Source organism: Pseudomonas sp. NPDC087612 (assembly GCF_044743505.1).
GTDB lineage: Bacteria > Pseudomonadota > Gammaproteobacteria > Pseudomonadales > Pseudomonadaceae > Aquipseudomonas.
The window spans coordinates 1-54,038 of sequence record NZ_JBIUWO010000018.1 but is presented as its reverse complement, the minus strand read 5'-3'; the positions used below and the strand labels follow the sequence as shown (position 1 = coordinate 54,038).

Below are 54,038 nucleotides of genomic sequence, written 5' to 3'. Positions count from 1 at the left end.
ACCCGCTTGAGCGCTGAAACCTCATCAATGTCCTTGATGACCATGTCGGGACGAAGCGTGTGAATGCAGTCAACCACGTCCTTGACGGGATCGTCGGTCAATGCTGCCTGGCTGGTAGCGCACGCATCGTCTATATGTATTGCCCCAACCGTTTCCGTCAATCGATCACGATATTGTGAGAACTGCTCGGCGATTTGCTGTTCAACCTCTACTTCTTCTCGCCAGTTGCTAAGCCCATTAGGTTCAAATAAACCCAAGACATGCAACCCTGCCCCCGTCGTTTTAGCCAAAGCCTTGGCGCGTTGTGCCGCTGGCGAGGTCAAATCGGCATCCAGGGCAAGCAGCAACAATTGTTGGTACTGACTCATCGCAAACCTCCAATCATGTCATCGCCTACCGGGAATCGAAGCTCAGGTACTAAATTCTGTGCCTTGACCCCGCTTCAGACTTGATTCAGATCAGAAAGGCTGCGACACGCAACGAACTTGATTCAAGTCAGAACGAGGATGCTGGTGAGCAGTACAACAGTAATCGGCAAGCTCCCTTTGATGACTGTAAGCCCGGAGAGCGCGATGAATAACGATATCGATTTTGGCGATCTGTCCAAGGAGCACTGGATAGAGTCGTTGAACGACGGTACTTCCGTACTGATTCGACCACTGCGTGAGCCCGACCGTGAGAGGGATCATGAGTTTGTAGGGCATGTGTCTTACGAGTTGAGACGCTTTCGCTTCCTAGCAGGGTTTAGCGGGGAGGCATCATCGTTTTTCGAACGGTTGATGGATGTGGACTACCACCACCGCATGGCTTACGTCGCGTTGATGTATGATGGTGGCCAACTGCGTGAAATCGGCGAAAGCCGCTATGCGGCAGTCCCCGACAGCAAGAACTGCGAGTGTGCGGTTGCCGTAAGCGAGCCATGGCAGCGCAAAGGCTTGGGTAGACTGTTAATGAATCACCTGATCAGTGCCGCACGCAGCAATGGCTATGAGCGCATGATTTCACGTGATCTCTCAAACAACTACGGGATGCATCGACTTGCGAAAACACTCGGTTTTTCCTCACGCTACCTGGCTGGAGATGTAACTGAAATCATCCATGAGCTCGACCTACATGGATGATCATTTACCTCAGCGCGGTATTATCCGAGCTCCGAAACCGCGCTGAGGCAGGTTCTTTGTCAGACCACTGGAGTTTCCGGGGTGATGACCAGGACACTGCTAGGCATTTTGTAAAGTACCCTTTCAACCGTGCTGCCGATGTACTTGGCCAAACCACGGTGGTGCACCCGCCCCATCACTACGATATCGGTACCTTGAGCTTCGCAGAAGATGCTCAAGACTTTTGCTGGGTCGCCCATGATCATATGGCAACTCTCCGGATCAATACCGTTGCGCTCAGCTAGCTCGCGAAAGGCGTCGCTTTGGGCTTCATGCAGACTTTCGGCAACATTTGAGCCAAACAAAAATGATTTACGCCCGAGGTTCTCCGCATCCGTTTGCATAGAGGTCAAATCATAGGCATACAAGATCTCCACCTGCGCCTTACATTGCATGGCCAATTTCAACGCCTCAGTGATGATGCGGTCATTGAATCCTTGGTACTGATCCTCGGGACGCGATAGGTCAACGGCAGCGAGAACTTTACGAGGTATAGCATGGCTGGCCTTGTCGACAAAATGCAGCGGCACCGAGCACTCCCGTAACAGCCGGATATCAAGTGTAGTGAACATCGCCCGCATCAGGCGCGACTCATGCTCTATGTCCTTGACCACCATTGCAAACGGCTGCTCCCTTAGATGGGTCAGGATTTCATCCAGGACATCGTTCACCCAGACAACCTCTGTGGTTACCGTAAGCCCGTTCCTACGCAGGGGTACGGCTTGGGTTTCAAGCCACTGGCGGTGCTTTTCGACATAGGCCTGGCGCATCACTGCCAGTGCCTGTTCATTGACCAGCCCTGCGGTGGCAAGCCCCTCAAGGTAATCAAAAGCCACTATATGTAATGCAATGCCTTTGGCTTTTGCCAAAGCAGCAGCACGGTCAAAGGCGTCAGTGCGCTGCATCAAAGGGGGGGCGATGAACAACAAGCGTTGATAGTCGGACATGACACACCTCGCACTAAGCGATGAGTAGGTACGCACCATCCTGCATCCGTCCAAGGCTGTGTGTTTGACTTGCATCAAAATCGGATGCACACCACCTCAAAAGGACACGGCGATTGGGTGTAGCACACGACCATCGGCGCAGTCCGACGCACGGTAACCTAACTACAAAAAATGGATTTGATTCCTTGATCCCAGTCAATTGATTCGATGATTTTCAGCGCACGCTAAGCAGAAGTGAATGCCACGATCCCAAAGAGGAACCGCTGCCATGGCTACCATGAAAGCTGCAATTTTTGTGGAGAAAAACCGGATAGTACTGGACGAAAAGCCAATTCCGGACATTGGCCCCGCCGATGCGTTGGTGCGGCTCACAACCACGACGATCTGCGGAACCGACATCCACATCCTCCGTGGTGAATACCCTGTCGCCAAAGGGCTGACCATAGGTCATGAACCCGTTGGTATCATTGAAAAGCTCGGCGCCCAGGCTCAAGGCTTTAGCGAAGGACAGCGGGTCATTGCTGGCGCAATAACCCCAAGCGGCCACAGTAATGCGTGCCTGTGTGGATGCTCATCCCAGGATGGGCCGGGCACCCTTCATGGATTCAAGGCTATTGGTGGTTGGAAGTTCGGCAACACGATTGATGGCTGCCAGGCCGAGTATGTTCGGGTGCCTGACGCCATGGCCAACCTTTCACTGATCCCCGATAACCTTAGTGACGAACAAGTCTTGATGTGCCCAGACATCATGTCTACCGGGTTCAGCGGTGCAGAACGGGGTGATGTAAAAATCGGTGATACGGTCGCCGTATTTGCGCTAGGGCCCATTGGTCTTTGCGCGGTGGCCGGTGCCCGCTTGAAAGGTGCAGGCACGATCATCGGTGTCGATACCGTAAATACGCGTATGACCGTTGCCCGTCAGCTAGGTGCTACACACGTAATCGACTTCACACAAGGCAATGTCGTCGAGCAGATCATGGCGATAACTTACGGCCGTGGGGTCGATGTCGCGATTGAAGCACTTGGAACCCAATCGACATTTGAATCAGCGCTGCGGGTGCTACGTCCGGGAGGAACCTTATCCAGCCTTGGCGTTTACTCTTCAGACTTGCGGATTCCCCTCGATGCCTTCGCTGCGGGCCTAGGCGACTACAACATCGTGAGCACATTGTGCCCCGGCGGCAAAGAGCGTATGCGACGCTTGATGGAAGTCATCGCCAGCGGGCGCATTGATCTGGCGCCACTGGTGACGCACCGGTTCAAGTTGGACGACATTGAAGCCGCCTACGAACTATTTGGACATCAACGGGACGGTGTCATGAAAGTAGCCATTACGCCCTGAATTACATGTGCTTTCAGCAGCTTGAACACCTGATGGCATGGACGCCGTTCCTGATTCGATCGAATGTGGAGCGCGTCAAATGTTCAAATTACTCCTTCTGTCCATCCTGCCGCGACTAGCCCCTGGTGCAATGCTCAACCAGACTAGAAAACGCTTGCTTGGTCTCGTCGGCGGCAAACGGAGCTACCGCGCCCCAGACCTGGAACTCATGTTGCGCCGCGAAGTGGGATTGCCCTACCAACCTGTCCTGTTCGCCAGGAACATCGGGGATCAGTTCATCGTCACCGCAGACTTGCAGTCTGTAGGTATCGACAGCTTGCAGATTGGGATTACAACGCAGCAATTCACCTTAAGCGGTTGGGTGGTGCCGGATGCTGCCGACGCCTCGACGACAGCTATCTCATCTGAGTGTGGGTGGTTTAGTTCTTCACGAACCATTCCGCCGTCAATGGATCTTGACCATTTCACTCTCAATTACCATCAGGGTTTGTTGGTATTCAGCGTACCTAGAAAGCACTCACAAAACCGGCGTCCTTTGCATTCCACTGCATCGATTACGGAGTAGCATCAATGAACGTCTACATTGAAAATCATCCGCGTCAAAACCGTTGGTGGGTACACCTGGACGTATGGATGGTGAGTTTTCGAAGTATTGACGAAGCGACAGCCTTCGTTGATCGACTTAATACTCGATTGAACGCCCCACACTCCCTGGCGATGATTGCTAGCTATCCTCTGGTACCTGGCAAGCTCATAATTCGCGACCTGCATGACCCTATTGCCCCATCAGGATCTGCTACCCCGGTATCGGAGGTGAGAAATGCATAGTCTCCTGAACGTTGCCACTGACCTAGAGGAACGTAATCCCATAGGGGTGGTATCACCGATCAATGTAAACCCATACAGGGCGGCTTGCGTGGATTGCAGGGTCAGTTCGTTGTGTCTTCCAACTGGCTTGTGCAAACACGGAAACGACCGTTTCAGTGAGCTGATCAGGCAGCGCATACGGATCAAGAAAGGTTACGGCTTGTATTACGCCAACGACCCATTGGAATACCTTTATGCAGTACGCCTCGGAAGCTTTAAGACCTGCTTTGCAAATGCGGAAGGACAAGGGCTGGTAACCAACTTCTGGATGACAGGAGACACAATGGGGTGCGATGCGATCAGCACCAACCGGCATGTATGCAGTGCATTTGCTCTTGAGGACAGTGAAGTTTGCCTTATTCCTTATCAACGCCTAGAGTCGTTGGCCCATGAGTTCCCGTTCCTACAACAAAGCCTCAATAGGCTGCTCAGCAGTGAAATTGTTCGAGAGCATAAGCGGCTTTTAATGATGTGCAACCTCACCGCAGAAGAACGAATGGCCAGCTTTCTACTAGGCTTATCCAAACGATACGTAGAACGCGGGTTTTCCGCCCATAGCTTTGTTCTGCGCATGTCGAGAGATGACATTGCGTCCTATCTGGGGTTGAGACTTGAAACCGTCTGTAGATGCATAGCACACCTGCGCCACCTGGACGTAGTGCAGTTCAGCGGACGTACAGTGGAAATTTTGAATTTGCCTGGCTTGAAGGCTCTAGAACATGGCTACAGTAAAGGCTCAGCGGCAAATCAATAAGCTGGGATGTATTTCAGCCCGTCCCAAGCAGCCTCGACAACTGCCCTCCCCCGCGCATCGATGCGGCAGTCATGCTTGAAACCCTGGACATTACCCATCTCGCTGCTGCCTTGGGTATAGGTATGCTCGTAGGCCTGGAGCGTGAACGCAAAAAAGGTACCGGGGAGCATCGTGCGTTTGCCGGACTTAGAACCTTTGCCATCACGTCTGTACTGGGTTACGTATGCATGGCCGTAGCGGGTACGATGTTGGTCGCCATCATGAGTATTGCCTTGGCAATCATCGTTGCAGTCGCCTACTGGAAACACTCTGGCAAGGATCCAGGCATCACCAGTGAAATTGCTCTGCTTTTCGTCTTGCTACTCGGCGCCTTGAGTTATGACCAGCCCGAACTGGCTGTCGCTGTCGGGGTCGTGCTTACGGTTGTTCTCGCATTCAGGCAAGAACTGCATCGATTTGTCCGCAATCAACTGACTGAAAGCGAAGTCCGCGATGGGTTGGTACTGCTGATAGCCGTGTTGGTCATTCTCCCCTTGGCACCCGATCGCTTCGTCGGCCCATTTGGTGCCATCAATCCCCGCACAATCTGTACCCTGACCGTACTGCTGATGGGGGCTGGGGCATTGGGTCATATTGCCTTACGTGTGGTAGGCAAGCGCTATGGCTATACCCTCAGTGCCATCGCATCTGGGTTTGCTTCAGGCTCGGCGACCATCGCCCTGATGGGACATCTGGCCCGAAGTGAACAGTCGTCTGTCAAAGCGTTCAGCGCCGCAGCGATATTCTCTAACCTAGCGACTATCGCGATGTTGGGTCTGGTGCTGGGTACAGTCGATCCGGCTTTTTTGGGGGAATTATGGGCTTCTATTTTGCTGGCTGCGTTCACAACAGTGGCATATGGTTCGCTGCTCCTCGCCCCATGGAACCCTGCGCTTGTGCAGGCCGCAACCCAAGTCGGCGACAGTGCTTTCAATCTCAAGGTCGCCCTCGTTGTGACTGTGGCCGTAACGGGCATCACGTTGCTGTCCTCGGCACTGCTGCATGCCTTTGGACACAATGGTGTACTGATTGCGTCGGTATTTAGCGGCCTGGCTGATGCTCACGCAACGGCAGCATCTATCGCGTCGGTGGTAAAGTCCGGGCAACTATCAATGGCCGACATTGCGGTGCCCGCGCTGACCGCAATGAGCAGCAATACACTTACCAAATGTGTTCTAGCCTGGATCAGCGGGGGCGCAAAATTTGCCGCTTATGTCATAGTCGGTCAGTTGGCGATCATTACTTCGATGTGGGCTGGATTGCTGCTCCAGTAAAGGATCCGCCCCTTCTCTCAAGGCTGAGACACGATGGCACTCATGGATCTTTAACGAGCACGCCAGCTTTCAAGCAGGCTGAAGAGCGCCATTCCCACCAACATCGCAAGTACGAATACTAGTATTTGCCAGTGGCCACTTAACACCAGGGCGAGTGCAGGCCCCGGGCAGATACCGGCAATACCCCAACCGACACCAAATACCAGGCTGCCCACCACCAACTGCCGATCTAGTGCCCGCATCCGAGGCATTTGCATCGGCAAACCAAGCATCGAGCGTGTTTGTTTGCTGCTCCACTGCATGGGCAAAAGTGCCACCCCGATAGCACCCACCATTACCAACCCGAGTGATGGATCCCAGCTTCCTGCCAGATCCAGAAAGCCGATTACCTTGGCTGGATTAACCATGCCCGCCAACAACAAGCCAAGGCCAAACACCACACCGCAGATAAAAGCCATTACCCATCGCATGCTCATACTCCTGCCAGGTGACGGCTAACGAATACAACTGCAAATCCCGCGCACATAAAGCACAGTGTTGCGACAAGTGAACGAGGCGACAGACGCGCCAGTCCACAGACACCATGCCCACTGGTGCAACCTGCCGCGTAACGTGTTCCCAGGCCAACCAGCAAACCGGCCACAAGCAACCCTACCCAGTCTGTCTGAAACTGTACGACCGGCCGACCCGCAAATAACCGCCACACTAGGGGGGCGACCAACACCCCCAGGAGAAACAGTGCTTTCTCGCCTCTGCCCTCGCCCTTCTTTTGCAGCAAACTGCCCAGCAGCCCGCTAATACCGGCAATACGGCCATTCACAAGTGCAAACAGGCTCACGGCAAGCCCGATCAACGCACCGCCGAGCAAGGCCGACCAAGGTGTGAAATTGACCCAGTCGATAGTCATTTCGGCTCCTTCGCACAGAACCATTGATACAAGGTTTTAATCACCGCCAGGGCAGCTGGACTATCGATGCGATAGAAAATCTGCTTACCTTCACGCCTTGTCGCCACCAGATCTTCGCGCCTCAAAACCCCTAATTGCTGAGACAAGGTGGGCTGCTGAATGCCAAGCAGGGACTCCAGCTCACTTACACTGCGCTCACCTTCAGACAACTGGCATAGCAACAGCAGTCGCTCTGGATTTCCCAGGGTTTTAAGCAACTGAGCTGCTGCTTCGGTGTTGCCGCGTAACTGCTGAACATCCATCGCCAGTCCTTCTATGACTGTAATCTCGCTCACATGATACATCTAAATATATTATATAAAATAATATAATATAATATAATACAAAACCTGCAAGTACCACGACCGATCAGGTTCCGACGATATGCCCCGGCGACGTTGGTGCCGAAGGTCTCAAAGGGCCTGCCCATGCCTTGGAAGGCCAATAGAAATTAGCGCAGCCAACAGCACGAATGCCGAGGAAACCAACCTTCCGAGGCACCGGGTATCGAGCGTGTCCTCGCCGGCTTGAGAGAGTGCATCGGCGATGACGATCAACTGACAACTGAATCGCCCCGGGCTTTCTAGACACCTTGCAAGTTCTTTGGACTGCCCCCGGAAAGGTGGACATCCCCGGCCTATGCTTTGAGCATAGGAGGAAGTCTATGAGTACCCAGCGATACACCCCGGAATTCAAGGCGGAAGCCGTCAGGCAGGTGGTTGAACGCGGCTATTCAGTCGCGGAGATTGCCGCACGCCTCGGCGTCTCGACTCACAGCCTCTACAAATGGGTGAGCGCCGTCACCCCTGATAAATCAGAAAAGCAGGCCAGCGAATTGCTCGAAGCCAAGAGCAAAATCCTGCGGCTGAGGGCCCAGATGCGCCGCATTGAAGAAGAGCGAGATATCCTAAAAAACCGCCTCCCCGGCGCGCCGCGTCCCACTGGACTAGAAACACTACGTACTACATTGAATCCGCTGGACAGTGGTCGCTGGCTTTTGGGAGGCTAAGTCCCCGTCAAAAAACTTGACCCAGGGAAACCTGCGGCAAGTATCGTGTTGCTCGTTTGATGCGCGTCCACAAGATCAAGGCGCTACGCGGATACAAGGCACCCCGCCCGATCGCTGGGCGCCCCTCAATCATCGGCCCCAACCATCTCAACCGAGAGTTCACCGTCGATGCGCCCAATAAAGCCTGGGTGACCGCTGGCAAGGCTGCCTGTACTTGGCTGTGTTAGTGGATCTGTATGCACGCAAGGTGGTTGGCTGGTCGATGAAGCCGACTCTAGCCCGCGAGTTGGCCTTGGATGCATTGCTGATGGCCCTCTGGCGACGCAAGCACAAAAGTCGGGTCATCGCTCACTCGGATCAGGGCAGCCAGTACGGCAGTGATGAATGGAAACGATTCTGTGCTGCCAACAACCTAGAACCCAGCATGAGTCGGCGCGGCAACTGTTGGGATAATGCTCTGGCTGAATCCTTTTTCAGCAGCTTAAAGAAAGAGCGCATAAGCAAGCGCATCTATAAAACCCGTGATCTGGCTCGGGCCGATGTGTTCGATTACATCGAAGTGTTTTACAACCGTACTCGCCGTCATAGTCACTTGGGCGGTGTCAGTCCTGAGGCCTTTGAAAGCGCCTCGTTATGAGACCGGAAAATGTCTATCGTAATGGGGGTAGTCCAGTTTAAGGCAAAGAGGTGTCTACGAAACCCGGGGGGATTCAGACCGATGGATGGCTTAATAGCAAATCAGGAGCCCTGAGGGCATTTTTTAGTACCCCGGAATTCAGTCCTTGACACCCTAGATGCACTGCAGTTACGTTAAAAATGGCTTATCTACGGACAGTCCCCAACGCACCCAAGACGTTTGTCAAGACCCATCAGACCCGCTGGGAGCAGGTTCCTGCCCATGACCTCCTACTCGCCTCGCCCTGCAGCCGGGGCCACTCTAACGCCCGCGGCAAAAAGTCGAGAACACTGAGCACGATGCCTCGCGCTCGACGGCCTGGGCCCCGGCGTCGTAGCTGGAGTTCCACCGGCCACATGCGGCACTAATTGACGACGTGTCGGAGTTCACCGACTGAGTGCTGTACCTGGGATGGTGCAGGCTGCACAGGCATTGGGATATCAAGCCTCGCCGCACATTGTGGACTGCGCCGTCCTCGACGTACCGGAGAACCAGGTACGCGTGGTCATGGTGCTGACGCGCGCCAAGGCACCGCTGATGCAGCAATTCTCGCAGATACCAGATCAATAGACCGAAGATGAGCGACTCTTTCCCCGCTCACACTACACTCCGACAATCCGCTATGTTCAACGCGCGAGCACTAAACAGTCGAACGGGTTGAAGAACATAGTCAGGCAACAGGCAGCGCAACGTCTAAGGCCCTTGAGCGGTCAGTCAAAGCTCCAAAGCGCCCCTGAGCAATGCATCCAGTTTCAAACTAGCTCCAACGTTTCGCTGATCCAGAAGCGCGATCGGAATATCGTGCAGAACTGCAATCGAGTCAGGCAACCCGTCCCCAATCAATGCAAGTGGACAGGCAATGTCCATCTGTAAGGAACATAGCTTCTTCGCCAGTGCCGTGTTTACGGGCCCCTGGAGTGCGAGCACAAGTGCTGCAGGCTGGAGGGTCGCGCACAACAATGGCAGTTCCTCGAGCGGCTGCCCACTGCCTAACACCTCGATACGCCACCGCTCACTACTGAGAAGTAAGCCGTTGCTCAGCAAATCCAGCTCAGCGCTTCCTTCAATGCCGGCCAGTAACACACATGGGGCACCGAGTTGATTTAGTTGCAGACGTAGCAATAGGCGAGCTCGCAGAAAAGTATCGAGGAACAGCCATTGGCTACGCTGACCGAAAGCGCTGCCAGACAACAGACTGCGCCAGACCGGCATCAGCACATCGAGCAACACCGTAGCCTTGGGGTACAAGGTGAAAAGCTGACCATGAATGCCCTCGAGCGCCTGCCGGTCGAATGCTTTCGTCGCTAGTAGTACAGCAGCGCGCCAATGCTCAATGGAATCGGTCTGCGGCCCGGGCGGGCGGGCGACTTCGTCGTGCTGGCGTGCGAGCAACTCACCCACCTTGCTGATCGGCAAGCCACTACCGGTCCAGCGCAGTATGTCGCGTATGCGCTGTACATCCTGGGCCGTGTACAGGCGGTGCCCGCCTTCGGTGCGTTGGGGGCGAATCAAACCATGACGACGTTCCCAGGCGCGCAGGGTCACTGGATTTATGCCAGTCAAGTTGACGACATCGCGCATGGGCAGCAAATCGGTGGAGGTCGCTTCAGTCATCGCAAGTGATCATCAGGGCGGTTGCACATTCTAAACCCATACCAACCTTCTACGGCGATCGTTCTTCCATCATGATATCGACAACCGCACCTTAGCCTTCCAGCACAAAGGTCTACGCTGCGCATACCGAAAACGCTACTTGAGTGGGTGGGCCACATGATCGACGCAAAACTCTTGCAATTAATGGTCGAGAGCTCCAACGATGGCATCGTCGTCGCCGAGCAGGAAGGCGACGACAGCATCCTGATCTACACCAACCCTGCCTTCGAGCGCCTCACCGGCTACGCCACGGACGACATCCTCTATCAGGATTGCCGCTTCCTCCAGGGCCAGGACCACAACCAACCAGGTATCGCAGCCATCCGCGAGGCAATTCGCGAAGGGCGCCCGTGTTGCCAAGTGCTGCGCAACTATCGCAAGGATGGCAGCCTGTTCTGGAATGAGCTGTCTATCACCCCCGTACACAACGATGCCGATGAACTGACTTACTACATCGGCATCCAGCGTGATGTTACGGCACAGGTCTTCGCCGAAGAGCGGGTCCGCGAACTGGAGGCAGAGATAGTCGATTTGCGTCGACAACTCGCATCAGGCAACGGCTGACCTTGCAACAAATCTATACAGGGCCGTTGACTTGTATAGATTTATACGTAAGCTCCTCTTATATCTGTACAGAATTTCACTGTTGTACAGGATTTTCGGGAGCCTTGCATGTCCACTTATCTGCAGTATTTCGCGGAGCGCTTCTCCAGCCTTGATGGGCGGAGCCTCGATAGCCTCGAAAAACTGTATAGCGATAACGTAACGTTCCGTGATCCCTTGCATCAGATCGATGGCCTGGCAGCGCTTCGTCGCTACTTCACCGAGCTTTACGCCAACGCACAGGACATTCGTTACGTTATCGCCGGCGCGGACGAAGTTCAGCCGGGCCAGGGCTACCTGCGCTGGACGCTAGAGTTCCGCCACCCCCGACTCGCCAATGGCAGGCTGATCAGTCTGCAGGGCTGCAGTTTTCTCAAGTGGCAAGAGCGTGTTCACTTCCACCAGGACTACTTTGACGCAGGTGCACTGCTTTACGAGCACGTACCAGTCATGGGCGGCGCTATCCGCTTGCTCAAGGGCCGGCTGGTATGAGCCGTTGCTGGCTGACGGGGGCAAGTAGCGGAATCGGCGCTGCCCTTGCCGTCCAATTGCTGGACCAAGGGCACCGGGTTGCCTTGGGTACACGTGATGCCAACCGCTTATTGCACTTGATGCAACGATATCCGGGGCAGGTATTGGCGGCCGTCGGCGATGTCGATTGCGCTGAGCAGGTCTCCAGGATCACCGCACAGATCGAGCACACCTGGGGGGCGCTGGACCTGGTTATCCTCAATGCCGGAACGTGCGAATACCTCGAACCAGGACTCTTCGACCCGGCACTGGTCGAACGTGTGGTGCGCACCAACCTGTTTGGTGTAAGCCACTGTATTGCAGCGGCCCTCCCTTTGCTGCATCGCGGTGAGCGCCCGCACCTGGTCGTAATGGGCAGTGCGGTGACCTGGTTGTCGCTCCCTCGTGCCGGAGCCTATGGCGCCTCCAAGGCGGCCGTGCGCTACCTGGTGGAATCGCTTCGCTTCGACCTGATCAATGAAGGTATTGCCGTAACGCTGGTCAGCCCTGGATTCGTCGATACGCCGTTGACCCGTCGCAACGACTTCCCCATGCCTCAGTTGTGGACCACCGAGCGTGCCGCCGCACATATCACTGCACGCCTGCCGCGACGCCCGCTGGAAATTAACTTCCCCACTGCATTTACGCTGGGCCTGCGCGTGATCGGCGCCCTGCCGGTGCGCTGGCGACTGAAGCTTTGCCAGCGCCTGGTGCGTGCCCCAAAGGACTAAAACTCATGCGTATCGCCATCATCGGCACCGGCATCGCTGGACTAACCTGCAGCTACCTGCTGTCCCGCCGGCACGAGGTGACGGTATTTGAGGCCGCCGATTGGATCGGCGGCCATACCCATACAGTCGATGTGCAATGGCAAGGCCAGCGGTACGCGGTGGATACCGGGTTCATCGTGTTCAACGACTGGACCTACCCAAACTTCATCCGCTTGCTCGACCATCTAAAGGTTGCCTCGCAGCCCACGCAGATGAGCTTTTCAGTGCATGACCCACGTAGAGGTTTCGAATACAACGGCCATGGCTTGGACACGTTGTTCGCGCAGCGTCGTAACCTGGTGTCCCCCGGATTCTGGGGCATGCTGAAGGATATCCTGCGTTTTAACCGCGAGGTTCTGGCCGATCTGGACAACCAGCGCATTGATAGTGAAACGACCCTCGGTATCTACCTTAAGACACAGGGCTATGGGCAACGCTTCATCGACCATTACATCGTGCCCATGGGCTCGGCAATCTGGTCTATGTCACTTGCCGAAATGCTCGCTTTTCCCTTGCAGTTCTTTGTGCGCTTCTGCCGAAATCACGGCCTGTTATCGGTGAGCCACCGTCCGCAGTGGCGGGTGATCGAGGGCGGCTCACGCAGCTATGTGGCGCCGTTGTGCCGGCCCTTTGCCGAGCGCATCCGCTTGAACTGTCCGGTCAAGCGGGTCGAGCGTGACGAAGGCGGCGTAACCCTCTTCAGCGCGGCGGGCATGGAGCGTTTCGACAGCATTGTGTTTGCCTGCCATAGCGACCAGGCCCTGGCCCTGCTGGGAAGACCCAGCGTGGCCGAACGCTCGGTGTTGAGCGCCATCACCTATGCCAGCAATGACGTAGTGCTTCACACCGACACCCGACTGCTGCCGCGCCGGCGCAAGGCCTGGGCCAGTTGGAACTACCGCCTGGGCGGCGAGGAACAGGCCCCCGCGGCTCTGACCTACAACATGAGCATCCTTCAAGCAATCGAAGCGCCGGTAACGTTCTGCGTGAGCCTCAATCAGACCGCGCTGGTGGATCCCGCGCAGATTCTGGCCCGCTTCAAATACGCCCACCCCCAATACAGCCTCGCAGCATTGATAGCCCAGGCCCGCCACGGCGAACTACAGGGCAGGCAAAACAGTTACTACTGCGGAGCCTACTGGGGCAATGGCTTTCACGAGGACGGGGTGCTCAGCGCACTTAAAGTGGCCGAGCACTTTGGAGAGCGCCTGTGAACAGCAGTTTGTGCCAGGGCTGGGTCAGCCACCGCCGGATGGCCCCGCACCACCATGCATTCCGCTACCGGATCGGCTTGTTCTACCTGGATCTGGATGAGCAGGCCTGGCTAACAGGTCTCTCTCCCTGGCTGGGCCGGTCGCGGTTTGCGCCCCTGAGCTGGCGCGAAACCGATTACCTGCCGGGGCTGACCCGTGATGGAGAATCATTGGCGCAGGCCGCGCGTCTATTAGTGGAGCAAGCCACCGGACAGCGCCCCGAAGGTGCCGTGCAATTGCTCGCCCAACCACGCTGCTGGGGGCTGTCGTTCAACCCTGTGAGCTTCTATTTTTGCCATGACGTTGACGGGCACCTGGCAGCAATCCTGCTGGAGGTGCGTAACACACCTTGGCGCGAACGCTTTCACTACGTGCTGCCGGTACAGGAGGGTCAGGGACGCTCATTCGCCATGGCCAAAGCGTTCCACGTCTCGCCGTTCATGCCGCTGGATATGGATTATCGCCTGCATTTCTTCCTCGATGAGCAACGCGTGCGCATCCATATGGAGAACTGGCGTGCGGGGCACAAAGTGTTCGAGGCCGATCTAGCATTGCAACGCCAGCCGCTCAATCGCGCCACCTTGCATCGGCACATTTTGGCTTTTCCGTGGATGAGCCTACGCACCGTTTCATCCATCTATTGGCAAGCCTTGCGCCTCTTGCTCAAGCGCACCCCCATTCACGACCACACTGCCGGCCAGGGCAACCTAGTGCTCGGTAAACCTTGCAAGGACCCCGATCATGTCCAATCCCACTCTGAGCGTTAGCAAGTCAACAGGCATCACCCCATTCCTGGGCGGCCTCACCCGAAACACCGTGCTCGCTCAGTTACGGCGGTTGAGCCAAGGACATCTACGCGTGCTCAGCAAGGGTCAGCAGTGGAGCTTCGGCGACCCGGCGAGTCAGTTGCAAGCCGAGGTGGAGATCCTCGAAGACGCGACCTGGAACCTGATCGCCGGTAATGGCTCGATTGGTGCTGGGGAAGCGTATATCCACGGCTATTGGCGCAGTCCTGACCTAGCGGCTGTGACCCGTCTGTTCGTTGCCAACCTCGATGTCCTCGACGCCATGGAGGCAGGCCTGTCTCGACTCGGGCGCCCGGTCCTGCGCTTGCTGCACCGGCTCAACCGGAACAGCCGACGAGGCGCTCGACGCAACATTCTCGCCCATTACGACATGGGCAACGCCCTGTTCGAGCGTTTGCTCGACCCGACTATGATGTACTCCGCCGCACAGTTCGACAGTGCCGAACAGACCCTTGAAGCGGCCCAGCTGAACAAGCTGGAACGCATCTGCCAGAAGCTTGAGCTCAAACCCCACGAGCATCTTCTGGAGATTGGCAGCGGCTGGGGCAGCCTGGCCATCCATGCCGCTACCCGCCACGGCTGCCGCGTTACCACCACGACACTCTCCGACGCGCAGTACGCTTATACGTGCCAACGTGTGAAGGCGCTGGGCCTGGAGCAACGTATTACGGTGTTGCGCGAGGATTACCGTGATCTGCGCGGACGTTTCGATAAACTGGTATCGATCGAGATGATCGAGGCCGTCGGACACCGCTATCTACCCACCTATTTTCGCCAGTGTGAGTCGTTGCTCAAAGACGATGGCCTGATGCTGTTACAGGCCATCACCATTCGCGACCAGCGCTATGCACTGGCCCGCCGCTCGGTGGACTTCATCCAACGTTACATCTTCCCCGGAGGCGCGCTACCTTCGCTGAGCGTGATGCTCGAAACCGCTAGCCGCCAGACCGCGCTGAACCTGGTACACCTCGAAGACTTCGGTCTGGACTACGCGCGTACCCTACGTCATTGGCATGACAACTTGCGTCAAGCGCGGACGGTGCTGACGGAACTGGGCTACGACGACACCTTCCAGCGCTTGTGGGAGTTCTACCTGTGCTACTGCCAAGGCGGCTTTGAAGAGCGCGCGATCGGCGTGGCGCAGTTACTGTGGGCTACGCCGCGGGCTCGCCGGGCGCCATTGCCGGGCACGTAAAATTGGGCCGCGGGTGGATGATCGGCAATGCCCTTTGGCTTCAGGTCGGCTGGTGGGCATGCGTCTTGGGTGCACACGTTCAATGGCTTCTGCTCATTGTGCCGATCGGACTAGCTTTACACCTGCGCCTTTGTCAGGAGCGTAGCGCCGAAGTGCGTGCGCTTTTGCGCGTGGCACTTGCAGGGTGCTTGCTGGACACTCTGTTGGGCTCTGTGGGGGTGTTCAGCTTTGACCAGCGGCCCTTGCCTGTGTGGCTGGCATTACTGTGGCTGGTGTTAGCCAGCGGCTTGCGCCATAGCCTGGCTTGGACAGGACGCCCCTACTGGCGGGCGGCTCTGGTGGGCATGTTCAGTGGCCCGCTGGCATATCTGGCCGGTGCCAGGCTCACAGGTGTTGATCTGCCGATGGGGCACGTCGGCACAGGCCTGCTGCTAGCGCCGATCTGGGCGCTGGTCTTGCCCCTCGCCGTGCGGGTCGCGTCGTGGCGCTGAGCGGCGACAGCGCTCAGAACAGTAGCGAACGTGCTCCCAGCAGCGTGCCCAACGCTTGCGCCAGGTGAACGGCAAGCCACACACGACGCAGAACTTGCTCGGCAACAATCGCTTGTTCATATCGACTCCCCCGCATCCAGGTGTGCCAACAGCCTCTGGCCACGTAGCCACACCGCATCGCGCCGGGTCGACGACATGCCATCCAGACTGCGATAGACCAATGCCAGTCGAGGGTTTTTCGACAGTAACTGGCGATGACGGATGAGGAAATGCCAATAGAGTGCATTAAACGGACAAGCGTCCTCCTCCACGGCGTGTTCGACTTTGTAGCTGCAAGATTTGCAATGGTCGGACATGCGCTGAATATAACGACCGCTGGCGCAATAGGGCTTCGAGCCAAGGTAACCACCATCTGCATGCATCACCATGCCCAGTGTATTGGGCAGCTCGACCCAGTCGAAGGCATCCATGTACACGGCCAGGTACCATTCGCATATCGCGGGCGGCGCGATGCCGGCCAGTAACGCGAAATTACCGGTGACCATCAGTCGCTGGATATGATGCGCGTAGCCCAACTCCAGGGTCTGATCAATCACCTGGGCCATGCAGCGCATGCCGGTCTGCCCCGTCCAATAAAATTCGGGCAGCGATCGGTCGTTGCCCAAGTAATTCAGCGCCGCGTATTCGGGCATGCGTAGCCAGTAGATACCCCGCACAAACTCGCGCCAACCGATCAACTGGCGGATAAAGCCTTCGGCGGCGTTGAGCGGTACCCTCCCCTCGCGCCAGGCTCGGTCGACATCGTCACACAGCCGGCGCACATCCAGCAGGCCGATATTCAGTGCTGCACTGATGCGTGCATGAAAAAGGTATGGTTCGCCCTCAGCCATCGCATCCTGATAGTCACCGAAGGCCGCAAGACTGAACTCAAGAAAGTGCTCCCAGAGCTGCTGTGCTTGGTCATGAGTGACCGGGTAGTCAAAGGTATCGACTGCACCATAATGGTCGGCAAAACGCTCACGTACTAATGTCACCACCGCCGCTGTGATCGCATCATGAGCAAATTGTGCGGGAATTGGCCCGCGCAGACCACGCGGCAGTGGCTTACGGTTGTCGCCATCAAAATTCCAGGCACCTCCGGCAGGGCTTCCTTCAGGTTCCAGCAGCAGGCCACAACGCTTGCGCATTCCCCGATAGAAGTGCTCCATTCGCAAGTGCTTGCGGCCAGCGGACCAACGCGCGAAGGCTTCGCGCGAACATAGAAAGCGGGTGTCACGATGCCACACAAGCGGCAACCCGGCATCACGTAACGCCTGTTCTAGCCGCCACTCGCCACATTCGGTTACATGCACCTCGTCTGCATGCAGTAACGCCTGCCACCGCTGTAGCTCCCCGGCGATACTACCGCTGTTGCCCGGCGTATCCAGTTGTTGGTAGTGCACATTCCAGCCTCGCTCGCGCAGGGCCTGAGCGAAATGGCGCATTGCGCTGAGTATCAGCACAATCTTCTGCGGATGATGCGGCACATAGCGTGCTTCACCCTCGACCTCAGCCATCAGCAGAACGTCGCGTGCCGGGTCCAGGGCGCGCAGCACCGCCAGGTCAAAAGACAGCTGATCGCCCAGCACCAAACCCAGGCGCCTCCCCTGCGCTACCACTGGCTGGTTAGCGTAAACGGCACCCGCAGCGGGGCAACAGGACCGCCGCGCTGGCCGCATATTTCCTCGTGCACCAAATACTGCACCAGCATGCACGGCACTGGAGGCACATCGGCCAGAAATTGCCGGAGCTCGGTGGTCGAGCGCAGGCGCAAAACTTCGCCGTTCGCGTCGCACAAGGAATAGGGCCCGGTGTCGGTCAACACGCGCAACACGTTAAAGCCCCCTTCAAGTAACAGAACTTCAAGCTCATTGATATCGCGAGCGCTCGCCGACTTGATCAGCTGCTTCAGGTTCATGGTGTGCCCTCCGGCAAGCGGCGGAAGAACAAGGTTATCTGCCCAATCTCCACACCGAGTTTGCTCATGCTCGAGCGGTTTAGGAGGGTGTCATCGTCCATCAGGTACATCCAGTCATCCAGGTCCACCTCCCAGTGCCGCCCATCAACAGGCAGGTCCAGGCGGTAGCGCCAGCGCAACGTATTACCCGCTACTTCACCGATGGCCTCGCCAATCACGTCACCAGCGGTGCCGCGCCAGCGACTGGGGCCGTCCGGGGTTAGGGTCCAGGTTCTCTGCTGGCGCGTACCGTCGCTGTACAGAAAATGCTCGTCGAGGATCAGTCGTTCGCCCTCGCGGCGGCTGTCGATACGCACATGGAAGCGCTTGACTACCGCCCCCGAGCGCTTTTGGAACATGCCCCAGGCCTGCACCGGCCGCGAGAAAAACTCCACCAGGTTGAGGCGTGGATGCTCCCCAGCGTAGCGCTCAACGCCGACGTTTCCGCAACTACCTAGTAGCAAGCAGCCGATCAACAGAAGCACTTTGTACATATTTCAGTCTCCTCGGTCGCTCCCGGCCAGCCCGAGCAGGCGCTGGCGCAATTGTGGATCACGGGCCCGCGGATCAACCCAAATGGCGAAGAAAGCACGGGCGAAGGCCGGGTCGGCCACTTCAAGGCTGAGTTGGCCATCGACATAGAATCGGCAACCTTGCCCCGGTAGGTACAGACCGGTGATGCGCATGCCCGGGCGCACATCCACAAACGCTTCCTGCATCGCTTTTGACCATCGCTTCACGGTTTCCCTCGCCATTGGACGGTCAGCTAGGCGCTGCATTTCATCAATGCTGGCCTGCACCAACGTTTCCCGGGTCAATGCCCGGTGGTAGATCAGCTCGAGGGCGAACGGCTCATTCCAGCTCCATGCAGCACCGGCGCTCCACAGGCGGGCGGTGTAAAGACGCAGGCCGAACCAGGTGAATTCGCCGCTGCCGACCACGCGCGCCTCTGAAAGCGAAGGCCTCCAGTCTGACAATGCAGGCTGTGTGATCGTCATAAGAAAGGCCAAGGCGAATAGGCTGAGTGCTGAGGTTCTGCTTGCCATGTGCGGGACACCGGGAAGAGAAAATACTGTACAAGTATATTTTAATGTACAGTTTTGAGTACAAATATCGAAGGTGATGATCAATTTCGTATGACCCGGGGGTTAATACCGCGGCAACATCTTGCCGGGAGAGCAATATGACGCTGATCACCAATCTAGCTGTGGCAGCAAACACTCTTGTCTGCGGCGCCAGCGAAGGCATCGGTCTTGCGCTTTGCTCACAATTGCTAGCGCGTGATGACGTTAGGCAGGTGTTTGCTGTCTCGCGTCAGGCTAACCACAGCGCGGGTCTGGAGGCGTTGGCCCGGCAACATGGCCGGCGTTTGATACGCATCAATTGCGACGCCCGCTACGAAAAGTCGCTGGAGAAACTGACTCGTCATATCGGCGCAACTTGCGAGTGTTTGCATCTAGTGATCAGCACACTGGGCGTGCTGCACGACGCTCCAGCACGGGCGGAAAAAAAACTTGCGCAGTTAGACTTAGCAAGCCTGCAGGCCAGTTTCGTCACCAACAGCTTTGCCCCCATCTTACTGCTTAAACACCTCTTCCCGCTGCTGCTGCATCAGCCTACGACCTTCGCCGCGCTTTCGGCGAGAGTCGGCTCAATCAGCGACAACCGTCTGGGTGGCTGGTACAGCTACCGGGCCAGCAAGGCGGCGCTCAACCAACTGTTGCGCACCGCCAGTATCGAACTGAAGCGGCTGAACCCCGCGTCGACGGTGCTGGCGCTACACCCCGGCACGACGGCTACCCGCCTTTCTCAACCGTTCCAGGCCAATGTACCGCCAGACAAACTGTTCGCGCCTGCGTTTGCCGCGCAGTGCATCCTCGAACTAATCGCTCGGCACGGGCCAGCTCACAGCGGCACTTTCTGGGCATGGGACCATCAGCCGGTCGCCTGGTGAACCTCCCTGCCTTTGTCACAGCAGAAAGCGTTGCATGAAACCTACCAGCATCCAGTTTGCCAACAGGGCCTGAAATTAGAGTAGGAGCGCGATTTAGGTTGCAGTTATGACTATCAATCTCGCTCTAACGTTTCATCCAGCTTGGACCCGGAGCAGACAACTACAACCAAGCCTGGAGGGACCATCAGATTACTTTCACGGCACGGCCGATGAATTGCACCGGTCCTGTGGGTTTGCCAGTCTTCGATCCAGTGGGACTTTCCAGCGTCAGTTCAAAGAGCTGGTTGGGCTCCAGCGGTGGCAGTTTATCTAGAGGAACAGAAAGTGTTTGTCCAGGTGTGACCAATCCAAGAGATACCGGTCCTTGCCAGTCGTCGGCTTTGGTCCAGAACTCAAGTGCTTTGTCGGCAGGGACTTGCGTGCCCCCCAAAGGTATCAGTTGGATTTCCCGTGGACTGCTCGCCTGAATCACCCAGCCGGGCGTCTGATTTTGTGGCGCCACCAGAACGACCAGGTAGGTGATCGGTTTCATCTGAGCGGTTTGGGTCAGGAGTGCGGTTGCGAGCAACAGCGATGCGACAAGACCTGTCGCCGCCAGCCCACGCCATAGTGCAAGACGGTTCCACCATGAGTTCGGCTGTGCGGCGGCCGTTGCTCGTGGTGCTTGTCGCTCAATGCTGTTCACGCTGCGCTCGATACGCTCCCAGAGGCGTGGCGTAGGCGATTGCGCTTCAACCAGTTCAGTCAACGGGTATAAGCGCTGCTCCCAAGCATCTACAGCGGATCGTAGTTCAGTGTCTTGGGCCAGACGCTTTTGTACTTCGATGCGCTGCTCGGCCTGCAGCGTGCCCAGAACATACTCACTGGCCAGCGCGTCGATGTCGTCCGGGCTTTGATCTTGAGGGGTCTCGGTCATCCCATGCACTCCCGCAATGCCACCAGACTGCGTTTGATCCAGGCTTTGACCGTCCCCAGTGGTGTACCCAGTTTCTGTGCGATTTGTGCATGCGAATAGCCGTCGACATACGCATGAAGTATGCAGGTGCGCCGCGCCGGCTCCAGTTGCTCAAGGCAGGTATAAATGCGCCCTGAATGGCCGTGATAATCGAAGGTTTGCGCAGTCTCTAGCGATGCCTCCATGGAGGCTGAAGCGTGCAACGCCGTTTCGCTCTGCTCACTGACCTGTACTTCCCTGGCGCCATTACGCATGAAATTAAGCGCCAGGTGCCGCGTCACGCTGAAAATCCAGCCACGTGCTGAGCCTCTTGCCGGGTTGAAACTGGCGGCACGGGTCCAGATCCTGATAAAGGCATCGTGCACGATGTCTTCGGCCAGAACGTTGTCACGCGCAATGCGCCTGGCGACACCCAAAAGCCGAGGACTTTCCTGCTCATATAAATCCCGTAGTGCCTGCTGGTCGCCTCTGGCGCAGGCAATCAGGCAGGATTCATAGTCAAAACCGGGCTCGGGCAAGGACAATTTTTCCGCCGTCAGCAAGGGGTAGCCCCCAGCCGTATAGCTGGAGTTCGATCAGAGCAGCGTAGACGACTTTGTGCGCTGTCAGGCTGCTCTGAATCGCTGGCTTAATTGGCTGTCCAGAAAATATAGTCAGCCTGATATTTGACCATCTCTTGTTTGCCCTTGTTTGCGGCGGAGCATTCGCTACTGGGGGCTACGCCGCCTTTGACGGCCACCCGCTGGATATAGCTGACACCGTTCATCGCGCCTTTGCCTTCAGCTGGGTTGGCCTTGACCAACTGATAAGGGAGGTCACCGGTGCTTGAAGGGGCAACAGACAGTTGCGTCCCGGTGACTTTGGAGCCGTCTTTGGCTTGCCAGGTGGCAGGCGGTCCAAAGTAGGTGCCGATCTGTTTGCCGCTACGATCATTGAGCACCGCCTTGGGCCCGACAAACACCCATTCGGTCTGGCCGGCGGCGTTGGCTTTGTCGCGGCATTCATAAGTGATTTCGCCCACGCCTACGGCTTCCAGTACGGTCTTGTGGCCGTCCGGAACCTTGATGCTGTCGGGCAGATTTGCCTGTCCATAGGCCGCAGGGATCATGAGTGACAAACAGGTGACAGCGAGCGTAGTACTGGTCATGCAGAGGAATCGTATGGCGTTCATGTAAGCCTCTCCAGAAGGATAATCAGCTCAGCAGCGCGATGGCTACTACCTGTACTACCCGCTGGAGGTCGATCTGGATGCAGTTACATTAGAAATATCATTACAACTAACGCCGTAGAGCAAGTCCTTGATCGCTTGCCGGTGTGAGTGTCAGCTCTTGGATTGGGGGCAGCAGATTCTGACCGGATACAGGATCGCGTGGTCTTCACGTTTGCCCTCTCCAGTACCCCAATTTCCCGCTGCTGCAAAGCGGGCTTGAATATCTTGCCCACGGCAGTCAGTGGCAACGCTTCGAGGAATTCAATTCGTTTGGGAACTGCTGCCCGCTCGCTGATGTTGACCCAGACACCGCCAGCAATCAAAGCGCCGGCTTTAAGCAGGTCCCGCCGGCCAAACCGGGTTGAGGTGTACGACATGGCGGCAGCTCTAGGGGCACGTTGCAATACGTCTCGCCGTCGCCCAGCCAGAGTTCAGATCTGGCGGGGCGACGCTGACAGGTGAAGCGAGCGGCCCTTGCTCAGGTGACTAAGCAATCGGGGCATCAGGTAACTGGCGTCTGCACCCACGCCCCTGAGTGTTGCCGAAGCGAAGTTCCTTTGTTGAGGCAAGCCCACGAAGTACAGGCCTGGCACCTGGCTGGCCACACCGTTATGCTGCAGCACACGCCCACTCCGGTCTGCGACCGGGAGGCCCGTCAGGAAATCTAGGTTTGGCTGGAAGCCCGTCGCAAAAATCAGCGCATCGACCTGAGTAGTGCTTCTGTCCGGCCAGACAACAGAATCGGGTAGCACTTGCTGGAACATGGCCCTGCGCTGGAATAGACCGGCGTTGAGAGCCTTCCGGTACTTACCGGTATCGAGCACGGGCGTGCTCTGGTCACTCAACCATCGTGTTTGCTCCAGCTTGGTGAATTTCAGCCAGGTATGAAAATCGAGTCCGAGGATTCGCTGCGGGAAGAAACGGATTTTCTCGCGGGTTGCCAGCACTACCTCGGCGACGCCTGCAAGCTCATAAGCGATCTGGACAGCTGAGTTCGCGGCTCCAACCACTACGACGCGCTGGCCAGTAAAGGGCTCTGGCGTTCGATATGCTGAGCTATGCAGACATGTCCCTGAGAAGCCCTCCAACCCAGGAACGCTGGGCGTGAACGGCCGGCTAAATCCTCCCGATGCTACGACCACAGAACGTGCGGTGAGGATCGCTCCGGTGTCGCAGCGAACCTCAAACACCTTTTCCTTCTGCGCTACGCCCACCACTCGGATGCCGCCCTGAAAAGGCAGTCGAAACTCGGCAGCATAGGCTTCCAGGTACTGCACCACCTCGTCTCGTAGCGGATAGCTCTTGGGGTCACCAGGAAACGGCAGCCCTGGCAACGCCGAGTATTCCGCCGGGGAGAACAGCTGCAGGCTGTCGTAGTAGTTCCGCCAGTTCCCGCCAGGAGATGCCTGCTCATCCAAGATGAGGAATTCCAAGCCGCGCTGCTGCAAGTGCCAGCCAGTCGCCAAACCTGCTTGCCCACCACCGATGACAACCACATCCAAAGTACGACTCAATTCATTCATATGTGCACACTCATGCATATATCAGGAGAAAAAAGCCACGCTACGGGCAGCACAGCGAAACCAGACCCTTGGTTCGCTGGAGGAGGCCCTCCAAACGCTCGACGATCGCCCCGCCATTCACTTCATAGAAAACCTGTCTGCCCACTTTGGTGGCTTTCACGATGTGAGCGTCGTGCAGCACCTGTAAGTGCCTTGAGATCACAGAGCGCTCCTGCGGCAAAGCTTTGGCGATTTCGCCGACATCCGCCCTCCCTAACTGAAGCACGCGCTTGAACACCGCGACCCTAGAGGGTTCGCAGAGGGCTTTGAAGAAGGCTTCATCCAGCGACTCAATGGCAGCATCGATGGCTTGGGCGCGGAGATTGTCAGGAGTCGTCATGAGAGCAATATATGTGCATGAAGACGCACATGTAAAGCCACCCATCATCGCAAGCTTGCGATACATTTGGAAAATCGTATATTTGGAAAACCATATACACGCAGAGTATCTAGTGATGACTGGCAAGATCCGCGTCCTGTTTGTTTGCACCGCCAACGCTGCTCGCTCCCAACTCGCCGAAGCATTGCTCCGACACACAGACCCTGTGCGCTTCGAGGCTTTCAGCGCAGGTACTCAGCCTGGCGAAGTCGACCCGCGAACCTATGCCGCCCTTGAGCACCTCGCCATCGACTCCAGCGCCCTGCGTAGCAAATCCATCGACGAGTTCGCCGGTGAACACTTCGACTACGTCATTACCCTCTGTGACAAGGCCGCCCAGGAATGCCAAGCGCTTCCGGCTTTTGGCGAGCAGCTGGTATGGAACTTCGAAGACCCTGTCACCAGCGACAAACACGATGCCTTCCGCCACACGCTTCACGAGATTCATGAGCGCATCAAGATGTTCGTCCTCGTGAAAACCAAGCACTGAGAACCGCTATGACTGACTCGCTGACCCCTACCAAGGTTTTCAAATGCCTCGCCGACGAAACCCGCATTCGGATGATGTTGCTGATCGCTCGCGAGGAAGAGCTCTGCGTCTGTGAACTGACCTGTGCGCTGGAAGAAAGCCAGCCCAAGGTTTCCCGCCACCTGGCGCAATTGCGCACGTGTGACCTGCTGGAAGACCGCCGGCAGGGTCAATGGGTTTACTACCGGCTACATCCCGAGCTGCCCGCCTGGGTACGCGAAGTCCTGGCAACGACGCTGGAGGCCAACCGCGAATGGCTGAGCACCAGCTCCAAACGACTGGACACCATGGGTGACCGCCCACAGCGCGTGGCCTCCTGCTGCTGATCACTGCCGAGAAAAGCCGATGAAAGTTCTGTTCCTCTGCACCGCCAATAGCTGCCGCAGCATCCTGTCTGAAGCCGTGTTCAACCACCTGGCCCCGACCGGTATGAAGGCCTTCAGCACCGGCAGCCAGCCCAAGGGCGAGGTGCATCCGTTGTCCATCGCCGCGTTGCAGCGCGCCGGTATTTCCACCGATGGTCTCAGCAGCAAGTCCAGTGATTCACACGCCGAGCTTGCCCCGGACTTTGTCATCACCGTCTGCGACAAGGCCGCTGGCGAAGCATGCCCGGTGTTCTTCGGGCCAGCAGTAAAAGCTCATTGGGGGCTTTCCGATCCGTCCGACCTGCAAGGTAGCGCCGCCGAACTGGACGAGGCTTTCGACGCCACGCTTGAACACATCAAGCGCCGCATTACGGCATTTCTCGCATTGCCTTTCGAACAACTGGATGCCGCCCAGCTCAAGGCCGAGCTGGCACGCATCGGAACGCTCTGACGTTAAGGGAGATTCACCATGAGCAAGAGCCGCCTTTCATTCCTCGATCGCTACCTAACGGTCTGGATCTTTTTGGCCATGGGCCTTGGCATTGGCCTCGGCAGTCTCTTCCAGGGACTGCCTGCATGGCTGAACAGCCTGTCGGTTGGCTCGACAAACATCCCCATTGCCATTGGCCTGATCGTCATGATGTACCCGCCATTGGCGAAGGTGAAATACGAGGAGCTACCACAGGTCTTCAAAGACAAGCGCATCCTCGCCTTGTCGCTGATTCAGAATTGGGTGATTGGCCCGGTGCTGATGTTCGGGTTGGCTGTCGTATTCCTCTCCGACAAGCCCGAGTACATGACCGGCCTAATCCTCATCGGCTTGGCACGCTGCATCGCCATGGTGCTGGTGTGGAACCAGATTGCAGGCGGCAACAACCAATACGTTGCGGGCTTGGTCGCCTTCAACAGCATCTTCCAAATTCTGTTCTTCAGCGTGTATGCCTGGATCTTCCTGGGCCTTCTGCCGCCGCTGTTCGGGCTGGAAGGTAGCATCATCGAAACCAGCTTCATCGAAATTGCCCAATCGGTACTGATCTATCTGGGTATCCCATTCCTGGCTGGCTTCCTGACCCGCAAGATCCTGATCAGCCGTAAGGGCTCCGCGTGGTACGAGGAGCGCTTCATTCCGAAGATCAGCCCGCTGACGCTCGTGGCGTTGCTGCTGACCATCGTCGCTATGTTCAGCCTGAAAGGCGACATGGTGCTGCAACTGCCTCTGGATGTGCTGCGCATAGCCATCCCGCTAACCATCTACTTCGTGGTGATGTTCTTCATCAGCTTCTGGATGGGCAAGCTGCTGGAGGCCGACTACCCACGCACCACCGCGCTGGCATTTACCGCTGCCAGTAACAACTTCGAACTGGCCATTGCCGTGGCCATTGCCACTTTTGGCCTTGCCTCGCCGGTAGCATTTGCCACCGTCATCGGGCCTTTGGTGGAAGTACCGGTACTGATCTCCCTGGTCGGCGTTGCCTTGTGGCTCAAGCGTCGCTGGTTCGATCAGCCATCTGGTGCCTTGTCCCAGGAGTGAAATCATGACCGAACACCATATCCCCAACATCGACAGTGATCTGATCGATCTGCCGTCTTCCGAAAAGCTGGCTATCGAGCAGCAGTCCACTCACAAACCGCGCATCCTGCTGCTGTATGGATCGACCCGAGAGCGCTCTTTCAGCCGCCTTCTGACCGAGGAAGCAGCCCGCCTGCTGGAGCACTTCGGTGCCGAGACGCGGATCTTCAATCCGTCGGGCCTGCCGCTGCCGGATGACGTACCCGACGACCACCCCATGGTCAAAGAGCTGCGCGACCTGGTGCTCTGGTCGGAAGGCATGGTCTGGTGTTCACCAGAACGCCACGGTGCGATGACCGGCGTGTTCAAGTCGCAGATCGACTGGATTCCGCTGAGCATGGGTGCAGTGCGGCCGACGCAGGGCAAAACCCTCGCGGTGATGCAGGTCTGCGGTGGCTCGCAGTCATTCAACGTGGTCAACCAACTACGCGTGCTTGGCCGCTGGATGCGCATGTTCACCATCCCTAACCAGTCGTCAGTGCCGAAGGCCTATCTGGAGTTCGACGAGACGGGCCGCATGAAGCCCTCTGCGTACTACGACCGTGTCGTCGACGTGATGGAGGAGCTGGTGAAATTCACCCTGCTTCTGCGTGATCGCGCCGACTATATGGTCGATCGCTACTCCGAACGCAAAGAGTCGGCTGAAGAACTATCGAAGCGCGTCAATCAACGCTCCATCTGAGGCTTTTGAGCATGCAACTGCACCCGTATTCCGTGCTGACTACTCCACAGTTGATCGGCCAACTGATCTTCACCCCGTGCCCTGGTACCAATGACACGCCGGTCTCCCAGGCTCTGGCAACACTGCGCGATGCCGGCGCGAGCGCACTGGTAACCCTGATGCCGGATGAAGAGCTGTTGCAGAACGAGGTCGATCTACTGCCTGAGGAATGCCAGCTGCTGGGCCTTGAATGGTTCCACCTGCCGGTGGAGGATGATCAGGCTCCCGGCGAGCCCTTTGCTGCCGCCTGGGAAACCCATCGGGAGCGCCTAAAAGAGCTGGTGATGGCTGGCAAATCGATCGCTATTCACTGCAAGGGTGGCTCGGGCCGTACCGGCTTGTTCGCAGCCCGCCTGATGATCGAGTGCGGTATCCCTGTGCACGAGGCCATCGCTCAGGTTCAGGCCCTGCGCCCGCGAGCGATTCAAAACCCTGCACACGTCAGCTACATCAATCAGTTCACCAGTACCCTCTGACCGCTCGCGAACCGCGACTCGAGAACAAGAAAATGGCAATCAAAGTAGGCATCAATGGGTTTGGACGTATCGGTCGCTTGGCGCTGCGCGCGTCCTGGGACTGGCCGGAATTCGAATTCGTACAGATCAATGACCCGGCCGGGGACGCTGAGACCCACGCCCACCTGATCAACTTCGACTCGATCCACGGACGCTGGCACCGCGAAGCAGGTGCAGAAGGCGACTCGGTGGTGATCGATGGCAAACACATCAAGGTCACAGCGAACAAGACCATCGCCGACACCGACTGGTCGGGCTGCGACCTGGTCATCGAGGCCAGCGGCAAGATGAAGTCGGTAGCCGTGCTCCAGGCCTACCTGGATCAGGGCGTCAAACGCGTGGTGGTCTGTGCCCCGGTGAAGGAAAAAGGCGCACTGAACGTGGTGATGGGCGTAAACCAGCACCTGTTCGACCCGGCCCAGCACCGCATTGTCACCGCCGCTTCCTGCACCACCAACTGCCTGGCTCCGGTGGTCAAAGTGATTCACGAGAACCTGGGCATCCGCCACGGCTCGATCACCACCATCCACGACCTGACCAATACCCAGAGCATCCTCGATACCCCGCACAAGGACCTGCGCCGCGCCCGTGCCTCAGGCATGAGCCTGATCCCGACCACCACCGGTTCGGCCACAGCGATCGCCGAGATCTTCCCCGAACTGCGCGGCAAGCTGAATGGTCACGCCGTGCGCGTACCGCTGGCCAACGCCTCGCTGACCGACTGCGTGTTCGAGGTGGCGCGTGAAACCACGGCTGAAGAGGTCAACTTGCTGCTGAAGGCGGCTGCCGAAGGCCCGCTGAAGGACATCCTGGGTTACGAAGAACGCCCACTGGTGTCCATCGACTACCGCACCGATCCGCGGTCTTCGATCATCGATGCGCTGTCGACCCTGGTGGTCAACGGCACCCAGGTGAAGATCTACGCCTGGTACGACAACGAGTGGGGCTACGCCAATCGTGCAGCGGAGCTGGCCCGACTGGTCGGCACGGCGGAGTAAACGGCGATCATGAAGGCGTTGTCAGCCCTGTCTACGGAAGTGCGTCAGTACCTGCTGGTTACCGGCAATTACTGGGCCTTCACCCTCACCGACGGCGCGTTGCGCATGTTGGTGGTTTTGCACTTCCATACACTTGGCTACACGCCGCTGCAGATCGCAGCGCTGTTCCTGTTTTACGAAATTTTCGGCGTGATCACCAACCTGGTGGGCGGCTACCTCGGCGCCCGCCTGGGTCTCAATCGCACCATGAACATCGGCCTGGGCATGCAGGTCCTGGCCTTGCTGATGCTCACGGTACCGGCGGCCTGGCTGACGGTGCCTTGGGTGATGGGAGCCCAAGCGTTGTCCGGCATCGCCAAGGACCTCAACAAGATGAGTGCCAAGAGCTCGATCAAGCTCCTGGTTCCGGATAGCCAGCAAGGTACCCTCTACAAGTGGGTGGCCATCCTCACAGGCTCGAAAAACGCGCTCAAAGGCGTGGGCTTTTTCCTTGGCGGTGCGCTGCTTGCGCTGCTCGGCTTCACCATGGCGGTACTGGCGATGGCGGCGGCGCTGGCATTGATCTGGATAGGCAGCTTGCTGCTGCTGAAAAAGGACCTGGGCAAGGCCAAAGCCAAACCGAAATTCCGCGACATACTGTCCAAGAGCCGGGCAATCAACACTCTCTCAGCCGCACGCCTGTTTCTCTTCGGTGCCCGTGACGTCTGGTTCGTCGTAGCGCTGCCGGTGTACCTGAGCAGCGTATTTGGCTGGGACTTCTGGCTGGTCGGTGGCTTTCTTGCCGCCTGGATCATCGGCTATGGCATCGTGCAGTCTTTTGCCCCCAGCATCACCGGCAAGCAGCGTGGCCATGTGCCAGACGGCCGAGCATCCTTCACCTGGGCTATCGCGCTGGCCGGACTGCCAGCACTCATTGCTCTGGGGCTGAGCGCAGGCTGGTCGGGTCAGGTGGTATTGCTTGGTGGGCTGATGCTGTTCGGCGTGCTGTTTGCCGTGAATTCATCGCTGCACAGCTACCTGATCGTTAGCTATGCCAAGGAAGACGGGGTCTCACTGGACGTGGGCTTCTACTACATGTCCAACGCTCTGGGACGACTGCTCGGCACCCTGCTTTCCGGCTGGGTGTTCCAAACTTATGGCCTGGAGGCTTGCTTGTGGGTATCGAGCGGTTTTGTATTGGCTGCCGCTCTCATCTCAATCGCCTTGCCCAGGCACGGCGACACCACACAGCAGCCAAGCTGACCAGCGACCATCAGGCGGGAGCTCTCGTACCTCCGCCTTTCCCAGCAATTGCTCAATCTCAGCGACAGTACTGCGGGCTCTACGGGTAACCCCTACCAAAATCGCCGACACCGAACCCGCCCACTCGCCATAGCCCACCAGCCATAGTCTGTGTTCGTTCACAGCGCGAGCCCCCTCGACGGCCACTCGCCCTTCCTCGGTAATCATCCGAAGGCTGGCTAAGTGCCCTAAAGCCGGTTTAAATCTGGTGCACCAGATCACCGCATCGACTGCCGTCTCCGAACCATCGGCACAGACCACACTGTTGTCCACGGAATAACTCGGCAACAGGATACGCGGGAATATGGGGGTCGCACCAGGTGCCCGTGTCACTGACCACGGCTTTGGCATCCCATTGCCCCTGCCCCTGCTATCTGATCAAGGCAGTATAGGATTCAACCAATTGGGGAGCCCATTCCCTGCTGCGGAACAGTCAAATCAGCTCCAACCTCCAGCGGCTGCTATCGGCCAGAAGCGGACATTTGATGCGCCCAATAATGAGAGCGCGAGTTAGATAACAGTCTTTGGCGGGCCGTAGGCGGCCATTCAACTCCCGGGCTGAAGATCTGACCCATGCTCCTGCGAAGCGGGCACTTATGCCTGCTTTTACGCAAAATTTACGGAAGACCGAGGTTGAGCATAGGATACTGCACGGCTATCATTTCGTAGGCTAACCGTATGTCTCTCGCAGCAATGCGGCTTGTCGGCTTCATCTTGGGCGTTTTCCTGATCACTCTGGCAGTAAGCATGGTTATTCCCATGGTTACGTTGGTAGTGTATGAGCGAGTCGATGAGCTCGGCGCCTTTCTGTGGTCGAGCCTGATTACGTTGGTCTGTGGGCTGGCGCTTATTGGGCGCAGGCATCCAGAAACATCACAGCTGCGCCCAAGGGATATGTATTTCTTGACAACGGCGAGCTGGGTTGTGGTTTGCGCCTTTGCAGCTCTACCGATGGTGTTCATCCACCACATCAGTTACACCGACGCGTTTTTTGAAACGATGTCAGGGATCACAACGACAGGCTCGACCGTCCTCACTGGCTTGGATACCGCATCTCCCGGCCTGCTGATGTGGCGCTCCATGCTTCACTGGTTGGGAGGCATAGGCTTCATCGGCATGGCTGTCGCTATCCTTCCGATGTTGCGAGTCGGTGGCATGCGCCTGTTCCAGACAGAGTCTTCTGACTGGTCGGAGAAAGTTACGCCGCGATCCCATGTGGCAGCCAAATACATCCTTGCACTCTACCTGGGGCTCACGGGTGCTGGAGCACTAGCACTCTGGTTCGTTGGAATGACACCGTTCGAAGCGATCAACCACGCAATGTCGTTGATTTCTACGGGTGGATTCTCAACGTCGGACGCCTCACTCGGGCATTGGACGCAGCCTGCGATTCATTGGGTTGCAGTGGTCGTCATGATCTTGGGTAGCCTGCCCTTCACCTTATACGTCGCGACATTGCGCGGTAATCGGCGTGCGTTACTGATGGATCACCAAGTACGCGGGTTTCTCGGGTTCTTGACTGTCACTTCGCTGGCTGTGGGTACGTGGTTATGCTTTCACAGCGAATACGACTGGTGGGACGCCGTTCGGATCGTGGCGGTCAACGTGACTTCCGTCGTGACGACCACCGGAATTGCGGTCGGTGACTACACACTGTGGGGTAGTTTTGCCGTTCTGTTGTTCTTCTACCTAACCTTTGTCGGAGGGTGCTCAGGCTCGACGGCTGGCGGTCTTAAAATCTTCCGCTTCCAAGTGGCTGCCGTCCTGCTCGTCAGTAACTTGAAGCAACTGATTCATCCACGCGCGGTCATTCAGAAAAAATACAATGGACACCCCATTGACGAGGAGATCGTGCGTTCGCTTTTGACTTTCTCGTTTTTCTTCACCATCACCATTGCCCTGATTGCGCTAGGACTGGCGCTGATCGGGCTGGACTGGACGACTGCTCTGAGTGGTGCCGCCACTGCTGTGTGCAACGTTGGGCCAGGCGTGGGCACAATTATCGGGCCTGCCGGTAACTTCTCATCATTACCTGATGCAGCAAAGTGGCTGCTGACCATTGGTATGCTCCTGGGACGGCTGGAAATCCTGACGGTGCTAGTGATGGTAACCCCGGTGTTCTGGAGGTATTAGCTGCCCACTGCAAAGGGCAGCTATGGGTCGAAAGCGGTCTGTCGCGAATGGCAGCTTTCGACCCATAGCAGCCATTCGCGAAGGGCGACTATCGGCCAGAAGTAGTCATTCGCACACGTATATTCAGAGCCCATGATTGCGACTGCATGGGCAACAAACGGATTGTGTGGGCGCGTTATGCAGGTCCGCCCCCAAGGCTAATCCACAATGAACAACTTCGCCCCGGTGGTGGTGGATGACCGATGTCCCTCTGCATTGTTACCCACCTGATAACTCATGCCCGGTGTCAGCGTGAACTGACGACCATCCTCCAGTTCTGTATGCAACTGACCCTCCAGGCACAGCAGGATGTGCCCCCTCCAACACCAATGATCGGCCAAGTATCCAGGGCTATACTCGACCATCCGCACACGTGCAGAACCAAACTGACAAGTACGCCAATAGGCTGTGCCTGTCTGGCCGGCATGCGCCACTGGTTCAATCGTTAACCAGTCGGTGGTACCGAATGGGATTGCAGCAAGATCCATAGTTACCTCAGCGAAATATAGTAAATGCAGACCGTATCAATCTGGCGATGGTGCCGATAGGCACAGACGGCCCGCATTTATGGGATACAGGCGCTGCAAAAACCGGAAGGCTAGTTGCCCCGCCCTCCTCCAAACGACCACTCATCGCTGGCCGTAGTGGAAATCACCACCATGACATCCTCCGCTTTCAGTCCCGTCGCCCGCTCCAATTTCTCGACCAGATCACGGTAAAAACGCTGTTTGGTCTCAACATTTCGAGGACGGCCTGCGGTAATCGCGATTAGCACAAAGTCATGGCTACGCGGCCCGCCCAAGTAGTGAGGATCAAATATCAGCTCGCCGATCTCATGCTGGTGAATGGCCTGGAAGCGATCACTCTTCGGCACTTCGAAACTCTCGACCAAGGCGTCGTGTAAACCCTCAGACAGTGCCTGTAAATACTCGACCGACTTCCCGCGGTGTAGTGAAATTCGTGCAAACGGCATCGACGATTACTCCTGACGTATTGGAAGGCAAGCCTGTAGCTCACTGAGAAAATTCAGCGCCGAGACCGCTGTCGGCCAACCTGAGTAAAACGCCAGATGGGCTATGACTTCGGCCAATTCGTCAACACACAAGCCGTTATCCAATGCACGTTTCAAGTCAAATGGAAGTTGCTCCAGACGGTACATCGCCACCATCGCGACCACCGTCGCCAGACTGCATTCACGGGGCTTCAATTCCGTACGCGTCCACATGTCGCCAAACAATACGTTGTCGTTCAGCTCGGTAAATTTCTGCGGGTATCTGTTCTGGTGCTCCCGCCCAGTGTCCATCGATGCACTCATGTTCTTTTTCCCCTGATGTACCAATTGACGGGGGAAAACTATCAAGTCGCGACAACTCCGAATATCAGATTTAATAGCACCAATCATCCCAAATTAGTGGACAATTGAATGCGTCGCCCAACCTTTGATCTTGACGTATTGCGCACCTTCGTCACAGGCGTGGAGTTCAACAGCTTCGCCAAAGCGGCGGATCGCCTTGGTCGATCGACGTCCGCCGTGAGCGCCCAGTTGAAAAAACTCGAGGAGCAGGTCGGCACGCCGGTACTGACTAAATCCGGTCGCGGACTGGCTTTGACCCCCACTGGAGAAACACTACTCAGCCATGCCCGCCGGTTGCTGGAGCTGAACGACGGTATTTTCCAGACCCTGCATGAAAGCCAAACCGCCGGGACCGCACGCCTTGGGCTTCAAGAGGACTTTGGGGAACATTTCCTGAGCGATATCCTGCGACGCTTCGTCCAGACTTACCCGAGGGTGAATCTCGAAGTCAGGATCGCCCGTAACGCCGAACTGCTTGCTCTGGTCGAAAGCGCCGATCTGGACCTGGCCCTGACCTGGGACACCGAGCACCTGTCGCCCTACGCCACACGTCTGGGCGAAACACAAATGCACTGGATCGGGGCCCGCGATATGCCATTGCTGGCGGCCCTTGATGATTCATCGTTGCCATTGATCATGTTCGACGCACCTTGCGTATTGCGCAGCGCCGCCACCCAGGCGCTGGATGCCGCGCAAATACCTTGGCGGATCGCGCTGACCAGCCCCAGCGTCGGCGGTATCTGGGCAGCCGTCGCCGCCGGATTGGGCCTGACGCTGCGAACCCGCATCGGGCTGCCGAGCTATCTCACCGTTGTTTCTGGACTACCCCCCGTGCCAAGCCTTGGCTATGTGCTTCACAGCAATGGCGACGCCCCATCACCAGTTGCCCAAAAATTGGCCGCACTAATCAAAACGAGCCTGCAACAACAGGCGTATCGTTTCACGATTACGAAATAATCGAAGGCACCCAAAGGTTCAATTCGAATGATGGCTTTGGGTCGGTTAGCGCCTCTAGATTGGGCTGACCATCCTTGTCTTCCCTCACATGGAGGACAAGCCATGAACACCATTACTACCAGCAGCCAGCAGCCTTGGAACAAAGGAAAATTGGTCGGGCAGAAAGCCCCGCTCCGACTGAAAGATATCTGGGCTATTCGGGTAAGGCTTCAAATCGCGGAGGAAACTCGTGATTTGGCTCTCTTCAATCTGGCCATCGACAGCAAGCTGCGAGCCTGCGATCTGACCAAGCTTCGCGTACGCGACGTTGCTCATGGGGAGCTCGTGTTATCGCTAGCAATAGTGATGCAGCAGAAAACCCAGCGACCCGTGCAGTTTGAGATTACAGAGCAAACACGGCCCGCCCTAGAGGCCTGGATACATCAAGCCCATCTCCATAACGAGGATTGCCTTTTTCCAAGCCGGTTACACGCCTCAGTGCATCTCTCCACCCGGCAGTACACCCGAATCGGGCGACCGTAACCGCCTGCTCTCGGCCAAGAGCTGACGATCAGCACTGATAGCAATCGCGAATAATACTCCGGCTTGTGCTTGCTGCCAGGCAACCTGGTGCTGGGAGATACCGAATGAGTAATTACCATTCCGGTAACGGAAGTGGCGGCATTGTTGCCCACGGCCTTGGCCCTATCGGTGATGCATGGGTTGATTTAGCCTGCCTGAGGCGGCGGAGATTTCCGTCAGTCTAATGCTTGGTGTTCGTTATTTCTTGGACATGATCCGCAGGATGCGTAGGAACAGATTGATAATGTCCAGGTACAGCGCAGCGGCACTATCGATCGCGTTGTCAACGGTGCGCTCGATCTGGTTGGCGCGTCCCCAGTCCACGCCGATGTAGCCGCAGAAGACCGCAGCGACGATGTAGTCCATTACCGCCAGATGAATGCCGAACAACAATGCCTGGCCCAGCTCGACGACGATCGACACCACCAGGGCGATAAACAGTGACGATTCGATCCGTTTAAAGAATGCCGGGAACACGGTCCCCAGTATCATCATCCCCGCAGTAAGGAGGATAGTGGTCTGCATAGCCTGAACGATGTGGTCATGCGAGTACCTGGGCAGAACCACTACAAGCAGCAGGCCGATCGGCGCCACGATCAGGTTGTAGCCGAGGAAGCTGTACTCCGGCTCCTGCGAGCGGAAGATGATGGCGACGCCGGACATCGCCAGGACGAAGTAGCCAACGTAAAACAGTATCGGGGGAATGGCTAGAATGACCTCGGCCGGAACCGTGGTGACCAGAGACCAGTTCACCGCAAAACCCCAAAGCAGAACGGCACCGAGTATGAGGTTGTAGATGTTGGCCGAAATCTGGTGGTTGGTACCGACCCGACTGAAGGTATCGTTTTCAATCATGTGTTGGGCTTTCCTTTGCTTAGTGTCCGTGCCACGGCAAGGCCGATGAAGGCTGGCACCATATAGTTCGATGGTTGACCATGATGGCACATAGCTGCATCGCAATTAAAGAGACTAGACGGCATCCGCAAGAGCCCGAGAAAAGGCCTGGGACAAAACGAGATTAGTGAGACTGATCAACTCTGAAGACTGATTCTCTTGGTTGTTCATTAGATGGCTGCTATCGACGCAGAGCAGCCCTCCGGGGAGGGCAAAAAACGGCCCTCTAGGAGAGTTCTATTAATTCCCGACGCGAACGTCCATGCTTTTACGGTAATGCTTCTTCCTAATTACTCGTATCTTGACCGCCATAAATACTATTGCGCGAGATCAATGATATCTACGCCCATTGGATGCCGCGCGGATGCAATGCGACTTCCAGCGATTGCTTCACTATATAGGTTCCAAATATTCTATGGATACCTCTCCGCCGACGTAAGGGCCATCATCACTATAATCCATTGCCGGCTCGTCAAAATTAACCCAAATACTGGTGATAACTATTTCTTTACCGACAACAGTTTGCTGAACACTATTTAAGTCCACCTCGCAACCCAAGGCTTCTTTTACAAATCTTGGTGGTAACGAAACTACTCCAACCCCGCCATTCGGCCACCAGAAGTGGGGCTTAACTTTTATTCTATCACCATCTTTAAATTTCATTTATTTTTGGCCATCTTGCCGACTTTAATTTTGCATGTACCGTTCTGTTAAGTGGCGGACTTTAACCCGTCCACTGAGCGAAGCGAACGATTTTAGCGCATTTTCGGGTCTTGCTGTTTCCCACTAATCTTGCTGGTCAAAGATTGGCATAGGCCGCGCCGCGCATCACCAAGTGCAGCGGCTTGCCGGCTTCAATCGAAAAAAAGGCCTCCGGCGTCGATACAATCTTATAAACGGAAACCAGCGGCCCTCCCGGCGCAGTCGCCTCGGTTCTCCGGTATTTGCAGCCGATAGCAGGCGCCTCGACCAGAGACACGCCGTTTCGATAATTTTCCATCGACACCAATTCGCTAAGGATAAGCGCATGCCCCCCCCCGCAGGCACAAGGTATTTTGGCGCTGGGGTAACTAGCCTGATAAATCAGAATGGGTCCAGCAATGGCCGCTCTTAGCCGTGAACTGCCCTCCAAAACAATCACTCGACTCATGGTGTTGGACTGACTCGCCTTCTAGGAAGTGTTTAATGAGGTCTGATATTACTGGCTGCACCACTGGGACTACAGCGTTCGCGTCGCCAAGCCCCTCAACTTCGGCACCGCCCTGCCGTCATGGGGTCAGCTATTCCGTACCTTTCGCCTGGGCGGCGCGCCAAGCGAGATCTGCGTTGCTGCATCAAGGCGTCCGCCAGGAGCGGCCTGCTGCATCCCCAGCAGTCGCACAGCGGTCGGATTATCCTTGCCAAGCGGCAAATAAGAGGGTTGATCGCGTTTGTGGGCGAACTGCCATCATAAGATAGGCATAATGAGGCTATTGCCTAGCCTCTCGGATTGGTCGCTGCCCGATGATTGCCCTGTTCGTCCTACTCGCCGCCTTACCCTGCCTGACTCTGCTGTGGGTACTGCACCGCCAGCGCCAGGAGTACTGTGCTCTGCTGGCGGAGTTGGACGTGGGGGTATTGCAACTGGCCCGCAATGGCCGAGTGTGTTGGCATAACCCGGCAGCGGCCGAATTGCTCGGTTATGTCAGCACTCCGCTACTGGGCCTGCGTCTGCGAGAACGCTTGCCTCAGTTGCCCGCGCCAGCCGGCACGGTGCAGGTCACGGGCGACGATGGCCAACTACGCGCGCTACACATTAGCCAGCAAAGCGCGACCAATACAACGCCATGGCTGCTGATCCGTCCGATTTTGGTTGAGGCCGAACGCTTTCAGCGAAGCCAGTACTTCGCCCGCATCGGTACCTGGGACTGGGACATCGACACCAACCATCTGTACTGGTCCGACGCCATCTTCGGCATGTTCGGCTATTCGGTCGACGAAGTGACACCAAGCTACGAGCTGTTCTGCAACGCGGTTCATCCTGACGATCGGGCTCGAGTGCGCGCCGGCGAATTACGCTGCATCGAAACCGGCGAGAACCACGACGAGGAGTATCGGGTAGTCTGGCCGGACGGTACGCTGCACTGGCTGCGCGAGACCGGAAACGTGGTCAAGGACGAATTTGGCGCGCCCATCAAGATGATGGGCGTGGTGCGCGATATCACCGAGGAGAAAGCCTGGGCCAATCAATTGCACCGGCTAGCACACCATGACCCGCTAACCGGCCTGCCCAACCGCTTAGTGTTCGAGGAGCGCCTAGAAGGCGCCCTGGCTTTGGCTCGGCGCAACCACAGCCGCGTTGCACTGGTGTTCATCGACCTCAACGGATTCAAGGCGATCAACGACAGCCTTGGCCACGCGGCCGGCGACCAGGTACTGAAGACCACCGCGACCCGCCTGCACGAAACACTGCGCAACTCGGATAGCGTGGCGCGGCTTGGAGGTGACGAGTTTGTCACCGTGCTCGAAGGTCTATCGGCCGAGCGAGCCCCCGAAGACGAGGCCCGGGTGATCGCGGAGAGGTTGCTAGTATCGTTGGACGCACCAATCAGCGTGGGTAACACGCGGCAGCGGGTCGGAGTCAGCCTGGGCATCGCCCTCTTCCCCGATCACGCGCAGACGCGCGACCAACTGATTCATGTCGCCGATTTGGCGATGTATGAGGCTAAGCGCAGCGGCGACAACCAGTACCGCCTGGGCCAGTCGCAAGTCACCTCAGTACGGGGCGGGAAGTAATCGTACCCCTATTATTCTTCTAATCTAAACGGCCGCTATGGGTCGAAAGCTGCCATTCGCGACAGACCGCTTTCGACCCATAGCTGCCGGTGGTGAAGGAAAGCAATCGGCCAAGAGTGGGCATTCGGATCCAGGTCAGTCCCGGCCAACTCGAATGAGCGAGACCCGAGCGTTTTGCTGGTCGGCCAGACGGGCTGCAACCACGCCCCCCGTCGTGCCGACACCACAGACTATGAAATCGAAGTTCCGATCACACAGATGATCCATGCGTCGATTCCGTATCGATGCAGAGTGAAATTCATGAGCGCTCAGGCGTGTCGGTGAGCAGCGATCACTGCTCGCCAACGCTGCTTACCGCCTTGAGAATCACCTTGGCCACTTCGCCAGGCTGTGACTGCTGCGGCACATGGCTGGCGCGCAGTTCGGTCAGGGTGGCGCCGATACGCTTGGCACTGGAGCGCTGGACGTCGGGGTGGATCATGCGATCGTCAGTGGCGAGCAGGTACCAGGACGGCTTGGTCTTCCAGGCAGCGACCGTGGTCCGATCATCGAAGGCCGATGCCTTGATCGGGCCTTGGGTAGCGGTCATCACCGCGGTTTGTGCCGCCGGGAGATCCTGGGCGAAGTCCTTGGCCATGCCTTCTGACGTCAGGTAGAGGAAACCGTTGCCGTCTGCCTTGATCTGGCTGATGCCAGGCGGGGTAGGCGCGCCCTTGCCCTGTTCGCCACTGAACTGGCCTGCATCAGGTGCGAAGGCGGCGACGTACACCAGGGCGCTGACTTTCTCATGGGCGCCGGCTTCGCTGATCACGGTGCCGCCCCAGGAGTGGCCGACCAGCACCACGTTGCCTGACTGGTTGTTCAGCACGCGCTGCGTGGCGGCAACGTCGTCGGCCAGCGAGGTCAGCGGGTTTTGCACCACCGTAACCGCCACCCCTTCAGCCTGCAGATACGGCACCACCTTGGCCCAGTCAGAGCCGTCGGCGAAGGCGCCGTGTACGATGACCACCGAAGGCGTTGCCTCGGCAGCCTGGCTGACACTCATCATAAGGGTGCTGGTCAGGGCGAAGGCGGCGGTGACGAGTTGCGACTTGAATGCTTTCATGGGCTGAACTCCTGTGTTGGGAGTTCAAATTCTGCGGACCCACATGCTTGGCGGGTATCGGTCATTTATCCGACCCTGGGGCTTTTTTCATGGATAGCGCGCTACGATTCGACATCTCATTGAGCGGCGCACTGGGGGCTATCTCCCAGGTCGGCGACCTCAGCATGGGCCAGCCCCTTGGCCACTCCCAACGTGTTGCCCGCCTGGCGCAGATGCTGGCCCGCGCCATGCACGGCGAAGGCGAGCATCTGATGACAGCGCAGCAGGTCGCCTTGCTGCGCTGGTCCGGCTGCACCGCCAACGCCGATGGCTTCGCCCATCTGCTGGGCAATGATGTCGATGGCCGCCGCGCGATGCTCGACCAGACCCTGGGCGCCGAACAGATGAACGCCGTGCATCAAGCGGCACCGCTCGCCGTGGTGCACTGCGAGGTGTCTGGCCAGATCGCGAAAACGCTCGAACTTGGCGCAGCGGTCGAAGCCGGCTTGTGCCGGATATTCGAAACCTATGACGGAACCGGCAGGCCGTTTGGTGTGAGCCATGCGCACATTCCGGACGCAGCCTACCAGGTGATACTGGCCGGAGACCTGGACATTCTCAGCCGCGCCCATGGCCTAGACACGGCGCTGAGCTGGATCAACGAACAGGCCGACCGCCGCTACCCCGTCACCCTCGCCGCCTTGCTGGTGCGCAATGCCAAGGCATGGTTAGCGGAACTGGAAACAACGCCCGGTGGGCTGGACGACACCCGGCTCGAACGTCCCGTGTCACTGACGCTGGTGGGTGATGTGATCGATCTGAAGTTGCCCTGGCTGGCAGGTTACTCCCGGCAGGTGGCGCAGATTGCCGTCGAGGCCGCCCGCTTGTGGGGACTGCCAGAGCCCGACCAGACGGAGATTGGCAAAGCCGCGCTGATCCATGGCCTGGGGCGGGCAGCCGTCTCCAATCAATTGTGGAACACCGCGGGGCCGCTACCCTACGGCGCCACAGAACGTATCCACCTCGTCCCTTACTGGACGCACAAGGCATCACGGCAGATCACTGAGCTGACCATCCCTGGCGAAATTGCCGCCCATGCCTACGAACGGCTCGACGGCAGCGGCTACTTTCGCGGTGCGTCGGCCGATGCCCAGTGCGCCGCGTATCGCTTGCTCGCCAGCGCTGTCGCCTGGGTAGCGTTAAGAAGCGCCAGGCCCTGGCGACCCGCCCATAGCGAATCGGAGGCGGCGCGGCTGCTCAAACAGGACGCCAGCCGCGGCCTGTTTGACGCTGAAATCTGCGCAGCGGTAATCGCTGCCGCACGTGGCGAACGCCGACTGCCTCAGCCGAAAAGCGCGCTGCTCACCACCCGCGAGTGCTCCATCCTCATGGAAATCAGCCGTGGCGCCAGCAACAAGGAAGTGGCGCGGCGACTGGAGATCAGCCCGAGTACCGTACGCACCCACATGGAAAGCATTTTCCGCAAGCTGGGTTGCTCCACCCGCGCGGCCGCCACCTTGAAGGGGCTGACCCTGGGCTTGATCGCCTGATAGCAGGCGCTTGGGGGCAATCGGTAAATTATCATAGCTGGTCTTTGCTCGGCAGATTGCCGCGGGCCAGGGCAGTGAATGCCTTGAGCGCAGCGGAGGGGTTGCGCCGGTTCGGGTAGTACAGGCACAGGTTGTCTCTGGGCGGCGTCCACTCTTCCAGCACCCGCTCGAACTGTCCGGCGTCGAGTTCAGCCTGAACGTCCTGCTGCATAAAAAAGCCCAGCCCCACGCCTTCCTGCACCACCGCCTTGGCGACACTTGGCTCGTCCAGGGTGAGCTGGCCAGTCACATCAAGCCGGGTCACCTCCCCCGCGCGTTCAAAATGCCAGGGGTAGATCGCCCCATTGGGTAGGCGGATGCGCATGCACTGATGCTGGAGCAGGTCCGCCGGGCTACGCGGCCGGCCGTGCTTGGCGAAGTAGGCGGGGGAGCCGACCACGGCATAGCATTGCGGCTGGCCGAGCGGAATAACGATCATATCGCTGGGCACAAGATTCGCAGAACGTACGCCCAGATCGAAACCGTCCGCGACTATGTCCACCAGGCGGCCTTCGGTCACCAGATCGATATGCACCTTCGGGTAACGCTGCAGAAACTCCAGCACCAGCGGCAGCAACGCGGCGCGGGCGGCACTGGCGAAGGCATTGATGCGCAACACGCCTGACGGCCCGGCATTGTGCGAACGCACCGCTTCCAGCGCCACACGCACTTCCTGCAGAGCCGGACCGACCTGCTCCAGGTACATAGCCCCCGCCTCGGTCAGAGACACGCTGCGGGTGGTGCGATTGAACAGCCGTGTTTCGAGGCTCGCCTCCAGCTTGGCAATGGTGTTGCTCAATGCCGTGGTCGAAACATCCAGATCAATGGCTGCCTGTCGAAACGACGCCCTCCGCGCCACGGCCAGTACAGCTTCCAGCTCATTGAGACCAAGGCGCGAATCTGCCATGTAATTGTCCTTATATTCGGGATAGGTCGTTAATGTCTATCCCAGTTGAGCAAACTATCAACTGAGCGGCAAGATCACAGTCGTAAACCCCAACCCACTGTGAGAGGAGATCAGGCCATGAACCTGCAACTGCCTGACGCCGTACAAACCTACTTCGATGTCAGCAATGGCGGCGACATCTCGCGCCTTGCCGCCTGCTTCTGCGCGGACGCCAGGGTGACCGACGAAAACCGCACGCACCAGGGCATTGCAGCCATCGAAGCCTGGCAACAGGAGGCCCGCCAGGCATTCACCTACAGCGTCGGGCCGCTGGCGGCGACGCAGAATGACGATTCGCTGAGCGTAACGGCGCGTCTGGTCGGTAACTTCCCTGGCAGCCCGCTGCAGCTGAATCATCTATTCCTGCTGCAGAACGGCCAGATCCGCTCACTGGAGATTGCGCCATGAACCTTGATCTTAGCGGCAAGCAAGTGCTGGTCACCGGCGGCACCAAAGGCGTCGGCCGCGCGGTCGTCGAGCTGTTCCTCGCAGAGGGCGCCAAGGTGTTGACCTCGGCTCGGCAGGCAACCAGCGATCTGCCGGCTGAGCTGTTCGTGCAGGCCGACCTCGCGACCCCAGAAGGCTGCGAAACACTGGTAGCCGCAGCTAAGCAACGGCTGGGCAGCATGGACATCATCGTCCACGTCCTGGGTGGTTCGTCGGCACCTAGCGGCGGCTTCGCGGTGTTGGATGACGCGCAGTGGCAACGCGAGCTCGACCTGAACCTGATGCCGGCCGTGCGCCTGGATCGCGCTCTGCTCCCATCGATGCTGCAGCGCAAGAGCGGCGTGATCATCCATGTAACCTCGATTCAGAACTGCCTGCCCTTGCCCGAAGCCACTACGGCTTACGCAGCGGCCAAGGCGGCGCTGTCGACCTACAGTAAAAGCCTGTCGAAAGAAGTCTCGCCACAAGGTGTGCGTGTTGTACGGGTGTCGCCGGGCTGGATCGAGACCGAAGCGTCGGTCGCCTTGGCCGAGCGGCTGGCGCAGGAAGCCGGTACGGACTACGCAGGCGGCAAACGCATCATCATGGATGCACTCGGTGGTATTCCACTCGGCCGCCCTTCCACGCCGTCAGAAGTTGCTGACCTGATTGCCTTCCTGGCATCGCCTCGTGCGGCATCCATTACGGGGAGCGAGTTTGTAATTGACGGCGGGACAGTGCCAACGGCCTAGGTGTAGTTGCTTCGCATAAACGCGTCAACCACCGGAAAAGGGGACATGGAAAAGGGGACAGATTTATTTCCTGCTGACCGTCCCCTATTGGCCGATTGCCGTCCGTCCCGGACGACGGCTATGGGTCGAAAGCGGTCTGTCGCGAATGTCAGCTTTCGACCCGTAACGGACGTTACCGCATTCAGGAAATCAGCCCTGTTTAGCGGCGGGCAACTGGTCATAAATACGATGCAGGTATGCCTGGTAGATGCAAAAAATGACAAGCAACAATCCAGCTCCGGCCTCAGCTTCTGTGGCTAAAAAAGGCTTGATTGAATACGCAGAACGGGATGCGCTTGAAAGACTCCCTGACGCCATCAAGCTCTCCGCTAGCTCTTGAAAATTGTCATGGAGCTGACTAAGCAGAGGTAGAACCGATGAAGAGTCAAAATCTGCATTGACCTAATGGGCGAGCTGATTTCGAATGTTCTTGATCGCTCTGAGGATCGCGGCATCTCTTTTAGAGATTACCGACAGGAGCAACGCGAGCTGGATCCTGGCACCAAACGAGCCGCACGGTGCACGGCCATCGCCGTTAATCCCTAGAAACGAATGTATTTCCTGCTCTGGCCCTGTCAGCGTCATGGATAGAATTTCGACAAGTGCGAGATCGAGAACCGCGCCGGCAGTAATAGCTAGCTCACGCCTCGGCAGTCCTCGATACTCTTCGTAAATTCTATCTGCACCAGGGAACACATCACGCATCCACTGCTCGATTTTCCAGGCCATTTCACCTCCGAAATCCCTATCCGAAAGGCCTTGACTCAACTTCAGATAAGCGGGCCCCATCATGGTCTACCTTGCTTTTTCCCAGTACACGATGTACGCATCTATAGCATGCGGATCTATGACGTCCTCCACGTCCTCAGAATAGTGCCAGGTAGGAGGTTTAGGGCTGGCGAGGCCAGTTGCCATTTAGGAGAAAATGCTCGACCTCAAGAGGGACTTGATAACGACGAGACATACTGCCCTTAGCTCGGTCTGACGCTCGATTATCGGGACGACCGCTTTCGGCCAAAAGCAGACGTTCGGATATAGGGACATTTCCCTTGTTTCTCGATCCCTGTACGCGCCAGCCTCAATGCTGTTTTAAGCTTATGAGTCAGATGCAGGATAAGTTAATGGATGTCGAAATCAAACAAATCTCTCGGCACAAGTGCGCCGATTATGCTCTGCGAAACCGAAATCGGAGCCAAACAAGTTCGCCGTGTGCTTCAAGCCCTTGAATGGGGAGGCACGGCCTGATGCAGGTTTGTTGAAGGCGAACGCCGGGGCCAGCTGGTGAACAACCACAGTCCCTTAGGCCGGCTCTGGCCTGTCACCAAGGGAAGCAGCCGACTTATACCGATCAATCGTGAGCGGCATAAATCGGCCAAATTTCGGTATGCAGCCTGGTGCGTTGCCGCTGTTCCCGCGGTTGGCGGCCAGCAGCGAACACCGGTCACCTGACCGGCCTCAGCTGTTTCTCGGCGTACCTTTGCGCAGCCGCTGACTACCCCCGGGCACTGGATTGCTGCTGCCGGAGTCAGCCAACTGCTGACGCAGCGTTTCGGCGCGGGCCTGCGCAGCGGCTGCTTGCTCACGCGCACTGGCCAACTCGCCATGGGTGCGCTGCAGTTGCTGCTGCAGCTCCTTAAGCTGGCCGCACCGCTCAGCCTGCAGCTGGTGCACTTGTTCCCGCTCGTGTAGCAGTGCCTGCGCCTGGGTCTGCGCGATGCTCCGCTGTTCCCGGGTTTCGGCCAGCTCTGCCTGCCCTGCTAGCAACGTCTGCTGGAAGGTCTGCAAACGGCCATTGGCCTCCTCGAGCTGGGTCGCCAAGGCTTTGCTCTCCTCGCGCGCCCGATCGATCTCCCGATACGCCCGGTCCTCGACGTCGCGGGTGTAGCGCTGCTGCTCTTCGCGTGCCTGCTCGGCCTGCTGGCGACTGTCCTGCAGTTGCTGGCGGACTTCGACCAGTTGCCCGCGCGCTTCGTCGCACTGCCCGAGCAATTCCTCGCGCTGCTGGCGCAGGTCGTCGATCTGCGCCAAGCGCTGGATCAGCAGCTGTTCCAGATCGGCCAACCGAGTTTCGGCGCTCTGCCGCGCCCCCAGCGCCTCGGCGGTCTGTAGCCGGGCCTGTGCGACGTCCAGACGCGCCCTCGCCTCCAGTGCCACCAGTTGCTCGCGTTCCTCCGCCAAAACCTGGCGCTGGCCGGCCAACGCGTATTCGGCCACGCCCTGAGCCAGGGTGGTCGCCTGCTGCCAGATGGCGACGAAGGCCTGTGCCAGTTCCGTCGGCAGGCCGGGCAGCCGGGTTTCACCACGCAAGCGCCCGGCCAGTTGTTCCCACCATTGATCGAGCAAGGAGCCAACCCGCGCTGGACTGCCGCGGCCGAGCTCCAGACGCACCCGCTCGACCGTCGGCCGCTCGCCGCGGGCCAATACCGCGTCCGCCGCGGCGAACACGTCGTTTTCCGGTACACCTACCGCCATGGCCTGCCCTCCGCTATATTAGGTCTGATAATGCAATCTTATCCGACCTTATAAATTAAAAAATCAATAAATAATACGTTGAACGTAATGAATAATACACTTCCGCTCGACGGCCTGCCGAATACCCCGCTGGCGCTGCACAGCTTGGCCGACAGCACCCGCGCCGCCGCTGAGGCTTTCATCTCGGCAGGCACGGCAGCCAATACCGTGCGCAGCTACCAAAGCGCCCTCAGCTACTGGTCCGCCTGGCTTCGATTGCGCTATCACCGGTCGCTTGGCGACGGCGCGCTACCGCCTGATGTCGCGGTGCAATTCATCGTCGATCACCTGGCCCGTCCGGATGGCGATGGCAACTGGAGCCAGTTGCTGCCGCCGCAGCTGGATGCGGCCCTGGTCGCTGCCGGGGTCAAGGGCAAACTCGGCGCCCTGGCGTTCAACACGGTCAGCCACCGCCTGGCAGTGCTAGCTAAGTGGCACCGCCTCAACGCGTGGGACAATCCTTGCGAGGCCTCAGCGGTAAAGACCCTTTTGCGTGAAGCGCGCAAGGCCCAGGCCCGTCAAGGCGTGGCGCTGCGCAAGAAAACCGCGGTAGTGCTCGAGCCGCTGCAGGCGATGCTCGCCACCTGCAGTGATGGCGTGCGCGGCGTGCGCGATCGCGCCCTGCTCCTGCTGGCCTGGAGCGGTGGCGGTCGGCGCCGTTCGGAGGTGGTGGGTCTGCAGGTCGAGGATTTGCGTCGACTGGATGCGGACACCTGGCTGTACGCCCTCGGTGCCACCAAGACCGATACCGGCGGAGTGCGTCGAGAGAAACCGCTGCAAGGACCGGCGGCGCAGGCACTGAGCGCCTGGCTGACTGCGGCACCCGCAAGCAGCGGGCCGCTGTTTCGTCGCCTGTTTAAAGGAGGGCGAGTCGGTAGCGCCGGGCTGTCCGGCGATCAGGTCGCGCGCATCGTTAAGCGCCGTGCGCAACTCGCCGGCCTGGAGGGCGACTGGGCAGCGCACAGTCTGCGTTCTGGCTTTATCACCGAGGCCGGGCGCCAAGGCGTGCCACTGGGTGAGGTGATGGCCATGACCGAACACCGAAGCGTGACCACAGTAATGGGCTATTTTCAGGCAGGTGCTTTGCTGGAGAGCCGTGCCAGCCAATTGTTTGGCGCCCCCCCGGTAGCCGGGGCAATGGGCGAAGCACTCACTGCAGACAACCAACGCGCCCACCTCGAAGAGTGATAGCCGACACCGGCCTATCGGCGATATGGGTCATGTCGGCACAGTATTGATTTATTCCCAGTCGCCTCTTTGCGAAATATCATGGTTGTTCCAGCAATCATGCCGGCATCACACCTGCCACAACCTTGTTTCCAATAAGTAGCTGCAGCTCAGCTTAACTGCGCTCGAATACTATAAACAACGTCATCTAGCATCTTCACACGATGGTGTAGTTCAACGATTTGACGGTTAAGCTTAACAACTTTTTTCTTAAGTTGACCCTCGTTGTGCTCCGACCGATACAATTCACTTGCCAGTAACCCAATTTTTGTTTGCAGCTCTGCAGGATCCGATGATAATCCTGCCTGGTCTGGCTCGTACGGAATTTCAAGCATGAGCCCGCAGTTTGTACACGAATATCGTCTGCCGCCTTTTGAGTTGATGCCCAGCTCTACAGACAGCTTGGATAGATCGCGAATTGATCGGGATCCTGAGCTAAAATCCGAAGTGCCGACTTCCCCATCGATAGAGTACTCTTTCTCAGCCGAGTTATTCGCAGAACACTTGTTCTTAGCCGCATCTTCAAGGAGTGATAGTTTTAAATACAACTCTGGAATGATGTACAACATTAGCCGTTCAAGCTCAGTCGCCAATTGGTAGTGGCTCATCTCTGAGAACGAAATACGCAATTCAGCTAGCGCCTGTCTGCTCCCATAATTTGGTGCATTTTGACTAAGGAGTACAGGACGTTGAATGTTAGCTTCAATCTCTCTAAGTCTAGATGCGATCGCAGGCTTGTAGAATGCAGCACTCAGTTCTTTCTGGACGTTGCTTAATGTTACCTTAGCACCTGAGCGAATAATTTTTGCACGAGCCTTGATAATAGTGTAATAGCTTGGAATCATGTCACACCTCTCTAAAATAATGCACGCACGACCTAAAACTGGCAAGCTCAATTCATTCCGCTAAATCACTAGGATTTCGTTTTTGAAAAACGTCGAGGCGTGGACCTCAGAAGGGTTCAGAATGACAAAGAGTGGGCCGTGTGACGTATAGCGAGCTATCCTAATATCGGGTCTCTCCTTCTGGCATGAACGACGGAAGCTCAATGGAGTTCTTCTCAAATATACCATCTTGTTCACCCGAGGCGAAAACGACTTCTTCTCACTACAGATGACCAAAAAATTCTTGCCCCTAGTAACCATGAATTGCAATTCACCTAGAATATGCAAAAAAAACAACGTAAGTTCTTGTGGCTTGCTCGTTCGCCCGAGAGGAGAAACGATGTCCTCTAAATTACTGATTCCAGAATTTCGGCAACTCCAAAACGACAGATTACTCGGCCAGGATTTATTGTCCAATTTCAAACGCAATAGAGCATAAGCCAACGAAACAGGACAAAAAGTGTACTCACCAGTCACGTCCATAAAAGGGTCCGTGAGCGCATCTATTATCTGCATGCAAGGGAAGTGTTTTGAAAGATATTTAACCTCTAAGTCTCGACATGCTTCAGCGACTGTTTTCTGACGCACCGCAAAATTAAGACCGTCCCTTTCGGAAATATAACCAGGGTGGTGAAGCCAATAGGTTGGGGTCGACGCTACTAAACATTTCGCCAGCCGTTCCGGGCTCGCCATCCCCACTTTATGTTCCAGCGGCTCAGTCAAAATCTGTCTATATTTTTCTGAGGCGTAGTAGTCGAATACGATTTGATCTGCCCCTCCGGCAAATGGTGCAATCTCTCGATACCATGATGCCACTTGATCTCCACATCGGCTGATCGCTCTCCGCAAAGAAAGATTCTGGCACATTCTAATCTCCCGTGATGTGTCCGCGATGCTAAAACCACAGGCACTGCACCTGCTCCGGGCCTTAGAGATTGAGCCTCGAGTGATAAATCCTTGTAAAAAACCTTCCCTGCATTGATCACACGTCGGCTGCAGTGCTCGTTTATGAAGGTTGCAAACTGAATGATGAGCGATCAAGTTAAAAACAGAGTGGTAGTTAAACTCAGCACACTCAGCACAGAATAGAAACTCTTTTTTTATGTCTCGCTTAAACGCTGAGGGCACATAGTGCTCAATACGATTGAGCTTAGTGACACCCAACTGGGACAAGACACCATCCATATATACTGCACCAGTAGCTTTGGATGTATTACTCGACCGGGTTAGAAGCGTATTAAGCCGTGGAATTTCAATAAAATTAAAATACGAAGCCTTGACAAGTATGGAAGTCGTTGACTCGTAGGGGAGGACACCATAATTAGGATAGCAAAGGCTACTCATACATCACCTTGGTCAATCTTTCGACAAAATTGTTCAAAGTTACTTTCCCTTACCGCTTCAGAAATTAAGTCCTGCGGTGCATTTAAGGACTCATTGTCTTCGTGGCTAAAAATCAAGAAAAGGTAGGATACAACTTGAGTGACGTGTTCCATTGGTAAGTTCTGCACATACTTTCCACTCGCGACTCGAGACATTTCCCGCCAGATGTCGTCAGCAAGGCTGCTCATACGAAAGCCTCCGCTATAAGCACGCGGTATAGAGCTTTTAGTGTAACTACTGGTAGATCCTTCGGCACACTCATCATCGTAAAGCGCTAAGACCGTTGATAGATTTCTGAGGCTAGTGACACCGAACAGAGGCTTTATGTCACTCAAGAACCGTCCAATCATATGTTGAAAGTCATTTTCAAGAAATTCAACAACCCTTTTCTCAATGCTCGGCATCGCGAACGATATCACGGTTAGTGTTATCGAATTCATCCTCAGAGTATTATACAAGTCGGCCAACTGATCAAAATCTCTAGCAGAAAGACGCTGAAGCTCGTCTATGATCAAGACTATTTGCTTGGCTTTCCTCTCGGCCGCACGATGCTTCAATCTTTCAATCAGCATCGCCTGGCGCTGAATAAATGTGGCACGAGGTTTAGGGTTCAATCGCTCCAGTTCAATCAGCTGATGAATGATGGATGAATATTGCTGATTAAGGTCCTTATTAGTTGCCACAATCATGAACGTGTATACTTTTGGAAATTTTTTTGAAATCTCTTTCACAAGGGCTTCACAGCACCGTGTCTTTCCAATTCTCGGCTCCCCAGTAAACACTACCCCAGTTTTTCTCATTAGCACTTTGAAGCAGGCATTTTGCACTACAGCCATTACCGTTGGTGTATTCAATAAATACTCAGTGCTGAGTATTGGATGTTCATAATCCATACCCCACCCTCCCTTTAGTCAAATAGACCAAGCTTCTTCCACCGCTCTGTTGTTTCCGTAGCTGAATTTTGCGGCGCCATATTCTTTCTCGCCGTTACAGCTTGTTCTTTGCTGCTCTCCGATTCGTGTTGCACTCTTTTTTGCTCGCGATTATTTTTTGGATTCGCATTTTCTCGAAGGTGTTTTTGCCACGCAATAATCGGATCTTGGCCAGCCACTATTTTGAACTCTTTCTTTTCAAGAGCCCTATTGATTAGCTTTCTAGTGGTAACGCTGTGAGGCAACCCTCTCCAAGCTGCTTCTACCATAACAACACCTAGATGAACGCCATCTTTCAGATATAATTCTACGGTACGGTAGTCAGCAGGATTTATCCGTGCAACCGCTTTTTTACCAATAAGTTGTGGAGAATTAGCAAGCTGAACACTCGTATAGGTCGCCTTGTCGAGTACAATTCTCGGGCGAATACCATTTTTGATATTCCCCCTGATAGTCACCTCGCGCGTGAGGCTTCCTAACGCAGCAGTTGAGATGTAAGACTCCAAGCTTGCAGGAATAATACCGGTGATATTTTTAGTATACGCACGAATAATATCCAATGGGCTATTTGCTTTATTTTTCCCTCCTTGGGGAACGCCATTATAATTTGCGGTATAGACATCCATCACCTCTAGCGCATCATCTACATCTACTTGATACAATATTGCCGCTTCCTCAGGACGTTCAGCTCTGCCATCCCCATCACCCGGAGAACTTCCAGTCGTAGAAGGCAATTGGTGCATGACTTTAGTTGCGATGCGCTTGAATAATCTTTCCACGTTCGGTCTTCTAGCAGGCTGCCCAAGCGGACCAAAATTGATAGCAAATCCAATACGATGCAACGCTAGCTCATAAACTTTGTTCGCGTGATGCTGCATCGCATTATCTAAGGCAACAGCACCCCATGTATGATACCGCAATTCGGAAACTGCATAGCATGGCATTCCACCATCTGCACTATATGCCAAACCATTAACTGCCAATGTTTTTCTAGGTATCCAGTTTCCCAAGTACGCTTCGCAGATAAGATCCACGAGGTCTTGAGATCTAATTTCGCTAGAAAATACAAACTTAATAGCTAGTATTGCGCCGCTAGCTTTGCATATTGCCGCTATGATCCAGATCCGGTTGATTACGTCTTTGGTCTTAACTCTCTTATCGCCGCTGATATTAAGTACAAAAAATGCATCAACTTTATAGGAGTCAATTTCTATCAAATCGAAGACATCAAAGTAATTCAAAAAAGGTTCATAACCTGTTCCAGTGTTACTGTGGATCTGTGCTGTACGGCCGCCGACCACCAATGCAGCGCGTGAAAAATCGCTAAGAAGTATTTCGTCAATTAAGCCACTAACAGTTTTTCGCGCTCCTCTAGCCTGGTTAAATGGCCATTCTTCCTCCTTGATGCCAACAGTTTTACAGATATCGTAGAATATGTCGCATAACCCTCGCTTTTCGAAATTTCGCCCTTGTGTATGTTTTTCTGTTTGTCGAAATACCTCGTCAGTGAATTTTTGTAACAGCACAGGATATTTGTTAAGTGTATAACCTAATGCTCCGCTGCCACCTCCTTGCTGTTCGCTCCGCTTTTCTGACAAGGGCTTGGTTCGTCTATTAGGTGCAAGATGAACCTTGAAGACCAACGCTGCCTCACCCCAATACACTCCATTTTCATTAATCGTTGTGTATCTTGCAAAAAAGCGGGAAACTTCACTCTCTGAAATATTAGTCTCTAGCCTAATCTCCCGCCCGGTGAAACCATCAAGCTTCATCTCAATAGCTCGCAATCTACGACTATAAGTTTGCCTTTGTTTATTGGTGAGCAACGACTCATCAACTCTTTGAATACCTACGCGCGCAATAGATTCCCTGGTTAACTTATTAGTCATTTACCCACCACCTTGTACCCATATCAAACAGTACCTTATCAAAATCAACAGCTATTACGCCGCTGGCGTAGAGCCTACAAAACACCAGGAGGCATAAATTTTGATCATAATAATTTAATGCTGAAAGATAGGTTCTTAGGCTGCCCTGCCTCGCTTGTTCCAAATGCACGATCGCTTTGTCTACAAGAGACTGAGGCACATAGGCATGCCTACCGCCACTCAGGAAACTAGAAACTTTTAATAGCGGCAGGATTTTGTTTTTTTCCGGAGCCCAATCAGCGTCATTAAATTCACAGTATCGGTATTTTATCCGACTGGCTCTATTTGACTTTTCTGCATAGTCGAAAGAGTTCCCCTCTGTGCGCAAATAATGTAGCTCGGGAGGACCATCAGAGGGGAAGACTTCGACGTGATAGTCGATTTGATACAACTCAGCCCCAACAGAGACCTCTTTACGTCCCGGCTGAAATGAAAAGTTTTTGATTGCGGGGGAGAATTCTAGCTTAAGTAGCCAGTGGGCGAGTTGGCGGTCACTGCCAAGAAGCAGTACTTGCTCGCACTTTAGGCTATAGACAGCCCACATGTTGCCGAAATGTACGCCACGTTTTGCAAAATAAGCATTTTTACTTTTTTTAGGCATAGCCACACCCAGTAGACAGGTAGTGGAAATGCTGGTCCTTATCTCAATTCCCTATGCTTGGGGCATCCCGGAAAGTCCTCGGCTGAATATAGATACATTTCCCCATAATGACAACTCGATGGCCAGCTACATCTAGAACCTTTCCCGGGCAGTCGCGCTGGTGCTGCTTTGGCTTCAGGCGCTGTATTAACGCAGGCTGGTCGTGATCGGTATGGCTGATGTGGAGGAGCTTAAGCATCCGATTGAATCAGCCTATGCGCCGCGTTTCAGTGAAGAGATCGGCAACCAATCCCACCCCGCATCCGACGGCTCAGAACGTTTGGCCTTAACAGAGTTCCTTTCGTTGGATGGCCGAAGACTCCACAAAGGCTCAGCTTATAGCTCCGACTCGAGGAAGCCTAAATCCTCAGTTCGCGCGGTCGCCCTCGCAACGCTGTCGCTGGCTTTTGGCTGACAAGGGCTACGCCGAAACCATATGCTGCCGGTTCCCCCCTCTGCGATCAATGTAACTCAGACCCAAACCCGGCTTACCTCGCTTTTTTGATCAGCCGAAATACTGGATACGCAACACCATCGAACGCATGTTCGGCTGGCTGAATGTAGTGGTCAACTAATCCCGGACACTGCGTTAAGTTTTTCTTCGGCAACAGCGGGCGCTAGCCCGCTGTTGAACTGATGCGGTCGCTGCCAGTT

General features: G+C 56.4%; 59 protein-coding genes and 6 pseudogenes (1 of these 65 running past the window's edge). 33 read left to right on the top strand and 32 right to left on the bottom strand.

The genetic code is table 11. The features are described from left to right. A protein-coding gene (locus ACIOVF_RS27375) for a universal stress protein (protein WP_401293987.1) crosses the window boundary here: on the bottom strand, positions 1-368 show its beginning. 520 nt of this gene lie to the left of the window's left edge; 368 of the gene's 888 nt are visible here — the first part of the coding sequence; it begins with the start codon at positions 366-368; its stop codon lies beyond the left edge, outside the window. 204 nt (positions 369-572) lie between these two features. Between ACIOVF_RS27375 and ACIOVF_RS27370 the strand changes: the two genes are divergently transcribed. Continuing rightward, a complete protein-coding gene (locus ACIOVF_RS27370; protein ID WP_401293984.1) occupies positions 573-1,121 on the top strand; it encodes a GNAT family N-acetyltransferase in 549 nt (182 codons plus the stop codon). Between the two features lie 59 nt (positions 1,122-1,180). On the opposite strand, the gene ACIOVF_RS27365 is transcribed toward ACIOVF_RS27370, so the two are convergent. Beyond that, positions 1,181-2,107 (bottom strand): universal stress protein, encoded by a 927-nt coding sequence (locus tag ACIOVF_RS27365; protein WP_401293981.1) that lies wholly within the window; start codon positions 2,105-2,107, stop codon positions 1,181-1,183. A gap of 268 nt (positions 2,108-2,375) precedes the next feature. Here ACIOVF_RS27365 and ACIOVF_RS27360 point away from each other — a divergent pair, with 268 nt between their 5' ends. The 4 genes from ACIOVF_RS27360 (at position 2,376) to ACIOVF_RS27345 (ending at position 6,383) form a co-directional block, all read left to right on the top strand. Then, positions 2,376-3,449, top strand: a complete 1,074-nt coding sequence (locus ACIOVF_RS27360; protein WP_401293978.1) for an NAD(P)-dependent alcohol dehydrogenase — start codon at positions 2,376-2,378, stop codon at positions 3,447-3,449. Between the two features lie 79 nt (positions 3,450-3,528). After that, on the top strand, positions 3,529-4,014 hold the full coding sequence (locus ACIOVF_RS27355) for an Hsp20/alpha crystallin family protein (protein ID WP_401293975.1): 486 nt from the start codon (positions 3,529-3,531) through the stop codon (positions 4,012-4,014). A gap of 255 nt (positions 4,015-4,269) precedes the next feature. Continuing rightward, positions 4,270-5,070 carry a helix-turn-helix domain-containing protein gene (locus ACIOVF_RS27350; RefSeq protein WP_401293972.1) on the top strand — a complete coding sequence of 267 codons (801 nt, stop codon included), beginning with the start codon at positions 4,270-4,272 and terminating at the stop codon, positions 5,068-5,070. Positions 5,071-5,141: 71 nt separating this feature from the next. Beyond that, positions 5,142-6,383 carry a DUF4010 domain-containing protein gene (locus ACIOVF_RS27345; protein ID WP_203583949.1) on the top strand — a complete coding sequence of 414 codons (1,242 nt, stop codon included), beginning with the start codon at positions 5,142-5,144 and terminating at the stop codon, positions 6,381-6,383. Between the two features lie 50 nt (positions 6,384-6,433). Here ACIOVF_RS27345 and ACIOVF_RS27340 read toward each other — a convergent pair whose 3' ends face one another. The 3 genes from ACIOVF_RS27340 to ACIOVF_RS27330 are packed head-to-tail and all read right to left on the bottom strand — an operon-like array spanning position 6,434 to position 7,592. Further along, positions 6,434-6,853: a DUF6691 family protein gene (locus ACIOVF_RS27340; protein WP_115086608.1), complete on the bottom strand. Its 420-nt coding sequence runs from the start codon at positions 6,851-6,853 to the stop codon at positions 6,434-6,436. Positions 6,854-6,855: 2 nt separating this feature from the next. Next, positions 6,856-7,290, bottom strand: coding sequence for a YeeE/YedE family protein (locus ACIOVF_RS27335; RefSeq protein WP_258610662.1), 435 nt, complete (start codon positions 7,288-7,290; stop codon positions 6,856-6,858). Further along, the gene (locus tag ACIOVF_RS27330) at positions 7,287-7,592 is read right to left on the bottom strand and encodes a metalloregulator ArsR/SmtB family transcription factor (protein WP_115086606.1); all 306 of its coding nucleotides are present in this window, start codon (positions 7,590-7,592) and stop codon (positions 7,287-7,289) included. The genes ACIOVF_RS27335 and ACIOVF_RS27330 overlap by 4 nt, the downstream gene beginning before the upstream one ends. A 216-nt stretch (positions 7,593-7,808) precedes the next feature. Here ACIOVF_RS27330 and ACIOVF_RS27325 point away from each other — a divergent pair. After that, positions 7,809-7,916, top strand: a pseudogene (locus ACIOVF_RS27325) (chromate resistance protein); the annotation flags it as partial. Between the two features lie 77 nt (positions 7,917-7,993). After that, positions 7,994-8,975: pseudogene (locus ACIOVF_RS27320) on the top strand (IS3 family transposase). A 753-nt stretch (positions 8,976-9,728) separates the two neighbouring features. Here the strand turns inward: ACIOVF_RS27320 and ACIOVF_RS27315 are convergent. After that, the gene (locus ACIOVF_RS27315; RefSeq protein ID WP_258610661.1) at positions 9,729-10,628 is read right to left on the bottom strand and encodes a MerR family transcriptional regulator; all 900 of its coding nucleotides are present in this window, start codon (positions 10,626-10,628) and stop codon (positions 9,729-9,731) included. Between the two features lie 156 nt (positions 10,629-10,784). Between ACIOVF_RS27315 and ACIOVF_RS27310 the strand changes: the two genes are divergently transcribed. The 7 genes from ACIOVF_RS27310 to ACIOVF_RS27280 all read left to right on the top strand — a co-directional run bounded on the left by ACIOVF_RS27310 (position 10,785) and on the right by ACIOVF_RS27280 (position 16,295). Then, positions 10,785-11,231 (top strand): PAS domain-containing protein, encoded by a 447-nt coding sequence (locus ACIOVF_RS27310; RefSeq protein ID WP_115089621.1) that lies wholly within the window; start codon positions 10,785-10,787, stop codon positions 11,229-11,231. 108 nt (positions 11,232-11,339) lie between these two features. After that, positions 11,340-11,762 carry a nuclear transport factor 2 family protein gene (locus ACIOVF_RS27305; RefSeq protein ID WP_195884044.1) on the top strand — a complete coding sequence of 141 codons (423 nt, stop codon included), beginning with the start codon at positions 11,340-11,342 and terminating at the stop codon, positions 11,760-11,762. Next, the gene (locus tag ACIOVF_RS27300) at positions 11,759-12,511 is read left to right on the top strand and encodes an SDR family NAD(P)-dependent oxidoreductase (protein ID WP_195884043.1); all 753 of its coding nucleotides are present in this window, start codon (positions 11,759-11,761) and stop codon (positions 12,509-12,511) included. The genes ACIOVF_RS27305 and ACIOVF_RS27300 overlap by 4 nt, the downstream gene beginning before the upstream one ends. Positions 12,512-12,516: 5 nt before the next feature. After that, the gene (locus ACIOVF_RS27295; protein ID WP_401293964.1) at positions 12,517-13,764 is read left to right on the top strand and encodes an NAD(P)/FAD-dependent oxidoreductase; all 1,248 of its coding nucleotides are present in this window, start codon (positions 12,517-12,519) and stop codon (positions 13,762-13,764) included. Next, entirely contained in the window at positions 13,761-14,570 is an 810-nt protein-coding gene (locus ACIOVF_RS27290; protein ID WP_115089617.1) for a DUF1365 domain-containing protein, read from the top strand. The genes ACIOVF_RS27295 and ACIOVF_RS27290 overlap by 4 nt, the downstream gene beginning before the upstream one ends. Beyond that, entirely contained in the window at positions 14,545-15,804 is a 1,260-nt protein-coding gene (locus ACIOVF_RS27285) for a class I SAM-dependent methyltransferase (RefSeq protein ID WP_401293961.1), read from the top strand. The genes ACIOVF_RS27290 and ACIOVF_RS27285 overlap by 26 nt, the downstream gene beginning before the upstream one ends. A gap of 17 nt (positions 15,805-15,821) precedes the next feature. Then, positions 15,822-16,295 carry a DUF2878 domain-containing protein gene (locus ACIOVF_RS27280; protein ID WP_401293958.1) on the top strand — a complete coding sequence of 158 codons (474 nt, stop codon included), beginning with the start codon at positions 15,822-15,824 and terminating at the stop codon, positions 16,293-16,295. Here ACIOVF_RS27280 and ACIOVF_RS27275 read toward each other — a convergent pair. From ACIOVF_RS27275 to ACIOVF_RS27255, 5 genes are read right to left on the bottom strand one after another with little or no spacing between them, the layout of a single operon-like run. After that, on the bottom strand, positions 16,236-16,415 hold the full coding sequence (locus ACIOVF_RS27275) for a DUF2256 domain-containing protein (protein WP_115089615.1): 180 nt from the start codon (positions 16,413-16,415) through the stop codon (positions 16,236-16,238). The genes ACIOVF_RS27280 and ACIOVF_RS27275 overlap by 60 nt on opposite strands. Further along, positions 16,412-17,926, bottom strand: a complete 1,515-nt coding sequence (locus ACIOVF_RS27270; protein ID WP_401293954.1) for a cryptochrome/photolyase family protein — start codon at positions 17,924-17,926, stop codon at positions 16,412-16,414. The genes ACIOVF_RS27275 and ACIOVF_RS27270 overlap by 4 nt, the downstream gene beginning before the upstream one ends. Before the next feature lie 20 nt (positions 17,927-17,946). Next, positions 17,947-18,252, bottom strand: a complete 306-nt coding sequence (locus tag ACIOVF_RS27265; protein WP_195884039.1) for a DUF6482 family protein — start codon at positions 18,250-18,252, stop codon at positions 17,947-17,949. Further along, the gene (locus tag ACIOVF_RS27260; protein WP_258610657.1) at positions 18,249-18,785 is read right to left on the bottom strand and encodes a DUF3833 domain-containing protein; all 537 of its coding nucleotides are present in this window, start codon (positions 18,783-18,785) and stop codon (positions 18,249-18,251) included. Before ACIOVF_RS27260 ends, ACIOVF_RS27265 begins: the two co-directional genes overlap by 4 nt. Positions 18,786-18,788: 3 nt before the next feature. Next, a complete protein-coding gene (locus ACIOVF_RS27255; protein ID WP_401293950.1) occupies positions 18,789-19,337 on the bottom strand; it encodes a chalcone isomerase family protein in 549 nt (182 codons plus the stop codon). A gap of 137 nt (positions 19,338-19,474) precedes the next feature. Between ACIOVF_RS27255 and ACIOVF_RS27250 the strand changes: the two genes are divergently transcribed. After that, positions 19,475-20,245, top strand: coding sequence for an SDR family NAD(P)-dependent oxidoreductase (locus ACIOVF_RS27250; protein WP_115089611.1), 771 nt, complete (start codon positions 19,475-19,477; stop codon positions 20,243-20,245). 184 nt (positions 20,246-20,429) lie between these two features. Here ACIOVF_RS27250 and ACIOVF_RS27245 read toward each other — a convergent pair whose 3' ends face one another. From ACIOVF_RS27245 to ACIOVF_RS27220, 6 genes and pseudogenes are all read right to left on the bottom strand, one after another. Continuing rightward, the gene (locus ACIOVF_RS27245; RefSeq protein ID WP_258610656.1) at positions 20,430-21,161 is read right to left on the bottom strand and encodes an anti-sigma factor domain-containing protein; all 732 of its coding nucleotides are present in this window, start codon (positions 21,159-21,161) and stop codon (positions 20,430-20,432) included. Beyond that, positions 21,158-21,718: a sigma-70 family RNA polymerase sigma factor gene (locus ACIOVF_RS27240; RefSeq protein ID WP_195885995.1), complete on the bottom strand. Its 561-nt coding sequence runs from the start codon at positions 21,716-21,718 to the stop codon at positions 21,158-21,160. The genes ACIOVF_RS27245 and ACIOVF_RS27240 overlap by 4 nt, the downstream gene beginning before the upstream one ends. 110 nt (positions 21,719-21,828) lie before the next feature. Then, positions 21,829-22,371: a DUF3455 domain-containing protein gene (locus tag ACIOVF_RS27235; RefSeq protein ID WP_203583940.1), complete on the bottom strand. Its 543-nt coding sequence runs from the start codon at positions 22,369-22,371 to the stop codon at positions 21,829-21,831. A gap of 203 nt (positions 22,372-22,574) precedes the next feature. Then, positions 22,575-22,712, bottom strand: a pseudogene (locus ACIOVF_RS27230) (hypothetical protein); the annotation flags it as partial. A gap of 129 nt (positions 22,713-22,841) precedes the next feature. Then, on the bottom strand, positions 22,842-23,933 hold the full coding sequence (locus tag ACIOVF_RS27225; RefSeq protein ID WP_258610655.1) for an NAD(P)/FAD-dependent oxidoreductase: 1,092 nt from the start codon (positions 23,931-23,933) through the stop codon (positions 22,842-22,844). A 40-nt stretch (positions 23,934-23,973) separates the two neighbouring features. Next, positions 23,974-24,312, bottom strand: coding sequence for a helix-turn-helix transcriptional regulator (locus ACIOVF_RS27220; protein WP_115089606.1), 339 nt, complete (start codon positions 24,310-24,312; stop codon positions 23,974-23,976). Between the two features lie 115 nt (positions 24,313-24,427). Between ACIOVF_RS27220 and ACIOVF_RS27215 the strand changes: the two genes are divergently transcribed. From ACIOVF_RS27215 to ACIOVF_RS27175, 9 genes are all read left to right on the top strand, one after another. Continuing rightward, entirely contained in the window at positions 24,428-24,841 is a 414-nt protein-coding gene (locus ACIOVF_RS27215; RefSeq protein WP_401293944.1) for an arsenate reductase ArsC, read from the top strand. Between the two features lie 8 nt (positions 24,842-24,849). Beyond that, positions 24,850-25,206 (top strand): metalloregulator ArsR/SmtB family transcription factor, encoded by a 357-nt coding sequence (locus ACIOVF_RS27210; RefSeq protein ID WP_028944961.1) that lies wholly within the window; start codon positions 24,850-24,852, stop codon positions 25,204-25,206. Positions 25,207-25,225: 19 nt separating this feature from the next. Continuing rightward, positions 25,226-25,696, top strand: a complete 471-nt coding sequence (locus tag ACIOVF_RS27205; RefSeq protein ID WP_195884033.1) for an arsenate reductase ArsC — start codon at positions 25,226-25,228, stop codon at positions 25,694-25,696. An 18-nt stretch (positions 25,697-25,714) separates the two neighbouring features. Further along, entirely contained in the window at positions 25,715-26,776 is a 1,062-nt protein-coding gene (arsB, locus tag ACIOVF_RS27200; protein WP_075046325.1) for an ACR3 family arsenite efflux transporter, read from the top strand. Positions 26,777-26,780: 4 nt separating this feature from the next. Then, positions 26,781-27,497, top strand: coding sequence for an arsenical resistance protein ArsH (arsH, locus tag ACIOVF_RS27195; protein WP_258610654.1), 717 nt, complete (start codon positions 26,781-26,783; stop codon positions 27,495-27,497). 11 nt (positions 27,498-27,508) lie between these two features. After that, entirely contained in the window at positions 27,509-28,012 is a 504-nt protein-coding gene (locus ACIOVF_RS27190) for a cyclin-dependent kinase inhibitor 3 family protein (RefSeq protein WP_401293939.1), read from the top strand. Positions 28,013-28,044: 32 nt separating this feature from the next. Continuing rightward, positions 28,045-29,049: an ArsJ-associated glyceraldehyde-3-phosphate dehydrogenase gene (locus ACIOVF_RS27185; protein ID WP_115089603.1), complete on the top strand. Its 1,005-nt coding sequence runs from the start codon at positions 28,045-28,047 to the stop codon at positions 29,047-29,049. A 9-nt stretch (positions 29,050-29,058) separates the two neighbouring features. Beyond that, a complete protein-coding gene (gene arsJ / locus ACIOVF_RS27180; RefSeq protein ID WP_115089602.1) occupies positions 29,059-30,291 on the top strand; it encodes an organoarsenical effux MFS transporter ArsJ in 1,233 nt (410 codons plus the stop codon). A gap of 717 nt (positions 30,292-31,008) precedes the next feature. Beyond that, the gene (locus tag ACIOVF_RS27175) at positions 31,009-32,463 is read left to right on the top strand and encodes a TrkH family potassium uptake protein (RefSeq protein ID WP_258610652.1); all 1,455 of its coding nucleotides are present in this window, start codon (positions 31,009-31,011) and stop codon (positions 32,461-32,463) included. Positions 32,464-32,660: 197 nt separating this feature from the next. Here ACIOVF_RS27175 and ACIOVF_RS27170 read toward each other — a convergent pair whose 3' ends face one another. The 3 genes from ACIOVF_RS27170 to ACIOVF_RS27160 form a co-directional block, all read right to left on the bottom strand. Further along, on the bottom strand, positions 32,661-32,990 hold the full coding sequence (locus ACIOVF_RS27170) for a DHCW motif cupin fold protein (RefSeq protein WP_195884028.1): 330 nt from the start codon (positions 32,988-32,990) through the stop codon (positions 32,661-32,663). A gap of 110 nt (positions 32,991-33,100) precedes the next feature. Continuing rightward, positions 33,101-33,475, bottom strand: coding sequence for a tautomerase family protein (locus tag ACIOVF_RS27165; protein ID WP_195884027.1), 375 nt, complete (start codon positions 33,473-33,475; stop codon positions 33,101-33,103). Positions 33,476-33,481: 6 nt separating this feature from the next. Then, positions 33,482-33,817 carry a carboxymuconolactone decarboxylase family protein gene (locus ACIOVF_RS27160; RefSeq protein WP_195884026.1) on the bottom strand — a complete coding sequence of 112 codons (336 nt, stop codon included), beginning with the start codon at positions 33,815-33,817 and terminating at the stop codon, positions 33,482-33,484. 108 nt (positions 33,818-33,925) lie between these two features. On the opposite strand from ACIOVF_RS27160, the gene ACIOVF_RS27155 reads away from it, so the two are divergent. Then, positions 33,926-34,813: a LysR substrate-binding domain-containing protein gene (locus ACIOVF_RS27155; RefSeq protein WP_401293932.1), complete on the top strand. Its 888-nt coding sequence runs from the start codon at positions 33,926-33,928 to the stop codon at positions 34,811-34,813. Positions 34,814-34,915: 102 nt separating this feature from the next. Next, positions 34,916-35,323 (top strand): annotated as a pseudogene (locus ACIOVF_RS27150) (tyrosine-type recombinase/integrase); the annotation flags it as partial. A gap of 249 nt (positions 35,324-35,572) precedes the next feature. On the opposite strand, the gene ACIOVF_RS27145 reads toward ACIOVF_RS27150, so the two are convergent. The 3 genes from ACIOVF_RS27145 to ACIOVF_RS27135 form a co-directional block, all read right to left on the bottom strand. After that, entirely contained in the window at positions 35,573-36,229 is a 657-nt protein-coding gene (locus ACIOVF_RS27145; RefSeq protein WP_258610649.1) for a Bax inhibitor-1 family protein, read from the bottom strand. A 432-nt stretch (positions 36,230-36,661) separates the two neighbouring features. Then, entirely contained in the window at positions 36,662-36,931 is a 270-nt protein-coding gene (locus tag ACIOVF_RS27140; RefSeq protein WP_258610648.1) for a hypothetical protein, read from the bottom strand. A gap of 136 nt (positions 36,932-37,067) precedes the next feature. Next, entirely contained in the window at positions 37,068-37,268 is a 201-nt protein-coding gene (locus tag ACIOVF_RS27135; protein ID WP_195884019.1) for a hypothetical protein, read from the bottom strand. Positions 37,269-37,771: 503 nt separating this feature from the next. Between ACIOVF_RS27135 and ACIOVF_RS27130 the strand changes: the two genes are divergently transcribed. Beyond that, positions 37,772-39,043: a diguanylate cyclase domain-containing protein gene (locus ACIOVF_RS27130; protein WP_258610647.1), complete on the top strand. Its 1,272-nt coding sequence runs from the start codon at positions 37,772-37,774 to the stop codon at positions 39,041-39,043. Positions 39,044-39,374: 331 nt separating this feature from the next. Here the strand turns inward: ACIOVF_RS27130 and ACIOVF_RS27125 are convergent, their stop codons facing one another. Then, complete coding sequence (locus ACIOVF_RS27125) at positions 39,375-40,148, bottom strand: alpha/beta hydrolase (protein WP_258610646.1); 774 nt, start codon at positions 40,146-40,148, stop codon at positions 39,375-39,377. An 89-nt stretch (positions 40,149-40,237) separates the two neighbouring features. On the opposite strand from ACIOVF_RS27125, the gene ACIOVF_RS27120 reads away from it, so the two are divergent. Beyond that, positions 40,238-41,677: an HD domain-containing phosphohydrolase gene (locus tag ACIOVF_RS27120; protein WP_401293926.1), complete on the top strand. Its 1,440-nt coding sequence runs from the start codon at positions 40,238-40,240 to the stop codon at positions 41,675-41,677. A gap of 31 nt (positions 41,678-41,708) precedes the next feature. On the opposite strand, the gene ACIOVF_RS27115 is transcribed toward ACIOVF_RS27120, so the two are convergent. Next, positions 41,709-42,623 (bottom strand): LysR family transcriptional regulator, encoded by a 915-nt coding sequence (locus ACIOVF_RS27115; protein ID WP_258610644.1) that lies wholly within the window; start codon positions 42,621-42,623, stop codon positions 41,709-41,711. Between the two features lie 117 nt (positions 42,624-42,740). On the opposite strand from ACIOVF_RS27115, the gene ACIOVF_RS27110 reads away from it, so the two are divergent. Both ACIOVF_RS27110 and ACIOVF_RS27105 read left to right on the top strand, forming a co-directional pair. Then, positions 42,741-43,070, top strand: coding sequence for a nuclear transport factor 2 family protein (locus tag ACIOVF_RS27110; protein WP_258610643.1), 330 nt, complete (start codon positions 42,741-42,743; stop codon positions 43,068-43,070). Further along, the gene (locus ACIOVF_RS27105; protein WP_258610642.1) at positions 43,067-43,840 is read left to right on the top strand and encodes an SDR family oxidoreductase; all 774 of its coding nucleotides are present in this window, start codon (positions 43,067-43,069) and stop codon (positions 43,838-43,840) included. The genes ACIOVF_RS27110 and ACIOVF_RS27105 overlap by 4 nt, the downstream gene beginning before the upstream one ends. 441 nt (positions 43,841-44,281) lie before the next feature. On the opposite strand, the gene ACIOVF_RS27100 is transcribed toward ACIOVF_RS27105, so the two are convergent. Next, positions 44,282-44,608 carry a hypothetical protein gene (locus ACIOVF_RS27100; protein WP_401293921.1) on the bottom strand — a complete coding sequence of 109 codons (327 nt, stop codon included), beginning with the start codon at positions 44,606-44,608 and terminating at the stop codon, positions 44,282-44,284. Between the two features lie 393 nt (positions 44,609-45,001). On the opposite strand from ACIOVF_RS27100, the pseudogene ACIOVF_RS27095 reads away from it, so the two are divergent. Continuing rightward, positions 45,002-45,124 (top strand): annotated as a pseudogene (locus ACIOVF_RS27095) (antitoxin Xre/MbcA/ParS toxin-binding domain-containing protein); the annotation flags it as partial. Positions 45,125-45,334: 210 nt separating this feature from the next. Here ACIOVF_RS27095 and ACIOVF_RS27090 read toward each other — a convergent pair. Further along, complete coding sequence (locus tag ACIOVF_RS27090; RefSeq protein WP_258610640.1) at positions 45,335-46,351, bottom strand: DNA-binding protein; 1,017 nt, start codon at positions 46,349-46,351, stop codon at positions 45,335-45,337. 87 nt (positions 46,352-46,438) lie between these two features. On the opposite strand from ACIOVF_RS27090, the gene ACIOVF_RS27085 reads away from it, so the two are divergent. After that, entirely contained in the window at positions 46,439-47,578 is a 1,140-nt protein-coding gene (locus ACIOVF_RS27085) for a site-specific integrase (RefSeq protein ID WP_401293917.1), read from the top strand. A gap of 149 nt (positions 47,579-47,727) precedes the next feature. Here ACIOVF_RS27085 and ACIOVF_RS27080 read toward each other — a convergent pair whose 3' ends face one another. The 5 genes from ACIOVF_RS27080 to ACIOVF_RS27060 all read right to left on the bottom strand — a co-directional run bounded on the left by ACIOVF_RS27080 (position 47,728) and on the right by ACIOVF_RS27060 (position 53,345). Next, entirely contained in the window at positions 47,728-48,462 is a 735-nt protein-coding gene (locus ACIOVF_RS27080) for a hypothetical protein (RefSeq protein ID WP_401293914.1), read from the bottom strand. 60 nt (positions 48,463-48,522) lie between these two features. Further along, a complete protein-coding gene (locus tag ACIOVF_RS27075; RefSeq protein WP_401293911.1) occupies positions 48,523-49,317 on the bottom strand; it encodes a hypothetical protein in 795 nt (264 codons plus the stop codon). Positions 49,318-49,841: 524 nt separating this feature from the next. After that, positions 49,842-50,777: an ATP-binding protein gene (locus ACIOVF_RS27070; RefSeq protein WP_401293908.1), complete on the bottom strand. Its 936-nt coding sequence runs from the start codon at positions 50,775-50,777 to the stop codon at positions 49,842-49,844. A gap of 14 nt (positions 50,778-50,791) precedes the next feature. Next, positions 50,792-52,705 carry a hypothetical protein gene (locus ACIOVF_RS27065; protein WP_401293905.1) on the bottom strand — a complete coding sequence of 638 codons (1,914 nt, stop codon included), beginning with the start codon at positions 52,703-52,705 and terminating at the stop codon, positions 50,792-50,794. Continuing rightward, complete coding sequence (locus ACIOVF_RS27060) at positions 52,698-53,345, bottom strand: hypothetical protein (protein ID WP_401293902.1); 648 nt, start codon at positions 53,343-53,345, stop codon at positions 52,698-52,700. The genes ACIOVF_RS27065 and ACIOVF_RS27060 overlap by 8 nt, the downstream gene beginning before the upstream one ends. Positions 53,346-53,767: 422 nt before the next feature. Here ACIOVF_RS27060 and ACIOVF_RS27055 point away from each other — a divergent pair. After that, positions 53,768-53,941: pseudogene (locus ACIOVF_RS27055) on the top strand (IS5/IS1182 family transposase); the annotation flags it as partial. Positions 53,942-54,038: the final 97 nt, after the last annotated feature.

Coding starts and splice junctions, on each gene's coding strand:
- ACIOVF_RS27370 (WP_401293984.1), top strand. CDS start 573: ATGAATAACGATATCGATTTTGGCGATCTGTCCAAGGAGCACTGGATA.
- ACIOVF_RS27365 (WP_401293981.1), bottom strand. CDS start 2,107: ATGTCCGACTATCAACGCTTGTTGTTCATCGCCCCCCCTTTGATGCAG.
- ACIOVF_RS27360 (WP_401293978.1), top strand. CDS start 2,376: ATGGCTACCATGAAAGCTGCAATTTTTGTGGAGAAAAACCGGATAGTA.
- ACIOVF_RS27355 (WP_401293975.1), top strand. CDS start 3,529: ATGTTCAAATTACTCCTTCTGTCCATCCTGCCGCGACTAGCCCCTGGT.
- ACIOVF_RS27350 (WP_401293972.1), top strand. CDS start 4,270: ATGCATAGTCTCCTGAACGTTGCCACTGACCTAGAGGAACGTAATCCC.
- ACIOVF_RS27345 (WP_203583949.1), top strand. CDS start 5,142: ATGCTTGAAACCCTGGACATTACCCATCTCGCTGCTGCCTTGGGTATA.
- ACIOVF_RS27340 (WP_115086608.1), bottom strand. CDS start 6,853: ATGCGATGGGTAATGGCTTTTATCTGCGGTGTGGTGTTTGGCCTTGGC.
- ACIOVF_RS27335 (WP_258610662.1), bottom strand. CDS start 7,290: ATGACTATCGACTGGGTCAATTTCACACCTTGGTCGGCCTTGCTCGGC.
- ACIOVF_RS27330 (WP_115086606.1), bottom strand. CDS start 7,592: ATGGATGTTCAGCAGTTACGCGGCAACACCGAAGCAGCAGCTCAGTTG.
- ACIOVF_RS27315 (WP_258610661.1), bottom strand. CDS start 10,628: ATGACTGAAGCGACCTCCACCGATTTGCTGCCCATGCGCGATGTCGTC.
- ACIOVF_RS27310 (WP_115089621.1), top strand. CDS start 10,785: ATGATCGACGCAAAACTCTTGCAATTAATGGTCGAGAGCTCCAACGAT.
- ACIOVF_RS27305 (WP_195884044.1), top strand. CDS start 11,340: ATGTCCACTTATCTGCAGTATTTCGCGGAGCGCTTCTCCAGCCTTGAT.
- ACIOVF_RS27300 (WP_195884043.1), top strand. CDS start 11,759: ATGAGCCGTTGCTGGCTGACGGGGGCAAGTAGCGGAATCGGCGCTGCC.
- ACIOVF_RS27295 (WP_401293964.1), top strand. CDS start 12,517: ATGCGTATCGCCATCATCGGCACCGGCATCGCTGGACTAACCTGCAGC.
- ACIOVF_RS27285 (WP_401293961.1), top strand. CDS start 14,545: ATGTCCAATCCCACTCTGAGCGTTAGCAAGTCAACAGGCATCACCCCA.
- ACIOVF_RS27280 (WP_401293958.1), top strand. CDS start 15,822: ATGATCGGCAATGCCCTTTGGCTTCAGGTCGGCTGGTGGGCATGCGTC.
- ACIOVF_RS27275 (WP_115089615.1), bottom strand. CDS start 16,415: ATGAACAAGCGATTGTTGCCGAGCAAGTTCTGCGTCGTGTGTGGCTTG.
- ACIOVF_RS27265 (WP_195884039.1), bottom strand. CDS start 18,252: ATGAACCTGAAGCAGCTGATCAAGTCGGCGAGCGCTCGCGATATCAAT.
- ACIOVF_RS27260 (WP_258610657.1), bottom strand. CDS start 18,785: ATGTACAAAGTGCTTCTGTTGATCGGCTGCTTGCTACTAGGTAGTTGC.
- ACIOVF_RS27255 (WP_401293950.1), bottom strand. CDS start 19,337: ATGGCAAGCAGAACCTCAGCACTCAGCCTATTCGCCTTGGCCTTTCTT.
- ACIOVF_RS27250 (WP_115089611.1), top strand. CDS start 19,475: ATGACGCTGATCACCAATCTAGCTGTGGCAGCAAACACTCTTGTCTGC.
- ACIOVF_RS27245 (WP_258610656.1), bottom strand. CDS start 21,161: ATGACCGAGACCCCTCAAGATCAAAGCCCGGACGACATCGACGCGCTG.
- ACIOVF_RS27235 (WP_203583940.1), bottom strand. CDS start 22,371: ATGAACGCCATACGATTCCTCTGCATGACCAGTACTACGCTCGCTGTC.
- ACIOVF_RS27225 (WP_258610655.1), bottom strand. CDS start 23,933: ATGAATGAATTGAGTCGTACTTTGGATGTGGTTGTCATCGGTGGTGGG.
- ACIOVF_RS27220 (WP_115089606.1), bottom strand. CDS start 24,312: ATGACGACTCCTGACAATCTCCGCGCCCAAGCCATCGATGCTGCCATT.
- ACIOVF_RS27215 (WP_401293944.1), top strand. CDS start 24,428: ATGACTGGCAAGATCCGCGTCCTGTTTGTTTGCACCGCCAACGCTGCT.
- ACIOVF_RS27210 (WP_028944961.1), top strand. CDS start 24,850: ATGACTGACTCGCTGACCCCTACCAAGGTTTTCAAATGCCTCGCCGAC.
- ACIOVF_RS27205 (WP_195884033.1), top strand. CDS start 25,226: ATGAAAGTTCTGTTCCTCTGCACCGCCAATAGCTGCCGCAGCATCCTG.
- arsB (WP_075046325.1), top strand. CDS start 25,715: ATGAGCAAGAGCCGCCTTTCATTCCTCGATCGCTACCTAACGGTCTGG.
- arsH (WP_258610654.1), top strand. CDS start 26,781: ATGACCGAACACCATATCCCCAACATCGACAGTGATCTGATCGATCTG.
- ACIOVF_RS27190 (WP_401293939.1), top strand. CDS start 27,509: ATGCAACTGCACCCGTATTCCGTGCTGACTACTCCACAGTTGATCGGC.
- ACIOVF_RS27185 (WP_115089603.1), top strand. CDS start 28,045: ATGGCAATCAAAGTAGGCATCAATGGGTTTGGACGTATCGGTCGCTTG.
- arsJ (WP_115089602.1), top strand. CDS start 29,059: ATGAAGGCGTTGTCAGCCCTGTCTACGGAAGTGCGTCAGTACCTGCTG.
- ACIOVF_RS27175 (WP_258610652.1), top strand. CDS start 31,009: ATGTCTCTCGCAGCAATGCGGCTTGTCGGCTTCATCTTGGGCGTTTTC.
- ACIOVF_RS27170 (WP_195884028.1), bottom strand. CDS start 32,990: ATGGATCTTGCTGCAATCCCATTCGGTACCACCGACTGGTTAACGATT.
- ACIOVF_RS27165 (WP_195884027.1), bottom strand. CDS start 33,475: ATGCCGTTTGCACGAATTTCACTACACCGCGGGAAGTCGGTCGAGTAT.
- ACIOVF_RS27160 (WP_195884026.1), bottom strand. CDS start 33,817: ATGAGTGCATCGATGGACACTGGGCGGGAGCACCAGAACAGATACCCG.
- ACIOVF_RS27155 (WP_401293932.1), top strand. CDS start 33,926: ATGCGTCGCCCAACCTTTGATCTTGACGTATTGCGCACCTTCGTCACA.
- ACIOVF_RS27145 (WP_258610649.1), bottom strand. CDS start 36,229: ATGATTGAAAACGATACCTTCAGTCGGGTCGGTACCAACCACCAGATT.
- ACIOVF_RS27140 (WP_258610648.1), bottom strand. CDS start 36,931: ATGAAATTTAAAGATGGTGATAGAATAAAAGTTAAGCCCCACTTCTGG.
- ACIOVF_RS27135 (WP_195884019.1), bottom strand. CDS start 37,268: ATGGAAAATTATCGAAACGGCGTGTCTCTGGTCGAGGCGCCTGCTATC.
- ACIOVF_RS27130 (WP_258610647.1), top strand. CDS start 37,772: ATGATTGCCCTGTTCGTCCTACTCGCCGCCTTACCCTGCCTGACTCTG.
- ACIOVF_RS27125 (WP_258610646.1), bottom strand. CDS start 40,148: ATGAAAGCATTCAAGTCGCAACTCGTCACCGCCGCCTTCGCCCTGACC.
- ACIOVF_RS27120 (WP_401293926.1), top strand. CDS start 40,238: ATGGATAGCGCGCTACGATTCGACATCTCATTGAGCGGCGCACTGGGG.
- ACIOVF_RS27115 (WP_258610644.1), bottom strand. CDS start 42,623: ATGGCAGATTCGCGCCTTGGTCTCAATGAGCTGGAAGCTGTACTGGCC.
- ACIOVF_RS27110 (WP_258610643.1), top strand. CDS start 42,741: ATGAACCTGCAACTGCCTGACGCCGTACAAACCTACTTCGATGTCAGC.
- ACIOVF_RS27105 (WP_258610642.1), top strand. CDS start 43,067: ATGAACCTTGATCTTAGCGGCAAGCAAGTGCTGGTCACCGGCGGCACC.
- ACIOVF_RS27100 (WP_401293921.1), bottom strand. CDS start 44,608: ATGGCCTGGAAAATCGAGCAGTGGATGCGTGATGTGTTCCCTGGTGCA.
- ACIOVF_RS27090 (WP_258610640.1), bottom strand. CDS start 46,351: ATGGCGGTAGGTGTACCGGAAAACGACGTGTTCGCCGCGGCGGACGCG.
- ACIOVF_RS27085 (WP_401293917.1), top strand. CDS start 46,439: ATGAATAATACACTTCCGCTCGACGGCCTGCCGAATACCCCGCTGGCG.
- ACIOVF_RS27080 (WP_401293914.1), bottom strand. CDS start 48,462: ATGATTCCAAGCTATTACACTATTATCAAGGCTCGTGCAAAAATTATT.
- ACIOVF_RS27070 (WP_401293908.1), bottom strand. CDS start 50,777: ATGGATTATGAACATCCAATACTCAGCACTGAGTATTTATTGAATACA.
- ACIOVF_RS27065 (WP_401293905.1), bottom strand. CDS start 52,705: ATGACTAATAAGTTAACCAGGGAATCTATTGCGCGCGTAGGTATTCAA.
- ACIOVF_RS27060 (WP_401293902.1), bottom strand. CDS start 53,345: ATGCCTAAAAAAAGTAAAAATGCTTATTTTGCAAAACGTGGCGTACAT.